The organism is Paenibacillus donghaensis, assembly GCF_002192415.1.
Lineage (GTDB): Bacteria > Bacillota > Bacilli > Paenibacillales > Paenibacillaceae > Paenibacillus_AQ > Paenibacillus_AQ donghaensis.
In genome coordinates this window covers 4,208,059-4,265,729 of record NZ_CP021780.1, presented here as the reverse complement: position 1 = coordinate 4,265,729, position 57,671 = coordinate 4,208,059, and the positions used below count along the sequence as shown (strand labels likewise).

Sequence of the window (57,671 nt, the reverse complement as noted above, 5' to 3'; positions counted from 1 at the left end):
TGGGTTGTCTCGGTCAGCCAAACGATCCATTACCTTGACAACGGTACGCTCCGAAGCGGTGTGCTGCTGATTGATTTTAATTTCCGTACCATTGACGAACTAAGCAAGCAGGTGAAGCTGGGCAAAAGAGGATACGCTTACATCCTTGATCCTCAGGGAAATATCGTCTATCACCCCCAACAGCAGCTGATCTATGCGGGACTGAAATACGAGAATGTCGAGCCGGTTCTGGAATATGCTTACCGCAGCTATCTGGATGATTCTACTGGAGAACAGCGTTTTATCACGGTGCGCACACTGGAGCGGACCGGCTGGAAGATTGTCGGGGTCGCCTATTACGATGAGATTGTGACTACCAAACGTGATCTCAATCAGTTTCTGGCCTGGTTTCTCGGCGCAGTGATCCTGTGTGTGATCGTGGTTTCGGTGCTGATGTCTGCCCGGATCGCAAGTCCGATCCGCAAGCTGGAGCGCACGGTGAAGCTGGTAGGGGAAGGGGATCTGAATACCCCGATCAATGTCAGCGGGGCTTATGAGGTAGAGCAGCTGTCGAAGCGCTTCAACCTGATGCTGCAGCGGATTCGCCAGCTGATGGATCAGATTATCTATGAGCAGGAGGGCAAACGCAAGGGCGAGCTTGAAGTGCTGCAATCGCAGATTAACCCGCATTTTCTCTATAACACGCTGAATTCGGTAATCAGGCTGGCGGAACGCGGCAAGACGGAGGAGGTCGTCACCATGATCACGTCATTGTCCCGGTTCTTCAGAATCAGTCTCAGCAAGGGCAGCCATATCATCACAGTCCGTGAGGAGCTGGATCATATCCGTCATTATCTGGTCATTCAGAGCTTCCGCTTCAGGAATAAGTTCCGCTATGAGATCACCGCACAGCCGGAGGTACTGGATTGCCGGACCATCAAGCTTATTCTGCAACCGATTGTGGAGAATGCGCTCTATCACGGCATTGAGATGATGCCTGACGAAGGGCTGATTGCTATAACTGCAGTGCTGCGGGAAGGGAACATTATTCTGCAGGTCAGCGACAATGGACTGGGCATGTCGAGGGAAACGATGAACAAGCTGCTCTCAGGGGTCAGTCGAAGCGAACATGGCTCAGGAGTTGGCGTGAGAAACGTCAATGAGCGGATTGGCCTGTATTATGGCCGGGAGTACGGCCTTGGCTTTGAGAGTGAGCTGGAGGAAGGGACCGTTGTCACGATTACTTTTCCTGCCGGAGAGTACGAATCACCGGGCAATGGACACAAGGAGGGAGCAGAGTTATGAGAAGCCTGAGAACGCTGCTGCTGCCGGTCTGTGCCGCCGGAAGTCTCCTGCTGACCTCCTGTGTCAGCCCGCAACCCGATTATGTGAGCACCGGCAGAACCCGCAACATCGACATGATTGTCAAGATGAGCAAGGGGGATTACTGGAATACCGTCAAGCTCGGAGCGGAGGCGGCCGCGAAGGATTTCAATGTCAACCTGAACTTCAAGGCGCCGGATTCCGAAAGTGACATTAACGGACAGGTGGCCCTGGTGCAGGAGTCCATTCAGGGCAAGGCGGATGCGATTGTGCTGGCTGCAAGCAGCTATATGGGATTGGCCCAGGTGGTGGATCAGGCGGCTTACGTGAAGATTCCTGTATTGTCTGTCGATGCGGAGGTCGGATCTGCCAAGGTTACCTCCTATATCGGATCGAACGGCTATGAAGCCGGCCAGAAGGCTGCGGAAAGGCTGATTGAGCTGCTGAAGGGGTACGGGGAAATCGGCATTCTGAATTTCACCAGCTCCTCTGTCCATCAGGAAACGGAGTCCAGCAGTGTATTCGATTATGGGGCAAGAGATGCCAATGAGCGGGAAAAAGGCTTTCTGAATTATGCAGCCCGCTACCCCAATGTACATGTCGTACAGATCTCTTACACTTCTTCCAGTGAGGCTGAAGCCGAACAATTGACGAGGGATATGCTGCACAAGCATCCGGCACTGCGGGGCATTGCCACCATGAACGAGACAGCTTCGCAAGGAGCCGGCAAGGTGGTTCAGACGCTGAAGCGCGGTGCGGTGAAGATGGTTGCCTTCGACAGCTCGCCAGCGATGATGGAGCTGCTCCAGGAGGGTACAGTGCAGGCTACCGTGATACAGAATCCGTTCAGCAACGGTTATTTGGCCGTTAAGCAGGCAGTTCAAGTACTGGAAGGCAAGAAGGTGGAGGAACGGGTGGACACGGGGACCAAGCTGATTGATCTGGAGAACATGTTATGGCCGGAGAATCAGAAGCTCTTGTTCCCGTTTGTCAGGTAACGTGCCCAGGGCAGCAGAGTCAGCTCTTACTATACTGTGGTGTTCATTGCACCAGCCTCCGGTTATCCGCAGGCTGGTTTTGCCGACCCTAAGGGATATGAGAATTTTGCTACAAGTAAGTAGAATTTTGTATTCGAAACCGTTTTCACCTGCAGCATAATAGGAATGTGCCCTGGAGTCATCCATAGCACACCAATTAGAAACATAAATCAGGAGGTCAACGAATGATGAGAAAAATAACTTCTGTTCTACTTGCCAGCACACTGCTGGGTGCAGCTCTGGCGGGCTGCGGCAATAACAACAATACCGCTGAACCCGCAAATGCGAATAAGGATGCCGCCGTAAATTCGGCGAATTCCGGAACCCAGACAGATACACCAAAGGTGGGCGTGGCGATCTACAAGTTCGACGATACCTTTATGACAGGGGTCCGTAATGCGATTCAGACGGCTGCCGAAGGTATTGCTACGGTGGATATCGTGGATAGCCAGAACTCACAGCCGACGCAGAATGACAAGGTCGATCTGTTCGTCACCAAGAAATACAACGGAATGCTGATCAACCCGGTAGACCGCACAGCGGCAGGTGTTATTATCGACAAGGCCAAAGCGGCCGATATACCGGTCGTTTTCCTGAACCGTGAACCCTTGGCTGAGGATATGAAGAAATGGGATAAGGTCTACTATGTAGGCGCCAAAGCTGAGGAATCCGGAACCATGTCCGGCCAGCTGATCGTTGACTATTGGAAAGCCCACCCGGAAGCTGACAAGAACAAGGACGGTGTACTCCAGTACGTGATGCTGAAGGGCGAGCCTGGACATCAGGATGCCGAACTGCGCACCACCTTCTCCATCCAGGCGATTGAGGATGCGGGCATCAAGGTTGAGAAGCTGGCTGAAGACACCGCGATGTGGGACCGTGTCAAAGGCCAAGAGAAAATGGCGGCCTTCCTGGGATCAAACGGCGACAAGATCGAAGCCGTGCTGGCCAACAATGACGATATGGCATTGGGCGCGATTGAAGCCTTGAAAGCAGCCGGCTACTTCACCGGCGACAAATTCATGCCGGTAGTCGGTGTGGATGCCACCGCTCCTGCGGTTCAGGCCCTGGAGGATGGTACCATGCTGGGAACCGTGCTGAATGATGCCAACAACCAGGGCAAGGCTGCCATTACTGTATCCGCGCTGCTGGCCAAGGGCGAAACGCCAACCAAGGACAACGTAGGATTCGATATCACCGACAACCAATATGTATGGATCTCTTATAAGAAGATTACCAAGGACAATGCCGCTGACGCTAAATAAGCACTGTAATTATTGGCTCCGGGGGCAGGACGCTGCACCCCGGAACTCTTGCTGGACCGGAAATGGGATGGAACCGCTGTGCCTCTAATGAGAACAGAACAAAGCGTAGGAGGCGTAACCGCATGTCGAAAGCTGAGTTTTTGCTGGAAATGAAGAACATCACCAAGGAGTTCCCCGGTGTCAAAGCGCTGGATGGTGTCAGTCTGCAGGTGAAGCCGGGATCGGTGCATGCCCTGATGGGTGAGAATGGCGCCGGCAAATCTACATTGATGAAATGTTTGTTTGGAATCTATTCGCCGGATGCCGGTGAGATCTATCTGGATGGCGTGAAGGCTTCCATAGGCAGTTCGAACGACGCGCTGAAGAGCGGAATCTCAATGATCCATCAGGAGCTGCATCCGGTGCCGTTCCGCAGTGTGATGGAGAATATCTGGCTTGGACGTTTCCCGACCAGGGGAGTGGGGCCAATCCAGTTTATTGACCACAAGAAGATGTACGCAGACACGGAGAACCTGTTCAAGGACCTCGATATTGAGCTTAGCCCTGAGACACTGGTAGGCAAGCTCTCTGTATCCAAAATTCAGTCGATAGAAATCGCGAAGGCCGTCTCTTTTCATTCCCGGATCATTGTGATGGATGAACCTACCTCCTCGCTTACCAGCGTCGAAGTAGAGCATTTATTCCGGATTATCCGCGATCTGCAGACCAGAGGCGTAGCCATCATTTATATATCACACAAAATGGAGGAAATTCTGGAGATTTCAGACGAAGTGACGATCATGCGCGACGGCAAAAAAATCGGCACCTGGCCGGCGGCGGAGCTGACTACAGACCTTATCATCTCCAAGATGGTGGGGCGCGATCTGACGAGCCGCTTCCCTGAACGGCATAATGTGCCCGGTGAAGTCTACATGAAGGTGGAAGGCTTAACTTCGCCTGAGCTGCGCTCTTTTAAGGATATCAGCTTCGATCTGCACCGGGGTGAGATCCTGGGGATCGGCGGTCTGGTGGGTGCGCAGCGCACGGAGGTCATTGAAGCGTTGTTTGGCCTGCGGGCGGTAGCATCGGGAACGGTATCGATTAAGGGCACACCCGTGAAGATTCATTCCCCGAAGGATGCGATGAAGCATGGAATGGCGCTGCTGACCGAGGAACGGCGTGTTACAGGGATATTCCCTGTGCTGTCGGTGCATGAGAACGGGGCGGTTGCGAATCTGGGACGTTATCAGAAGCCGTATTTGCTGCTGGACAACCGCCGGAAGAAGCAGGAGGTGGATCAGATGATCGAGAAGCTGCGCACCAAGACGCCCACCACCCGCACCTTGATCATGAATCTCTCGGGAGGCAACCAGCAGAAGGTGCTGCTAGCCAGATGGCTATTGACCGAGCCGGACATTCTGCTGCTTGACGAACCGACGCGTGGTATTGATGTGGGTGCGAAATTCGAGATTTATTCAATCATTGCCGATCTGGCTAAGCAGGGCAAGAGCATCATTATGATCTCCTCCGAAATGCCGGAGCTGCTCGGGATGTCTGACCGCGTGATGGTGATGTCGGAGGGACGGCTCACTGGGATTTTGGAAGGAGCGTTGGCTACAGAAACCGAGGTTATGCGGCTTGCTGCCCAGCATTAGCACGGAACGATGATTATGCTCAAGGAGGAACACCGCTAATGGATATTAAAAAAACACAATCCTTCATTACCCAAAATGCGATTTATATCGTACTGGTGCTTTTGATCATGGGGATTGCTTTATATGAGCCTGCGTTTATTTCCGTCAATACGTTCCGGGATATTATGATTCAATCCTCCACGCGGATTATTATCGCCCTTGGAGTTGCCTTTATCCTGATTACAGCAGGCACGGACCTGTCCGCAGGGCGTGTGGTCGGTTTCACAGCCGTGATCTCGGCGTCGATGTTGCAGATTCCCGATTATTCACGCCGCTTCTTCCCTGATCTACCCCAAGTATGGGTTATCGTGCCAATATTGATTGCGATTATAGCCGGTCTGCTCTGCGGGCTGCTGAACGGGTTAATCGTATCCAAGCTTAATGTACCGCCCTTTATTGCAACGCTGGGTACAATGGTTATCGTCTATGGCGTGAATTCCTTGTATTTCGATATGGACCCGAACCAATCCCAACCGATCGGAGGGCTGCGCAAGGACTTCACGGACATTGGATCCGGATTTATCGGCAAGGGGCAATATTCGATTCCCTATATCGTGCTGATTGCCTTGGCGGTCGCAGCCATTGTCTGGGTGCTCTTTAACAAAACCAAGCTGGGCAAAAACATGTATGCCATCGGCGGCAACATCCAGGCAGCCAAGGTATCGGGAATCGATGTTTCCAAGAACCTGATCTACATCTATGCTATCGCCGGTGCGCTTTACGGGCTGGCAGGTGTGCTGGAGGCAGCCAGAACCGGCGGCGCTACCAATAACTACGGCAATATGTACGAGCTGGATGCGATTGCGGCCTGTGTGGTCGGCGGCGTGTCTACGACCGGTGGAATCGGGACGGTACCCGGCGTACTGGTCGGCGTCATTATTTTCACCCTGATCAATTATGGACTGACCTTTATCGGTATTAGCCCTTATTATCAGCTGATCATTAAAGGTCTGATTATTATCGCCGCTGTAGCGTTTGATATGCGCAAATATTCCGCTAAGAAGTAATTAAAGCACATAACTCATCATCCTCCCATATTCTATAGGCAAATGCCTTTGTTAAAGGGGAGCGACTGGAATGCTGAGAATACGGTTAAATGAACTGGTAAAGGCTGACGACTCGTGCCAGGTGCAGGCTGAGGTATGGAAATGGGACGGCATCGGCTGGAACGAATTCATTACGCAGCAGGAAGAGGATTTCATCCGCGCCGAAGAGGAACTGTTCGTGACGATTCCGGCTGAGCCCGGACTGTACCGTGTGGATTATTCGAGCCGTCCGCTTGAGCAGCTGTTTGGGCTGCCGGAGGCCGGGGAGCAGGGACTGCTGCGCAGCTCTATCCTGCACCCTGCTCCATTCAAGCTGAAGGACGGCACGTTATGGGGATATATCAATGATGAGGGCAAAGTAGTTCTTGAACCTCGTTATGACTACGCCGAGGATTTTCAAGAGAACGGGCAGGCCATTGTCCTGCTGGGCAATAACAACGGGCTGATTGACAGCAGCGGCCGTGAGAAGGTGAAGCCCATTTACTCCTTCATCGCGCCTTTCTCCGAAGGCCGGGCGGTGGTGTCGGATGCGAGAGGGTACACCCTGATAGATGAGCAGGGCAAGCCGGTGACCTCGGCCAGATATGATTACCTGAACTCTCTGCAGGATGGACGCGCCTTGTTCTCTAAACAGAGTACCACCTCTCCATCCCGATACGGTTATCTGAACCGACAGGGCAAGGAAGTGCTGCCGCCGGTATATGAGGATGCCGGAGACTTCAAGGACGGGGTCGCTCTGGTCAAAATAAGGTCTGGCGAGTACGCGCTGATTGATCCGGACGGCCGTAAGCTGCATACCTATAAGCATCCCTATGTAGGCAATCCCGGCGAGGGAATGCTGGCTTATCAGGCGGTGGAGAACGGCAAATCCGGTTATCTGCGCACCGACGGCAGCGTTGCCATTGAGCCGCAGTTCACCGCCGCTCTGCCATTTATGGAAGGGCGGGCGGTAATCAATACGGCAGAGGATTACGGCAATGCGTATGGACTGATTGATAAGCAGGGGGAACGGATCATTCCAGCGCAATATTATGAGGTCCAGCAGCTGGGCGAGAACCGGGTGGCGCTCGGAACCCCGCTGTATCCCGACCAGCCCTACCGCGGCTCGCGGTATGTCATTGCCGATGCACAGACCGGCGGAGTGCTGAGCAGCCATCCTTTGCTGGGCGTAAACAATTATAAGGACGGTCTGGCGTCGGTATATGATGCCAAGGAGACGTATTTCATTAATACAAGCGGAAACAGGGCTGCCCAACCGCCGGTCATCGCCGGCTCGGGAACGCTGTCACGAAGCGGAAACCTGATCCGTGCGGATGTGGACCAGCGCACCGCCTATTATGACCTCAGAGGCAGACAGGTCTGGCGGCAGAACGGCGTGATCCTGCTGCGGCCTCCTTATTCCGTAGTGGAGCACAAGTTCAAGCCGAACAATGACTACCTGGTCTATTATCCGGTAGTCGAAGGAATCGCCGACAATGAGGTTGCAAGAAAGGTGAACCACAGACTGCGCAAGGTGTCGCTTGCTGAAGGGGCAGGCAGCGGTGCGCAGGAATTCAGCTACAGCGGCGATTTCGCCGTATCCTTTTTCCGCAAGCAGCTGCTGGTGCTGGAGCTTACCGGCTACCGTTTTCCTTATGGAGCCGCACACGGCATGCCGACGCGGATCTATGAGCATATCAACCTGCGCAAAGGCCGCTTCTTCGAGCTGAAGGACCTGTTCAAGCCTGGCAGCAAATATGTGGAGAAGCTGAGCGAAATCGTCGGCAAGCAAATTGAGAAGGACCCGCAGTATTCATATGTTTTCCCGGACACGTATATGGGAATCCGTGCGGATCAGCCGTTTTTTGTCGATGAAGACGCGCTTAACCTCTATTTTGAACCCTACGAGATTGCTCCTTATGTTGCCGGGTTCCCCACCTTCCGAATTCCGTATGCGGAGATTATGGGCCTGATCTCGACCGAAGGGGAGTTCTGGCAGTCTTTTCATTAATAGGAGTGCGTGAGAAGCCAGAAGGCTACTATATAAGATGAACTTAAGAATGAAACGTTGGAGTTGTCAGAATGCCTGGTGCATAGGGGGTTCTGGCAACTCCATAGGTAACATTCTTAAGTTCACGTTCTATAACAACGAATTAAAGACAGTTTCATTGGCGCTTTATGCGTTATTGGGGCTGTTTTTCCATACTCTCAACTGTAAACATTTAGCAGCGCACAAGCCAAAAATCTATGTTACAATAACTGAGGAAGAAATTACAGATTTGTAACATTTGCAGGTTATGCTCCTGCTCCGCTTAGCAAAATACATCCAGAACAAGGAGATGGCAGAATGAAAAGCAAAACTTTAAGAGCAATGATAGGTGGAAGTGTAGCGGCTGTTATGGCGCTTGGCATTTCTCTTCCATTAGAAGCAAAGGCACAGGCCCAGGAAACGACAACCGTGGTAAAAGCAGAGATGAGCTACGCTCAGTTCCTACAATACCTAAGCAAGTATAATATCAAGGGATTCCCTTTTGCCGGTAGCTCAGCAGCAGGGGACCAGCCTCAGAAGCCCACGGCACCTGTAGCGAAGCCAACGGCAACAGCTGCGCCTGTAGCGAAACCAACGGCAACAGCTGCGCCTGTAGCGAAACCAACGGCAACAGCTGCGCCTGTAGTGAAACCAACGGCAACGCCGGCACCTACTGCAGCGCCAGTTGCCACAGCGAAACCGGCACCGACTACAGTAGCCGCTGCAGGGAACACAGCCAGCGCTAGCTATGCCCAGCAGATCGTTTCGCTGGTGAACAAGGAACGTGCAGCAGCGGGTCTTTCGGCTGTCTCCGGATTGGACAGCCTTAACAAGGTGGCCGCAGCCAAAGCAACCGATATGCGGGCTAATAATTACTTCTCCCACACCTCCCCGACGTACGGTTCACCTTTTGACATGATGGCGTCATTTGGAGTAACTTACCGTGCGGCCGGAGAGAATATTGCTATGGGTCAACGTTCCGCAGAAGAGGTAATGACTGCCTGGATGAACAGCCCGGGTCACCGTGCCAATATCCTGAACAAGGATTTTAACTACATCGGTGTAGGGTTCGACAACAACTATTGGGTTCAGGAATTTATCGGTAAATAAAGCAGCAGCTACTATAACATTAGAAAACCAGCGCGTCTCCGGGGATCGGGGACCCGCTGGTTTTTTGTTTAAATACAAGAATTTATATTTTCACACTCAAACAGGCTTGAGCGTTCAAAGTCGAAAACCCGGTTCTCCCCCATTCCGCCATTTCAAGTAACATGGTCTGTACTGAACATCCAACCTCTGATGGCAGTCCAAATGGGCATGCATGGGTGGGGGCGACGTGTGTTTTTCTTAGGTCTTAACATGTCTTAGCGATGATTTAGAATGTTACTCCGGAACGATCAAGCGCAAATAGATGCAATAGTGCAACTAATTTCAACTGAAACCGCTACCAGAAGGCGATTAAGTGCGATAGTGCAACTAATTTCGAGTAAATAAAGTTTTGTACGCTCAAACGCCAGAATTAAGTGCCATTTTGCAACTATTCGCTCCAAAACGTAAAAAATCGGCAAATTAGATGCAGTTTTGCATTTAAATTCCATAGCTCGGACTTAGGAATCCACTGCGAAGTTAAATCTGCTATACTCTCCTCCTACGGAGACCTAAGCAGTAACCAAAAAGGCCTTTATTTGTGCTTTTCCGGCGACATATGCCGAGATCAAAGGCAAAAAGGCCATTAATCATGCCAGCCTGGCGGTAGCAAAAAAAAGATGCCCCGGCAGCCAAGGAATGGCTGTTGGGGCATCTTCATGAGATGGGTTATGCAGGGGTCGAACCTGCGACCTGCCGATTAAGAGTCGGCTGCTCTACCAGCTAAGCTAATAACCCGTATTAGAAGCAACAGAAAATATTATATAACGACAGAAAACAAAAATCCACACTTTTTTTGCAGAATAACGAAGAAGGTCGTATTTGCAAAATGTTCATAGAAGAATTATGTTATGTAGATAGCAGTAGAAGCGGCTTAACCGTCCTCTGAAAGAGGCGTCATCCGTTTCTGCGAGAAATATAAGGATAAAGGATAAGGTGAGACTTATACTTTCTTATATTTTACAAAAGCATGAAAAATGTGGAATATATAAGAGTACACGTTCTGCAATACAGAGAAGAACGGCAGATGGAGGGATGGAATTTGAAGGATTCCAAATGGCTATGGCGCTGGGTCAGCCTAATTTCAATTACTGCCACGGCAATACTGCTGGCAGGATTCGTATATGCGGTGCAGGATATCGTGAATCCGGTGGGGACGGTTACGCCTACAACCCTGCCGCAGGAGACGTCGGCGACCCAGGAAGCCGGGACCGGCAAGCTTAACCTCGTGGCGCTTGGAGATTCGTTGGCCAAGGGCACCGGAGACAACAGCGGGCAAGGCTTCGTGCGGCGCACGGTTGCCGGCTTGTCGGACGCAGGCGTAAGCTCCGAGCTGCTGATTAATATGGGCATCAATGGGCAGACGGCAGCGGGGCTGCAGAGCAGGCTCGATGATGAAGGGATGCAGTATGCGATCCGGCAGGCCGATGTGGTGCTGCTCTCCATCGGCGGCAATGATCTGTTCCGCGGCGCGCAGCAAATGCAGAGCGGCGCTGCGGCGGATACGCCTGCGCCCGGCACCCAGCCTGCAGTTGGAGCAGAACCGGCCGAAGGCGAAGGTGCCACAAAAGGGACAGGCAATGCGGCCCAGGCCCCGGCATCCGGCGGTGTGCCCGAGATCAGCCCGGAATCGGTGCTGGCCGCGCTTCCGGAAGCGTCAGCGAAGCTGGGCACCATCCTGGAACGGATCAGTGAGATCAATCCGCAGGCACAGATTTATTATATGGGACTGTACAATCCCTTTGGCGATATTTCCGAACTGCTGGAGCCGGGCAATCAAGCGGTCACAGCGTGGAACAACGCGGCGATGGACATCATTAATCGCCACGGGAACATGACGCTGGTGCCCACTTTCGACTTGTTCAACCGCCATCTGGACAAGTATCTGTCCACAGACCATTTTCACCCGAACGGGGAGGGCTACCAGCGTATGGCGGACCGGGTAGTACAGGCATTGCGCTAGCAGTGCTGCCTGCAAGTAGAAGCAGCCAGAAGACGAACAAGGAGCAGTGAGCATATGATCAATGGGGATAACGGTGGTTCCGACACGATTGTCCTGTCCGTTGACGGCGTACGCAAAAAAATCGGCCGCAAATGGATTATAGATGACGTAACGTTTGATGTGAGAGAAGGCGAAATCTTCGGATTTCTTGGACCCAACGGAGCCGGCAAAACGACGACCATCCGCATGCTGGTTGATCTGATCCGCCCGTCGGCCGGGAAAATCACGGTCTGCGGCTATAATGTGAACAAGGAGCCGGAGAAGGCGCTGCAGTATGTCGGCTCCATCGTGGAGAATCCCGAGGTCTACACTTATTTGACCGGCTGGGAGAACCTGCAGCATTTCGCCTACATGCAGCCCGGAGTGGGTACGGACCGTATAGCTGAGGTGGTGGACATTGTCCGGCTGGATCAGCGGATTCATGACAAAGTCAGCACCTACTCCCTGGGGATGCGCCAGCGGCTGGGCATTGCCCAAGCCCTGCTGGGACGCCCCCGGCTGCTGATTCTGGATGAGCCGACCAATGGCCTTGACCCGAAAGGCATCAAGGAGCTGCGCGAGTTCATCCGCAGGCTGGCAGACGAAGGGCTGGCCGTATTTGTGTCCAGCCATCTTCTGAGCGAAATTCAGCTGCTCTGCGACCGGGTGGCAATCATCAGCAAAGGACGTGTACTAGCCGTAGGCGGCGTGGAGGAACTGGTAGCCCGCAACTCGCCTTATGTGCTGTGGGAGCTGGAGCCTATAGGCAGCGCGCGTGCGCTGCTCGGCGATCGCTCCGATGTGCAACTGCTGGATCCTCAGGATGTGATTTTGGATGATTCAATCATAGCGGGGATGGGACCTTCCTCGCTGGTGAGCTTGATGGACGAAGAGCTTATTCCCGAGCTGGTCGCCACCCTTGTTGCGGCTGAGATTGAAGTGAGGGCTGTGCATAAAATCAACCCCACACTGGAACAGCTATTCTTGAAGCTAACGGAAGGTGAGACTATTGACTAACCTGCTTCCACTCATCCGCAATGAGTGTTTGAAGATCATAAAGAAGAAACGTTTTTTCGTAATCCTACTGATTCTGCTTGTTCTCGTGCCCATGTTCACTTACGCTCAGATGCGGATTGCTGAACGCAGCCGCGATAAATTTAATTCCGACTGGCGCCTTGAGGTGCAGCAGCAGATCACCGATAACCAGAATTCACTGGGCAGCGACCGGATTCCCGAGGAGTGGAAGTCTTACCGGCGGATTTTTGTGCAGCAGCTGCAGTATTATCTCGATCATAATGTCAATCCGAACGAACCCAGCGGCGTAACCTTTACCCGCGAATTTCTGGACAACTCTGTGTCGCTGTTTATTCCGCTGCTGATTATGGCGGTAGCCTCCGATTTAGTGTCGGGCGAACGCACGACAGGAACGATCAAGATGCTGCTGACCCGTCCGGTCAGACGCTGGAAAGTATTGTTCAGCAAAATGACAGCCCTGCTGATGTTCGTTTCGCTGATTGTGCTAGCCACCTACTTGGTCAGCTACCTGGTTTCCGGGCTGGCTTTTGGCTACAAGGGCTTCGACTTGCCGGTCTTCACAGGCTTTCAGCTGAACGGGGATAGCGTGGATATGTCGAGCGTTCATGCTGTGCCGCAGTGGAAGTATATGCTGATGCAAGGCGGGCTGATCTGGTTCGTCAGTGTGGTCGTTGCGCTGCTGGCCTTCATGGTTTCGGTTCTGGTGCGCAGCACCGCAGCGAGCATTGTGGTGATGATGGCGGCGCTGATTGCCGGCACGATTCTGACCAATATGGCCGCAGCCTGGACAACGGCCAAATATTTGTTTATGGTGAATCTCGGGCTTACGGGTTATCTGGCCGGAACTCCGGCCCCGATTGAAGGGATGACGCTCCCTTTTTCGCTGGCGGTATTGGCGGTATGGGGAGCTGTTTCCGTAATCATTTCATTCGCCGTCTTTACGAAACGGGATATTTTGAATTAGAATGTACAAAGTGAGGAAACATTTGTTTGCATTTCCTAAAGACAGAGGAAAGCTGATTCATCTTAGTATAGAGAAAAGAAGGAGGAGCATGAATGCTCGAACAGATCGATATGTTTGCTGAAGTCTCTAAGAACGGCGAAGCTGGCCGGACTGGATACGATGCTGACGACATTCAAGTGCTCGAAGGTCTGGTTGCGGTCCGCAAGCGGCCCGGCATGTATATCGGCAGTACAAGTTCTTCGGGTTTGCACCATCTCGTATGGGAAATCGTAGATAACGCCGTTGATGAGCACTTGGCCAAGCATTGTTCGAAAATTGACATAACGCTTCGCAAGGATGGCTCTGTGACCGTACAGGACAATGGCCGGGGCATTCCGACCGGCATGCACAAGACCGGTGTACCTACGCCTCAGGTCGTCTTCACCATTCTTCATGCCGGAGGCAAGTTTGGCGGCTCGGGCTACAAGAAATCAGGCGGATTGCACGGTGTGGGCGCGTCGGTGACGAATGCCTTGTCCGAATGGCTGGAGGTGGAGATTTACCGTGAGGGCAAGATCCACAAACAGCGCTTTGAGTACTGGGTGGACAAGAAAGGCAAAGAGCATGTCGGCGAGCCGGTTACGGGTCTTGAAGTGCTGGGCAATACGAACAAAACCGGTTCGAAGATCACCTTCAAGCCGGATATTCGTGTCTTCCCAAATGGGATTGCGCTGAGCTATGACACTTTGGCCGAGCGGGTTCAGGAAATCGCTTTTCTGAACTCGGGACTGCGGATTACGCTTGTAGATGAACGCAGCGGCCGTCAGGATGAGTTCTTCTATGAGGGCGGCGCCAGCCAATTCGTGCAGTTTCTGAATGAAGGCAAGGATGTGCTCCATGATGTGATTCATTACAGCTCAGAGAAAGATGATATTGAAGTAGAGGTGGCTCTCCAGTACAATGCCGGATATACCGAGACGATCGCTTCCTTCGTGAACTCGATTCCGACCCGTAGCGGTGGTACGCACGAGACCGGCTTCAAGACGGCCTATACCCGTGTGCTGAATGATTATGCCCGTCGTACACAGCTGCTGAAGGAGAAAGACAAGAACCTTGAAGGCAACGACCTGCGCGAGGGAATGATGGCTGTCATCAGCGTCAAGATGAGCGATGTCGAATTCGTCGGCCAGACCAAGGACCAGCTGGGAAGCTCCTCGGCGCGCAGCGCAGTGGATTATATCGTGTCCGAGAACATGGCCCGCTTCCTGGAGGAGAACCCTCAGGTGGCTCAGAGTCTGCTGAAGAAATCGATCCAGGCCTCGAAGGCCCGGGAAGCGGCGCGCAAAGCCCGCGATGAGATCCGCACAGGCAAGAAACGCAGCGAAAGCTCCAACCTGGGCGGCAAGTTATCCCCGGCGCAGTCCAAGGATGTAACCCGCACAGAGCTGTTTATCGTGGAAGGTGATTCTGCCGGAGGTTCGGCCAAGCAAGGGCGGGATTCGAAGATTCAGGCGATTCTGCCGCTGAAGGGCAAGCCGATGAACCCGGAGAAGGCCAAGCTGCTGGATGTGCTTAAGAATGATGAATACAAGGCTATTGTGTCTGCCATCGGGGCGGGAATCGGTCCGGAGTTTGCCGTGGAAGACAGCAATTATTCCAAGATTATTATAATGACCGATGCGGATACGGACGGAGCGCATATTCAGGTGCTGCTGCTTACTTTTTTCTACCGGTATATGAAGCCGCTGATCGATGCAGGCAAGGTCTTTATCGCCCAGCCGCCTCTCTATAAGCTGACTCGCAAGACGGGCAAGCTGCAGACGGTGCGTTATGCCTGGACGGATGATGAATTACAGAATTATCTGAAGGAATTCGGCAAAAACTTTGAGCTGCAGCGCTACAAGGGACTAGGTGAGATGAATCCTGATCAGCTGTGGGAAACCACGATGAACCCCGAGTCGCGTATGCTGATGCAGGTGCAGATTGAGGATATCGCCAAGGTTGAGCGCCGGATTTCCACCCTGATGGGGGATAAGGTCGATCCGCGCAAGCGCTGGATCGTGGAGAACGTGGATTTCACAGAGATTGTGGAGTAGGATACAGGGGATAATCATCCCGATTTATAGGAACGGAAGTTTGAGGAACAGAAGGTGAGAAGATGGGCAGTTTATCAGAGCAATTTTTGCCGGCTTTTCTGGAAGAGGTCGTCGGTGACCGCTTTGGCCGGTATTCCAAATATATTATTCAGGACCGTGCGATTCCCGATGTCCGGGACGGGCTGAAGCCCGTACAGCGCCGGATTCTCTATGCGATGTATGACTCGGGGAACACCCCTGACAAGCCGTACCGCAAATCCGCCAAAACCGTCGGAGACGTAATGGGGAATTACCATCCCCACGGAGACTCCTCCATCTATGACGGGATGGTGCGGATGGCGCAATACTGGAAGATGGGCCATGTGCTGGTTGACGGTCACGGCAACTGGGGTTCGATGGATGATGACCCCGCTGCGGCCATGCGCTACACAGAGGCGCGCCTGTCACCCATAGCGATGGAAATGATGCGCGATATTGAGAAGCGTACGGTGCTGTTCAAGGACAATTTCGATAACACCACCAAGGAGCCGGTCGTGGTGCCTTCCCGTTATCCTAACCTGCTGGTGAACGGCACCAGCGGAATTTCCGCCGGTTTCGCCACCGAGATTCCACCGCATAACCTGCGGGAAGTAATTGACGCCTGCATCGCGGTGATGCAGAAACCGGATATTGAGCTGGAAGATATTATGACCTTCATGAAAGGGCCGGATTTCCCTACCGGCGGTACCATCATGGGCGGCGACGGCATTATGGATGCCTACCGTACCGGCAAAGGGCGGATCTATCTTCGCTCGAAGACAGACATTGAGAACCTGCGCGGCGGCAAGCAGCAGATTGTCATCACGGAGATTCCGTTCCAGATTGTGAAGTCCAGACTGGTTACCTCGATGGAGAATATCCGGCTGGAGAAGAAGGTTGACGGCATCGCCGAGGTGCGTGATGAGAGTGGACGCGATGGTCTGCGGATCGTAGTGGAATTGAAGAAGGAAGCAGATGCTCAGGGCATTCTGGCTTATCTGCTGAAGAAAACCGATCTGCAAGTCACCTATAACTTCAACATGGTCGCGATCGTCAACAAAGCGCCGCAGCAGCTGGGGCTGAAGGCGATTCTTGAAGCCTATATTGCCCATCAGCGTGAAGTGGTCACCCACCGCACCCAGTTCGACCTGGAGCGGGCGGAAGACCGGGCACACGTGCTGGAAGGGCTGGTTAAAGCCCTTAATATTCTGGATGAGATCATCGCGGCGATCAAGGCCTCGAAGAACCGCCAGGATGCGCAGAACAATCTGGTCTGGATGTTTGGGTTCACCGAACGCCAGGCCGATTCTATTCTCACCCTGCAGCTGTACCGGCTGACCAATCTGGAGATCAATGCGCTCCAGAAGGAGCTGGACGAGACGCAGGCCAAGATCGCACAGCTGCGCGGCATTCTGGACAGCGACAAGAAGCTGGTGTCAGTTATCCGCAAGGAGCTGCTGGAGATCCGCGATAAATACGGGATTGACCGCCGATCCTTGATACAGGGCGAAGTAGAAGAGCTGAAGGTCAGTCTTGAAGTGCTGGTAAATGCAGAGGAGGTCCTGGTGGCCTTGTCAGCCGACGGTTACATCAAACGCACCGGTATGACCTCCTTCACCCGTTCGGGGGCTGACCGCCAGTCCTCCGGGGTCAAGGAAGGCGACCGGATCGTGCGGCTGATGGACCTGAACACCCGGGACAGTCTGCTGGTCTTCACGCGCAAGGGACAATATTTCCTGCTGCCGGTCCATCAGATCCCGGAATTCAAATGGAAGGAACCGGGGACTGCGGTTGTCAACGTCATTGGATTGTCCAAAGGCGACGGGATCGTCAGCATACTGCCGGTGAGCAATCTGGAGGACCCGGCGCAGAGCCTGGTATTCGTGACCCGCAAGGGTCAGGTGAAACGAACCGAGCTGAAAGAATATTCCACCAGCCGGTCCGGGGCGGTAGCCGCCTGCAAGGTAGCCGAAGGCGACGAGATTATCAGCGTGTCTCCGAGCCGCGGAGACAAGGATCTGGTACTGATCACTCGTGAGGGCATGAGCATCCGCTTCCAGGAGCAGGAGGTGAATCCGATGGGCCGGGTTGCTTCCGGCGTACGGGGAATTCAGCTCCGTGAGGGCGATGAAGTGATTTCCTGCTTCTGGGTCAGTGAAGACGAAGGCGAGATTCTGGCCATCACAGACATCGGATATGCCAAACGCTCCTTGCTGGTGGATTATCCGTCCCAGAGCCGTGGCGGTAAAGGGATGCCAACCTTTGAATTCAAGGAAGGCAAGCGGGTGAAACCGAACGGCAGCAGACTGGCCGGTGCGTTCTATTGCAGAGAGCCGCTACTGCTGACCGCTGTTACACGCGATAATGCCATTCACACCTTCTCCTCGGAATCTTCTCCAATCGGGGAACGCCGTTCCATCGGCAAGCAGATTATTCCTGTAGAGAAGAAGGATGAGATTATCCAGCTCTATCCGACGATTCAGTAACATACGAAGCAACAGATAACGGCTTCCTGAACGCCTCCGGCTTGGACGGGGGTGATCGGGAAGCCGTTTTTAAGTGAATTAGATGCTTTTGTTAGTATAACCCTACTGTTGTCTGAAAATAGAAATAAGGAGTTGTTACATTAGATGAAACAGACTACTCTTCGCCAATCCCAAAATTCCGATGTTGAGACAATTGCTGATTTGCGTGCAATTGTACTACGTGATGATTTAACTAGGTTAGGCAGGTTTGATGAAGAGAAAGTTCGTCAACGTTTCCGCAGTGCATTTGACTCCGTTCATACTTGGATCATCGAGACAGATGCTTCTTTTATTGGATGCGTAGCTTTTAAACCGACGGTAGATGGTTATTTATTAGAACATTTTTATATCCACCCTGCTTACCAAAATAAAGGAGTCGGGAGTCAAGTGTTAAAAAATTTGCTTGAACAAAATGATGTAAAAGGAAAACGTGTATCATTAAATGTCCTACAAGGAAGCACGGCCAGACGGCTTTATGAACGGTTTGGATTTAAAATTGAACGTGAGGATCTCATAGATGTTTACATGTATTTGAACTGTTGAATAATGCGGCGGCATTTTTATTTTTTTCTTTTGCAGGAAATGGAAGCTGACTCGCGAAAATGTAGGTATACCGGAAAGATCCGCGAAGGAAAGGAAGGAATACGTGTGCACTCCTCTGAATTCAGTAAAATCTGGCATAAGATAACAAAAGATTACAAGTTACATATGGACAGCAAGCTGGCTCCAACGCTGACGGATGCTCAGCTTACTGTGCTGGAATTGCTTCAGGATCGGGAAGCCATGAAGCCTTCCGATCTGGCACCGCATCTGGCCACCAGTCCTGCGGCGGTAACCATGCTGCTTGACCGCATGGAGAAACACGGACTTATTCTCCGCGAACGGGATGGAGCAGACCGCCGGATTGTCTGGATCAGCATCACGGAGACCGGCAAGCAGGAAACGGCACGCGGCCTGAAGATCCGCAGTGATTTTTTCGCCGAGGCGCTGGACCCGATCTCTTCTCACAACCAGCAGCTGCTGCTCTATCTTATGGGCAAAATGGCTGTCGCACCGGCACCGGAAGGCTCTACCCCTTAGCAGCCAGAAGAATATACAGGTTAAGCGGGCCGACAATCGTTTGGCTATCCCATCAAGAGGGTCAACCCAGCAGGAAACTGAACTCACAGCGCATGCTCTACATAAATTCTTATATTTCTAAAAAAAGCAAGCCATCCTTAACGGATGGCTTGCTTCTTTAATTCCTGCGGCCACAAGCTCCAGGGATGGAGCTCAGGCGGCAGAGAGATCAGTTCAACCTGTTCCTTGCTTACCGGATGTGGGAACCCGACCAGAGCCGACCAGAGCGCAATCTGCTGCCCGGGCCGGTTGACGGCTGCGCCGTATTTCTGGTCACCGTACAGTGGACAGCCGATAGAGCTTAGCTGGACCCGGATCTGGTGAGAACGTCCGGTCAGCAGATCAATCTTCAGCAGACTGAAGCCTTCCCTACTACCCAGCACAGTATAATCAAGGATGGCTTCCTTGCCTCCGGGGGTTCCTTTACGGACGACGGAAACCGTGTTGCTGGCAGAGTCCTTCAGCAAGGTATCCACCAGACGTCCCGAAGCGGCGGGTGGTTTGCCGTGAACGACGGTGAGGTAGACCTTGTTGAAGTTGTGGGTGCGCACGCTCTCCGACAGCCGCGAGGCTGCCTTGGAGGTCCGGGCAAACACCATCGCTCCGCCCACGGGACGGTCCAGCCGATGAACCAGTCCCATGAATACATTGCCCGGTTTGTTGAACCTGGCTTTCACATCGTCTTTGAGCAGGTTCAGCAGGTCCACATCTCCCGTGGCATCCTCCTGTACCGGTACATTCACGGGCTTCACCACACCCAGCAGATGGTTGTCCTCATACAGAATCTCGAACCGTGATGGCTGAGTCATGGCTTACGCCTCCCAGCGGCCCAGAATACCACAAGGCAGATTCATGCCGGAAGCGCTGATCGGCAGTCCAATCTCGCCGGAGGTCAGCTTGCCGCCATAACGTTTGCCCATCGTCATGGACAGCATATTGCGCAGGACGGTAGGAGAGATACCGGTGGTATAGGAGTTGATCAGCATAAACAAGGGTCTGTCGCTCATGATCTGCAGGCAGCTCTCCAGGAACGGATACAGGCTGGCTTCCAGCTTCCACATCTCACCGCCAGGGCCTCTGCCGTAGGAAGGAGGGTCCATGATGATGGCGTCGTATTTGCTGCCGCGGCGCTGCTCGCGCTGCACGAACTTGAACACATCGTCAGTGATGAAACGGACAGGCCGTTCGGCCAGACCGGATAGCTGCATATTCTCCTTCGCCCACTGGACCATTCCCTTGGCCGCATCCACATGGACTACAGAAGCCCCTGCGCTTGCTGCGGCAACGGTAGCACCGCCGGTATAGGCAAACAGGTTCAGCACCTGAATCGGACGTCCGGCTGCTTCGATCTTGTCCATCATCCAGCGCCAGTTGGCCGCCTGCTCGGGAAATAGTCCGGTATGCTTGAAGTTGGTGGGGCGCAGGTGGAATTTCAGCTTGCCGTAGCTGATATTCCAGTTCTCGGGAATGCTTTTATGCATCTCCCATTGCCCGCCGCCCGCCGAACTACGGTGATAATGGCCGTGCACATCCCGCCATTTCGCCGTCTCGTTCTCAAGGGGCCAGATGATCTGCGGGTCCGGGCGGCGGAGGATGATATCTCCCCATCGTTCCAGCTTCTCGCCGCCTCCGGTATCAAGAACTTCATAGTCTTTCCAGTCGCTTGCTATATACATTAGTTAATCCATCCTTCAAAAATTCATTTAGCCTTAATTGTACAACATTTAGCCTCTTTCCTACAAACCGAATCATGGCCTAATCCAAGAAAAACGTAAGGAAATCGACTTTAAGGCCGCTGAGAGGCAGACTGCTTGTTATTTGTGGAGCGGAAATGTCAATACTGGTGCTGCCGCCATCTCTTGTGTATGATCAAGGTACAAGCAGTAACGAACCAAGGAGAAGGAGATCCATGTACAATTTGGCGCAGCATTATCATCCAATTACAGCGAATCCGTCACAGACAAACGAAGTGGCACCTTCTGCCCTTCTGCAGCCTTATATCCGTTGTTTCTGGGGGACCGGAGATGTGCTCCGGAACGCATCCGCCAGTGAACCGTCTCGCCCGAACCCGACAGTCGGCCCGCTTGAACGGGAACTGATTATACCGGATACCTGCATGGATATCATCTGGCAGCTGGATGAGCACACCGGCAACACGACAAGCATGTTCTCCGGCGTCAATGACGCGCCGTTTGAAGTGCCCAAGGAACGTGAGCCCTCCGGCAAAACGGTGTTTGCGATCCGCTTCTACTTCTGGGCTGTGCATTTGTTCGCCGACGACCATCTCAGAGAGGTGCTGAATGCCCATGTGGATGTCAGGCAATATTTCTCCTCCTTTCACCGCGAGCTGGGAGAACAGCTGGCCCGTGCTCGGTCCACGGCGGAACGGATTGCCGCCGCAGAGACCTATCTGCTGCGCAGAATGCAGCCGTCGCGCCGTACCCAGGACAGTCTGCTGAATGCGGTCCAGCTGATCCTGAGCCGCAAAGGTCTGGTGATGGGAGAAGAGCTGAGGCAAGGTACGGGTCTGGGAAGCCGCCAGCTGGAACGTCTGTTCCGTGAATATACCGGTCTTACGCCCAAAAAAGCCGCTGACCTGGTGCGCTTTCAGCATGTCTGGCAGGAGCTGTATTACGGTTCGCCAACAGGCGGCGGGCTGCAGGATCTTGTCCACGCGTATGGATACAGCGACCAGTCTCACTTCAATCATAATTTCCGCAAATATGCCGGAACTTCGCCCCTTCAGGCGCTGCGTGATGCGGGACGGGGCATGTCGCTTTTTTACAATACAGCAGGCAGCAGGAGCAGCTACAATGAACTTGTGGCCGGGTGCGACCGGCCAAACAATACAGGCAACAGTAGAGAGGGGAACAATACATGATTACTTCATTTGATGGCATCAATCTGTACAGCAAGGACGTTGCGGCGCTGGCAGACTTCTATTCCACTGTGCTGGGGATTCCGGTACCGTTCGAAGGTTATGGTAACAGTGACGGCGCCAAAATCGCCTTCAGCAAGGACCAGCCCGGCATCATTATCTGGGACGAGCATAAATGGGGCAAACTTACAACCGGCGTAGTGAATCTGGTCTTCTCCTGCAGCAGTCTGGATGAGACTTACACGGAGCTGAAGCAGAAGGGTCTGGACTGTGAACCTCCGGTGATGATGGAATATGGCGGCAAGGAAATGAATTTCAAGGACCCGGACGGCAACGGAATCACTTTGCTCGAAGGCGGATATGTAGAATAACGGATGCATAGCATTTCCCTCAAACGCGAACCTTAACCGGATATACTCCGGCAGGTTTGCGTTTTTTGCATGCAGAAAGAGTAGTCAAAGTAATGTTTGACAATGATAATCATTATCAAATAGAATGAACATAACAGATTTGATTTAAATTTAATGTTCCATTACGGGAGGAAATGAGTTATGGCTAAGGTTCTGGTAGCTTATGCCAGTCTGACTGGCAATACGGAAGAAATGGCAGAGCTGATAGTGGAAGGTATCCGCGAAGCGGGCGGAGAGGCTGTTCTGAAGAGCGTCACCGAGTGCAATGCGGCTGAGATAAAGGCATATGAAGGCGTACTGCTGGGGGCATACACCTGGGGCGACGGCGAACTGCCGGATGAAATGCTTGATTTCTATGAGGAGCTGGATGAGTTGGATCTGGGAACCCTCCCGGCGGCGGCATTTGGCAGCGGAGATACCGGCTATGAGATCTATTGCGGGGCAGTGAATGAGCTGGAGAAAAAATTGCAGGAGCGTGGGGCGGTACTTGTTCAGGAGAGTCTGAAGATTGAGTATGGCCCGAATGCGGCTGAGAAAGAAGCCTGCCGCATGTTCGGCCGCATGTTTATTGCCGCCTGCGCAGCGGTTTCCTGAAGATGGGCGGTGCAGCCGGTAGTGTGATCGGCACAGCCCAGCGAACCGAAGCCTACCCCAGGTTATGTGATTACAGGGTAGAGCATATTTTGTTAGGCGGAGCGCTCCAGCCCGAATCCGCCGCAGCCGCCACAGGGCTGCCGCGCTGGAGGCAGCAGGTCCAGTATGCGGTGGGCCATACGCTTAACGATTTCTACAGCCTGCGCCCCGAAGTGCGGTGGGAGACGCCGGTTCAATTTCTCCTGGAACGGCGCTGGCCTCCTAAGGGGGAAGCTTTCCCGTCCTTGCTGCATTACTGGGATGTCAAAACGGCTGTGGCGGATGAGCTAATGCGGATTGTCTCCCAGAATCATCTGCAGGATACGCCGGTCAAGCTGTATGAGCAGTGGCATGTGGCGGTACCTGAGTTGAGGCTGGAACTCGCGTTGATCTTTCAGCTGGCCTGGGGTTCTGCGGCCCCGGGCCGCTGTCTCAGCATCCAGAAGTTCATGGTGAGTGCTAACAAGGAAGTGATCTGCGGCTTCAGGCATATGGTCAATGTGTTCTGCCAAATGGCCTATGGCCTGCCTGCGGATCGTATAGAGATTTATTCACTGCTGGACGGAGCAAGGTTCGTCTATGACGGTGACAGCTTTAGCTTGCAGGAATCGCTGGATTATGTGCGGCTGCTGGCTGTCTTCCTGGAGCCGGAAGTGAAGAAGTCCCTCGCCATACACAGCGAAGGCCGCCGCAATGAGCGGCGCGAGGAGAACAGCGTATGGCCACGTCTCATGTAACCGGCGGTGGAATTTCAGCGAACAATCGGAGGATAAACAAACAAGCTCCTTACTGCCTGCGGTGAAGCCGCTGGTCGATAAGGTGCTTGTTTGCTTAGGATCTTATAGCGATCGCTGAACCCGTTTCTATTTATAGGAGTAGTAATCCTGTTTGTTCACAATGACAAATCCGCAGCTCTCGTATAAACGGAGGGCATTGGGGTTATCCAGGGCAACCTCAAGATTAATTCCGTTATAATTGCGGCGTTCCCTTTCGATGGTCTGCATCAGCGCGCTGCGGCCGATGCCAAGGCCTCGCAGCTTCACCGAAACCGTGAGGCCATAAATCCATGTCTCGTTGTCCTCGGTCCACAGCCGCATTTTGCCGGCCGGCTGGCCATCCAGCTCAATCATTACATGCTCCTGCATGTTTTCCTGTTTCTGGAGCCGGTAGACCTCGGCGGCGTCTTCCTTGCTTATATCAAACCCGCTGCTGTCCAGCTCTACCAGGATGTCGAATTCATCCTCACGTGCAGGGCGCAGCACCACCGAACTGGCGGCTGAGCTGGCGTCGGATGAAGCCAGCTTAGCTGCGGCAGCATCCCATTTCATCTGATATTCGGAATGGCTGAACTTCAGCGGCAATCCCGTCAGGAATCCGGTGCCGGAAGCCGAGCCGGCTGGAGTGTTCAGCAGCACACTGCTGGTGCGGTTGCGCTCAATAATGGCTAATGCCTGATTCCAGAGCGCAGTAAAGATACCCCGCCGGCGGAAGCCCGGACGGACCATGCCGCAAATTTCCATGCTGCTGGCAAAGCCATACAGACCCATAAAGCCGACCAGTTGTCCATCTTCATAGGTCAGCAGCTGCTCGGTTCCTCCGGGAACCTGCGGCTGGCGCAGCATATCCCAGTTTAACTTCAGCGAGATACCCTCATATTGTTCACAGCGCAGCTGTAATTCTTCGATTTCTTTCCATGTATCCATTGTATTCAAACCCGTTTCCTCCTAAGTAGTGGATAGATCTTCCCGTGTGCCTGCAGTCGATTGTGCAGGCGCCGGCAGAACCAGAGGTGGCTCATCGGAAACGGGTACCCCCATTAGTTGGGCTGGCTTCCGTCTCCGCTGAGCACGTCATGATACTCCGGATGTTTTTTGAATTGATGTGCTGCATAGGAGCACTCAGGCACGATCTTCAGATTTTCTTTGCGCGCTTTCTCTACAACCGTTTGTACGAGCTTCTCGCCAGTACCCTGCCCACGTAATTCCTCGGAGACCCGGGTGTGCTCAATCACCAGTTCTCCCGCGATTTCATTACGTTTGTATGTAATTTCGGCAAGGTCCTTACCGTCTTTTGCAACATAGAATCTTCCTTCTTCATGTTCAATCCGTTCCATATTCTTCACTCCTGTTTTGTCGAATGGTTTTATTTTACTACTCTGGCTCTCAAAAAGCGAGAGACCGGGAATGGCTTGCATCCCAGCTGGTATATACAATAAGATTAAGGCACTAACGCTGCAATGAATAGAAGACGCATCAGGAGGAGTGCCCGTGACCTACGAGGTGGAGATCCAGTTTCAACCGATCTATGAATTAGTGAACAGCTTACATACTTTTATTTGCAAAAGATCCTACAAAAAAATGGATTTGGGTCCGGGGTGGGCTGCCGAAACGGCAAAGGGCTTGAGTGAGGAGCTGCTGTCCCGGCTCGAACAGACGGAGCTGGATCAAAATTGGAAATTGATGAACCTGCTCATTTATTGTTGTCCCTGTAAAGAAACGGTGGAGAGTGTGCTGGTGTGGATCGCAGGCTTGTCCATCGGGGAGCTGTATGAGACCTTGTCCGGTTTCATTACTGTTTTCCCGAGCCATATGGAAGAATTTCGCAGTGAAATGCTGTTTTTGCTAACCGAATGGAACCGCCAATATTTCAGCAAGTGTGATCCTGAACTATTGTCTGCGCTTAGGAAGCATGCTGACGAGAAGCAGCAGCTGGCGGTAAGTAGTCTGGACCCAGCTGCTTTCATCGATGCAACCACGAATGGATTTTATTTTGAGCCTATCGAGGGCTTGCAGCAGGTGGTGCTGATTCCCCAGTTCCATTTTCAGCCCGCCAACATTATCTATTGCTACGGCAGCTTGACTCTCTGTCATTATTCTGCCCGGATATCCTCGGCCCAAGAAGACATTCCTCCATTTATGCATAGGACCTTGCGCAGCTTGGGTGAGAAGAGCCGTCTCAAGATTCTCCAGTCCCTGAGCGGGGAACGCCGGACGTTTACGGAAATTGTGAAGCAGGCGGGAATCTCCAAAGGGATCGTCCATGATCATATATTCAGCCTCCGCTCGGCGGGTATGCTGTATGCCTACATCGAAGGGGAGAATGTGACCAGCTACAGTCTGCGCCTCCAAGGCATCCAGCAGATGAACGATCAGTTGTATGCTTATCTCCAATAGTATGGATTAAGAAGCCAAAGCTTCCTCTCTGCCAGAGGGAGCTTTGGCTTTTTTAGTGCAAATTGCATTATCAATTCTGTGTATAGAGAATTAACTTTAAGTTCTCTATTTACAGAACATTAAATAATTCCTATAATGGGATCTATCGGCAATATTCATACTTAGTGGATTGGGATTATGGGCATTATATTTGCAGAGAGAAAAGGGAGCTGAGTCAATGAAAAAAAGTACGTTTTTACTGGCCACATTACTGATTACAAGTTCTTTGCTGCTGTCCGCTTGCGCGGGCAACAATAGCGGCTCGAACGCTTCGTCTACCTCGAACACGGGAGCAGCAACGGCTCCGGCAGACGCAGGTACGGCAACGAATAACGCGGCGGAATCAACTATTGTACCGGCTGGAGCGCTCAGCGAACCCTTTACAGCCACCGATCTGTCGAAACTGCCCGCCGTCGCTCAGAAACGCACGGACACCATTATCGTCGGGCTTACAGACCCGAGCGGTGCGTTTACACCTTATTTTCAGCAGAGCGGGTATGACGGCAATGTCTCCTCACTGCTCTATGCTTCGCTAGTGACTGTAGATGAGAAAGGGGTTCCTGTACCGGAACTGGCGGAGAGCTGGGACGTATCGGACGATCAGCTTACCTACACCTTTCATTTGCGCAAAGCTTTGAAGTTCAGCGACGGCTCCCCGTTAACCGCGGAGGATGTGGCGTTCACCTGGACCATTCAACTCGACAAAGCTTACGACGGAGGCTCTCAACTGCCCACACTGAACGTGCAAGGGGGCACGGCTTATAAAGAAGGGACTGCACAGACAGTTGCGGGCATCAAGGTCATTGATCCGCAGACGATCTCAGCCACACTGGAGAAGCCCAATGCGACTGCGCTCGTGACGCTGGGCTCGAATGTGCTGTCCAAAGCCTACTATGGCAAGGATTACACATTCGGCCAGCTCGAATATATCAAGAAACTGCATGAACACCCGCTGGGTGATGGCCCTTACAAGCTGGAGAAATTCCTTCCCGGACAAGAGGTGCGTTTTGTAGCGAATGAGAACTATTTTAAAGGCAAGCCGAAGACCGAACATTTCATTTATAAAACAACAGAAGGCGATGTATGGCAGTTCGTGGAGACGGGGGAAGTCGACTATGTCTCCTTCAGTGCAACAGAGGAGAATGTCGAGAAGCTGAAAGCGCTGGGGTTCGTGAATATCATTCCGTACACTCCGAGTACGTATGGCTATATGCAGGTCAACCTGAAGCATGAGCAATTGGCGGATAAAAGAGTCCGTCAAGCCATCGTCTATGGACTGGACCGCCAGAGCATTTATGTGGATGCCACGCAAGGCGCCGGCTCCGTTGCGAATATTCCGGCTTCGCCCATTTCCTGGTCCTACACCGAAGAAGGAATCAACCCGTACCAATACGATCCTGAACAAGCCAAGAAACTGCTGGACGAAGCAGGCTGGACAGCTGGTGCTGGCGGAATCCGTGAGAAAGACGGCAAACCGCTAACGATTCATTACTTGGGTTCCAAGAGCAAGAATACGGATATTTTTATCGCTGTGGCCAAAGAGAACTTTGAAGCGCTTGGCATAGATTTTCAACCGGAAGTGTTTGCTGACTTCAACTCGCTGGTCTCGAAGATGGAGAGCGGGGACTATGATCTGGTGTCCTTCTCGACCAGCATGCTGACCGATCCATCGGAAGGACTCATGCAGTTCTTCAACGGGGAAATCACGGATTACGACAATCCTAAATTCTATGAACTTTATGACCAGGCGCTCGCTACCACGGACATTGAACAGCGCAAGAAGATCTATAAAGAACTGTACCAGTTGTTCAACGATGAGCTCCCGCTTATTCCGACCAATTATAAAAAGACAGTATACGCCTATAACGGCCGTATTCAGAACCTCTCGGTCAGTCCGTTCATCGGTCTGGCCGGCAGCCTGCCGAACTGGACGCTGAAGTAAAAAACTCGGCTTCCCCTGGCTATGGGGTCTGTGGACTGCATAGTCAGGGGAGCGCTTTTAAGGAGCAGGAACTTGTCATGAGCACTTACTTAACGAAAAGACTGCTGTACATGTTCATCATTCTATTTGCAGCTTCCTTGCTGATCTTCTGCCTCTATGCCTCCGCGCCCGGCGACTTCATCACCGGAAACATTAAATTAACGGCAGAACGCAAAGCGGAGCTGCGGGAGATCTATGGCTTGAATAAACCGATGCTGGAGCGTTATGGCCTCTGGATGAAGAATGCGCTTCACGGGGATTTCGGAATTTCGCTTGCCCAGCAGAAGCCGGTGCTTCAGCTGTTCAACGAGTATATCTGGAATTCCTTTTTGCTGGCTGCGGTGTCGACTTTCTTGACCTGGGTCATTGCGGTGATTGTGGGCGTAGTTTCAGCTTACCGGCAATACTCCTGGTTCGACACACTGGTGATGGTGGCGGTGTTTGCGGCCATGTCGCTTCCGTCCTTTTTTATCGGCCTGTTCCTGATCAAGATTCTGGCGGTCGATCTGAAGTGGCTCCCTCCGGGAGGGATGATCACCACGGGCAGCAATGCCACTGGAATGGCGTACTTCAAGGAAGTTGTGCAGCATATGACCCTGCCCGTTGTTGTCATGACGCTGCTGGGACTCGGCTCGCTGACCCGTTACTTCCGCAGCAATATGATCGATGTGCTGAAGCAGGATTACATCCGCACCGCAAGGGCCAAAGGCCTGAAGGAACGGAAGGTGCTGTTCACGCATGCCCTGCGCAACGCGCTGCTTCCTGCGATTACGCTCGTCGGCTTCGAGCTTCCGGCATTGTTCGGAGGATCACTGATTATTGAGAAAATCTTCAACTGGCCGGGGATTGGCCAGCTGTACATGCAGTCCTTCGGGCTGAGAGATTACCCGTTATTGATGGGCTTTACCATGTTTATTGCGATTCTGACCGTGATCGGGACGCTGCTGTCGGATATTCTTTACCGCGTAGCAGATCCCCGCGTCCGGTTACAATGAGGAGGGGACTGCATTGGCAATGAATAGTAGTGTCGCTCCGCTTCAGAAGTTGCAGTCACGGTCAGGGAAATCGTCATTGTTCAAACAGTCTGTGCGCAGACTGCTGGGGAACAAATTGGCGGTCTCCGGGTTTGTGGTGGTTATCTTTATGTTTGCACTTTGTTTTGTGGGTCCCTTATTCTCACCGTATACCGATAACAAAATTAATATGGCAATGATGAACAAGGCCCCGGGCCTGAAGCACTGGCTGGGAACCGATGCGCTGGGCAGAGACATTATGACCCGTGTGATGCAGGCGGGCCGGATCTCCCTGACCGTAGGCCTCGCCTCGATGGTACTCTCGGTCTTTATAGGTTCGCTGCTCGGCGCCATTGCCGGGTACTATCGCGGGATCGCGGATCAGATCATTATGCGCCTCGCGGATCTGCTGCTGACCGTGCCGAGCTTACCCCTGTTATTTATATTTGGAGCGTTGCTCTCGGAATGGAAGATCCCGACGGATTACCGGATGTATATCGTCATGCTCATGCTCAGCATTGTCAATTGGCCGGGTCTGGCCCGGATGGTGCGGGGGCAGATGCTCAGTCTGAGGGAGCGGGAGTTCATGCAGGCAACGGTGGTGCTGGGACTGCGCGATTGGCGCAAGTTATGGGTTCATCTGCTGCCCAATATCGTGCCACTCCTGATCGTCATGGCTACGCTGAATATCGGTGGAGCTATCCTCAGCGAGTCGGTGCTAAGCTTCTTTGGATTGGGCGTTATGCCACCCACGCCAACCTGGGGGAACATGATTGATGCCGCGAATAACATGATCGATTTCCAGCAGCGTCCCTGGCTGTGGATTCCGCCGGGACTGTCTATTTTTGCAACAGTAATTGCCATAAATATATTCGGTGACGGCCTCAGAGACGTGCTTGATCCCAAACAGAAGAGGTAGGTGGCCTTCAGCATGAATTCTTTACTGCGCGTAGACGGTCTGAGCACGCACTTCGAAATGGAAGAGGGAAAGGTCAAAGCGGTGGATGACGTGAGCTTCCGGATCAGGGAAGGGGAAACGGTCTGCATTGTCGGTGAATCGGGCTGCGGAAAAAGCGTGACCGCGATGTCCATCATGGGACTTGTTGAAGAGCCTGGCGGCAAGGTAGCTCAGGGAAGCATTGATTTTCAGGGAGAAGATTTATTGCAGCTGGATAAAAATACATTGCGGAGCATTCGCGGCCATGAGATCGCGATGATTTTTCAGGAGCCGATGTCTTCGCTTAATCCGGTTCTCCAAATCGGTGAGCAGATCATGGAGCCGCTGATTGTACATTTGAAGATGAAGAAGCAACAGGCACGGGCCAGGGCCATTGAATTAATTAAGCAGGTCGGCATCTCGCGGCCGGAGCAAATCGTAAGCAGTTATCCGCATGAACTCAGCGGGGGGATGCTGCAGCGCATTATGATTGCCATTGCGATTTCTTGTCAACCGAAGCTGTTGATTGCCGATGAGCCGACCACGGCGCTGGATGTGACCATCCAGGCCCAGATTCTCGATATGCTGCGTGAGATTAAAGAGCATTCGAATATGTCAATTTTGCTGATTACACACGATCTGGGTGTAGTAGCGGAGATGGCAGACTACGTGATTGTGATGTATTCCGGCAAAATCGTGGAGGAAGGCGAAGTGGTCCAGCTGTTCGAGAATCCCCGGCATCCCTATACACAGGGACTCTTGAAATCCAAGCCGGTGATTTATCAGCGGCGGGAGGAGCTGTATTCGATTCCCGGCCAAGTGCCGAACCCGCTTGAGCTTACGCCATCTTGTTATTTTCATGACCGGTGTGAGCATTGCAGGCCCATCTGCCAGAGCAGACAACCGCGTCTGCAAAAAGTGGGCAGTCAGCAGCAAGTGTCCTGCTGGTTGTATGAGGAGGAACCTGATCATGTATGAACCTTTGCTTGAAGTCAATCATCTGAAGAAATACTTTCCGGTTACCAAAGGACTGCTGAACCGCACGGTCGGGCAGGTCAAAGCGGTGGATGATATCAGCATCCGTATTCAGCCCGGGGAGACCTTTGGGCTTGTCGGTGAATCCGGAAGCGGCAAGAGCACGGTCGGAAGAACCATTCTGCGTCTGACCGATAAAACGGCCGGACAAATTAAATTCAAGGGGGTGGACATCCATACCCTGGCACCGGTGGAAATGCGCAAACTCAGGCCGCAAATGCAGCTGATCTTCCAGGACCCCTACAGCTCGCTTAATCCCCGGGTCCGGGTAGGGGATGCCATAGGTGAAGCGCTGCTGGATCATGGATTATGCACCAGGTCAGAGGTGCGGGGGCTGGTGCTGGAAGCGCTGGAGGCCTGCGGGTTATCCACTTATCATATTGACCGTTTCCCGCATGAGTTCTCCGGAGGACAGCGGCAGCGCATCGGCATTGCCCGGGCGCTGATCCTGAATCCCGGATTGATCATTGCCGACGAGCCGGTGTCAGCGCTGGATGTGTCGATTCAAGCCCAGATCATCAACCTGTTCAGCAAGCTCCAACAGAGCAAGGGGCTGACGTATCTGTTCATTTCTCACGACCTGAGTGTGGTGGAACATTTATGTTCAAGAATCGGCGTGATGTATCTGGGTTCGATGATGGAGACCGCTTCCCGGGACGAGCTGTTCAAGCACCCGCTTCATCCGTATACCAAAGCGCTGCTCTCGGCTGTACCCGTTCCGATTCCAAAGCTGAAAAGGGAGAGGATTGTGCTGAGGGGCGATATTCCTAGCCCGGCGAACCCGCCTTCGGGTTGTAAATTTCATACCCGCTGCCCTTTTGCCGAAGAAATCTGCAGGGCCGAAATCCCGCTCTTCCGGGATGCCGGAAGCGAGCATTTTGTTGCCTGCCACCTGGTTTGACAGCCGATTAAGGCATCCTAACAATGGCTGCTGGCATATGCGAATTTATTTTATAATTGGATTTATATTGCACTTGTGCCTATTTTGACTTGTCCTTTGGCCAGTGTTATACTGTTTCCAATGCACGCAAATATGGTTAATTAGAGACTGATTAGAGATACATATCTAATCGGTCTTATCTTTTAATCGCTACTTAGCTTGTGAATTATCACCATAACTTGCGTATGCTTACGAAGTGAGTTTTGCCCGAAGTAATGCAGGTAGTCTAAGCTAACCAAACTTTTAGGAGGAAATGTCATGAATACAACAGTACGTTTGACAGAAAGATCCGGCTCTACTTCTTCACAGCGAAGTAAAGGTTTTGTACCGGTTGTCGTCTACGGTGCAGGTTCAGATACTCAATCCTTTACAGCTGATGCGAAGACCATTAATGAAATTCTGGGCAAAAACCCGCGCGCCATCCTGAAAGTGGAGCTTCCTGGTTCCGGCGCAAAGAACGTTGTGATCCAGGAGGTGCAGCGTCAGCCTTTATCAAGGCAGCTGCTGCATATTGATTTTCAGCAGATTGACATGAAGGCAGAGCTGGATACGAAGGTCGCGTTCCACTTTACCGGCGAAGCTGCAGGCGTGAAGAACGGCGGCGTACAGCAGGTAGAGCTGTATGAGCTGGATATCCGCACGCTGCCGGACAAGCTGACAGTCAAGTTTGATGTGGACATCAGCGGGCTGGAGATCGGCGATCAATTGCTGGTATCCGACCTTCCGAAACATGAGGGCTGGGAAGTGCTTACTCCTGAAGATACTTTGATTGTAAGAATCGCGTCTCCGCTGACGCTTGAAGAGCCAACCGAGGATGCCGCTGAACAACCAGCAGCAACTGCTGCCGAAGAAGACAAGCAGAAAGAATAGAACCGGCTGGAATATGCCTGATATAAGCTTACTTGAACAGGAGCAGACCCTTCCTTGGTGAGGAGCGTCTGCTCCTGTTTTTGAAATACATGAAAGTATAAGTTTGTCGGCATCGGCAACGCGGATTATGGCATACTCCGCGAGCTGGACGATCTGCAGGGACGATACTTGGATAACGCCGCAGTAACGTGAAAGTATACTTTGTACACTATGACCGGCAGGCTCCTGTTTTCCATGGGGGCTGCCGGTTTTTTGCATAGGACCGCTAATCTCAGCAGCCTGGATTCAACGGGCGCGACAGAACAAAGGCAACCCCCTGCCGGAACCGGCCTGATGGATTGCCCTTGTTGAACACTATTGTGGTTATGCAGGGTCAGGAGACCCCGAAATATTCCTTGATTCCGGCCACAATGGCGGCCGCTACCCTATTCTGGAACTCATCTGAGAACAGGATGCCTTCCTCGGTGGCATTGGAGAGGAAGCCAATCTCCATGAGCGTGGCGGGCATGGTTGATCGGGTTAATACCCGGTAGTTGTTATGCTTAACCTTGCGGTCTGTAAAGCCCGTTGCACCCTGAATATGCTTATGCATAACATCAGCCAGCGCTTTGCTGTCCTTGCTGTAATAATAGGTTTCGGTTCCCCGTACATTGGGTTTGCCGGGAGCTTTGTTGGCATGAATGGAGAAGAAGGCATCCGCCCCCAGCTCGTTGGCGATGTCCGCACGTTTGTTTAAGGAAGGGTAAGTATCACCGCTGCGTGTCATTACAACGTTGAAGGCAGGCTCTTTCAGCAGGAGCTGCTCCACCTTCAAGGCCAGGCTAAGGTTAAAGGCCTTCTCCTGTTTCCCTGTGACGCCGATCGCGCCGGGATCACTGTCGCCATGTCCTGCATCAATGACAATGGTCTTCTTCCCGTTGCCAGGATTGACCGGCGGCACTGTGGTTGGCTCAGGGGAGGAGCTGTTCAGATCGACCACAAACAGGCTGGAGCCGCTATCTCCTTCAACGTAGCTGGTGTAGGCGGTGCTGGCAGCAAGCTCAAGTGTCATCAGCACGGTGGAAGCGTCGACATTCGAGACTCCATAATATACACTGCTGACATACGGGTTTCCGGCAACAGCCAGCTGCCCGGATTGCGTGTTGCTATCCCACAGCATCGTTGTGGTGAAGGACGCCGCAAAAGCGGTACGCGGCAGTTCAACCACAATCTGGGGCGGCTCGTTGACGGTATGTATCAGCGGTTGAACATTGCCTTCGAGGGCAATCATCAGGCGGTTATCGCTGAAGCTGAGCCCTTTGACAGCTGTAGTGCCTGCAGCCGGGGTTGGTGTTGCCGCAGCAGGGCTGGCCGTTGGTGCTGGCGTAGCTGTACCGGCAGGCTTGGCTGTAGCTGAAGGTCCCGGGCTTGCGCTTGGGACGGCACTCGGCTGCGGTGCCGGCGTAGCTGACGGCTGCGGGAGATCCGCCGAGGTCAAGCCCACGACCTTGCTGCTGTTGTCCCAGGTCACGCCGACACCCATCGCTTCGCTAATGAACCGCAGCGGCACCAGCGTGGTTCCGTTGCGGTTCAGCGGAGCCGTAGTCAGCGTCTGGCTTGCTCCATCCACCATGGCGGTTGGTTTGCCGATCGTCAGCTCCACACTGCCGATTTCCTTCGGAATGGTTATAGTGCTGTTCTTCTGGTTCCAGATCACGCCCATTCCCAGATTCTCAGCAATGATCCGCAGGGGAACCATTACACTGCCATTGATAATCTCAACCTTGTCCTTCTGCTGCAGAGGGATGGTTTGACCGTCCAGCAGGATCGACGTGCTTGTCTTGACGGCGGCCTTAGCCTGTCCACTATCCGGAAGTAATAAGAACAGAGCCACGAACAGGAGCATAAAACTGAGCCTTTTCAAAGTTTCACCTCATCCATTTCTTGTAGTTATTTGAATGTTTTCGTTCTACATTAGACGCTAATAACTGGAAAAGGTTGCGGAAAAATTTACTAGTTTCTGTCGAATATCAATAGCATCAGGGGGGACGATGGCGCTGCGGGAAGATCAGGTTAAGCTGTTCAAGGATAAGCTGGCAACGATTTCGATGGAATAAACCGGCCTGAGGCAGGCAGATTCTAATGGATGTCACAAAAAGCCGCACTCCGTTGTCTACAGTATTGTATTCAATTTTTTTAGGAGGCGGTTTAGATGAATTTGCGATTGAATTACAGAGTGGTCAATGATCCGGCTTACCAGGCGATGATGGCTATGGAGAAATTTGCAGGCAGCCGCAGCGGCGATAAGGTGCTCTATGAGCTGCTCAAAATAAGGGTGTCACAGATAAACGGCTGCTCCTTCTGTCTGGATATGCACGCAAAGGATCTGCTGAAACTCGGCGATTACAGCGATCATATCCTGCTGCTTAGTGTGTGGCGGGAGGTTCCGCTGTTTACAGAGAAGGAGCGTGCGGTGCTGGAGCTGGCCGAGGCGGTCACTCTGATCTCACAGGAGGGGGTGCCGCAGCCGCTCTATGAGAAGCTCAGAGAGCATGTCAGCGAAGAGGAATATGTGGATCTGATTATCGCCATCAACACCATCAACAGCTGGAACCGGATCGCCATTTCAACGGGGATGTATCCGGGCTGTTTCGAATGAGCAGGCTGGCCATTCAAGAGCAATGAAGGGGGAGCGCGAGGGCATGGGGCTGGAGAAAGATCAAGCCGAGGTGAAGGAGCCGGGCAAAGGACAGAGTGAGATGGAGGAGCTGTACCTGAGCTATAAGGGTTATGCGTTCTCCATAGCCTACCGCCTGCTGGGCGTGGTGGCGGATGCCGAAGATGCGGTGCAGGACAGCTTCATGGAGCTGCAGCGCAGGGGCCTCGGCGGGATTGAGAATCTCAAGGCATATTTAGCCAAAAGCATTACCAACCGCTGCCTGAATCAGCTGCAGTCTGCGCGTTCCCGGCGGGAGACATATATCGGCGAATGGCTTCCTGAGCCGCTTATAGAGGCCTATGATAGCCCGGAAGCCGCTGCGGAGCGCAACGATACGCTTTCTTATGCTTTTTTAGTGCTGCTGGAGCGCTTCACGCCGGTGGAAAGAGCGGTATTTGTCTTGCGGGAGGTGTTCGAATATGATTATGAATCGATTGCCGACATGGTGGACAAATCCGCGGCCGCCTGCCGCCAGATCTTCAGCCGTGCCTCGCGTAATTTCAAGGCGGCCTTTTCAGCGGAGCAAGGAGGGGCTGCGGCCGGACCTTCACGCACTGTGCTGCTGAAGCGGTTCACCGCCGCTTTTGAGGCTTATGATGTTGGCGCCATGCTGGAGCTGCTGGCAGAACAGCCTGTGCTGATAGCGGATGGCGGCGGGCAGGAGGTGCATACGATCCTGCGGCCGATGGCCGGACAGAGAGGCGTGCTGGCTCTGCTTACTTCGCACCGGGTGCTGCGTGAGCTGAGAAGCTGGCAGTCCGAGATTGTCCGGATCAATGGCGAACCCAATCTCCTGTTCAGGCAGGACGGCGAGGTTGCCGGGATGCTGTGCCTGGAGTTCACCGGAGACAAGATCCAGCAGCTGTATCTGATCGTTGAGCCCGATAAGCTGAGAACCTTCGGCTGAAACTCTACAAGTGGCTGCTACTCGAAAACCCGCTAAAAAGAAAATAAGCAGCGATTCTCCAGTTATTGGAGAACCGCTGCTTTATTTTTTGGAAATATAAGAAACCCCTAGTTCTTGAAGCTGTGGATCGGGGCCGGAATCCGTCCGCCGCGGTTGACGAAGCCCGCGCAGCTGAAAGGATTGACCGCCATGACGGGTGCATAACCCAGCAGTCCGCCGAATTCGACCATCTCGCCGACTTCTTTGCCGATTACCGGAATCAGGCGCACGGCGGTCGTCTTGTTGTTGACCATGCCAATGGCCGCCTCATCGGCGATGATGCCGGCAATGGTCTCCTTGGAGGTGCTGCCCGGAATCGCGATCATATCAAGGCCGACGGAGCAGACACAGGTCATCGCTTCCAGCTTCTCCAGCGTCAGCGCGCCGCGCTGAACGGCCTGGATCATACCGTGGTCTTCACTGACCGGAATGAAAGCCCCGCTAAGTCCGCCGACGTAGGAGGAAGCCATCACACCGCCTTTTTTGACGTTGTCATTGAGGATGGCGAGTGCGGCTGTCGTGCCGGGCGCTCCGGCTTCCTCCAGTCCCATCACCTGGAAGATCTCGGCGATCGAATCTCCGATCAGCGGCGTAGGCGCAAGCGAGAGGTCGATAATTCCGAAGGGCACGCCCATCCGTTTGGAGGCTTCCTGCGCAACCAGCTGTCCAACCCGGGTTACCTTGAAGGCGGTCCGCTTGATCGTCTCGCAGAGTGTTTCGAAGTCCTGGCCCCTTACCTCTTCCAGTGCCCGCTTGATTACGCCGGGTCCGCTGACACCGACATTAATGACGCATTCGCGTTCGCCGACCCCGTGAAAGGCCCCGGCCATAAACGGGTTATCCTCCACAGCATTGCAGAATACCACCAGCTTGGCGCAGCCAATGGAATCCCTGTCCTTGGTGCGTTCGGCGGTCTGAATAATGATATCGCCCATCAGCTTGACAGCATCCATATTAATCCCGTTTCGGGAAGAGCCTACATTCACAGAGGCGCAGACTCTTTCCGTAACGGCCAGTGCTTCCGGGATGCTGTCGATCAGAATCCGGTCTCCGGTAGTGCAGCCTTTCTGCACTAGGGCTGAGAAGCCGCCGATAAAGTTGACGCCGACCTCCTTCGCGGCCCGGTCCAGCGCTTCCGCCACGGGCACATAGCTGTCTGTCTTCACGGCACCCGCAGCAATTGAGATCGGAGTCACGGAGATCCGTTTGTTGACGATCGGCACGCCGAACTGGCGCTCCAGATCTTCCCCTGTTTTGACCAGCTTTTCGGCCGAACGGGTGATCTTGTCATAGACATTGCGGTTGAAGGTTGCCATATCCGGGTGGGCACAGTCCATCAGGCTGATCCCCATCGTAATGGTGCGCACATCCAGATTCATCTCGCGGATCATTTTATTCGTTTCCTGTACTTCCACCAATGAAATCATCTTTATCCCCCTAAAAATGTAGCTTAAATTGTCAGATCCGGTGCATAATATTGAAGATGTCCTCGTGCTGAAGCTTGATCTCTACACCAATCTCTTCCCCAACCTGCTTCAGATCCTCGACAATATCTTCGAAGGAGCCGGTCGGCGCGGAAATATCCACGATCATCATCATGTTAAAATAGTCCTGTACAATCGTCTGTGAAATATCAAGAATATTCAGATTGTGCTCGGCCAGGTAGGTACACACTTTGGCGATAATTCCTACTTTGTCTTTTCCCAGTACCGTAATAATCCCTTTCAATGAAACAGCCTCCCTGTGTTTGATAAGTATGGTCCAGCCAAGGTTCGACACGATTCGGAAGAACACTTTCAACCATTATGGCAAATGATCTAACAAGCTTCAATTACATTTTTGATGTAATGTCTACTTTTAAGTAGAATATAAGGAGTACATAGGTCTAGAACAGACTGTGTTGTGTAAGATTAACTTAAGAACTGTAATAAAGATTGTAAGGAGCATCTATGTCAACTCAAAAATATAAAGATCTGGTAGAACAGCGCACCAAGCAAACGTTGCAGGAATGGACCGAGCAGCCGCATATAACGGAAAAAGAAATTTATCGCTTTTTGCACAATCTGAAAGGTACCGCCGGAACCGTCGGGATGAAAGAGGTAGAGGAACTGGCGGAGACCACGCTGCCGTATTTCTCTGATGACAGCATCAGAACCTGGCGTGTGGAGGAATGGGGCGAATATTTGTATCCATTTATCCCCGTCTTCAGTGCTGCTCCGTCTGCATTGGCTGTAAAGGGGCCTGTCGCTTCATTGGAACAGGACACGCTATACGGCGAGCAGCAGCAGAATGAAATCCTGATCATCGATGATGATGTGGAACTGGTGGCCTACCTGAAGGAGTCGCTGGAACGGCAGTCCTATTATGTCAGCATTGCCTTGTCGGCGGAACGGGGCCTGCGTTTCTTCTATGAGAGCAAGCCGGATCTGATCCTGCTGGATTTAAAGCTTCCCGACCAGAGCGGGATGGAGGTGCTGAACCAGATTATCGGCAAGGCCAAAAAAGAACGGATTCCGATCATTATTATCAGTGCTGAACAATCCAAAGAGATTGTGATGGAAGCTTATGCGCTGGGTGTGATGGATTTTGTGACCAAGCCGATGGATATGGACTTGTTCATAGTGCTGATCGGCAACCGTTTCGAGATGAAACGGGAATGGCAGGAAGCGATTATTATCGATGAACTGACCGGTGCCTTCAATCGCAAGCATTTCAACCAGACCATCAAGCAGCTGATATCGGACTTCAGACGTACCTCACGGATATTCTCGCTGGCCCTGATTGATCTCGACCATTTCAAAAAAGTGAATGACACTTACGGCCATCTGTCTGGGGATGAGGTGCTGCAGGCGTTTGCGCTGCATGTCCAGGAGTCGATCCGCGTTGAGGATGTGTTCTGCCGCTTCGGCGGCGAGGAGTTTGCCCTATTCCTGCCCAACACGGATGCCGCTTCGGCGCAGGTGGTCATCCGGCGCATTCAGGAGACCTTCTCAGCCAAAGAATTTAAGGGCAAGAATGAAGCCTTTCATGTAACCTTCTCCTGCGGCATATCAGAGGTAACCAAATCAGAGAATGAAGCCGATAAACTGGTGGAGGAAGCGGATCAGGCATTGTACGCCAGCAAGCATGCCGGTAGGAACCAGACGCAGCTGTTCACCGAGCTGTTGACCGAAAGTTTGTCCGGCGCGGTGTTGAATGTGATCATTGTGGACGACGATATTCTGATCCGTACGATCGTTACGCATCATTTCTCAGGCTGGAAGCCGGCCAATATCTCGCATATCCGCATCAACAGCTTCGGGAATGCCCAGGAGTTCTTGGATTCCGGCTGGTATTCTCCTGAGGAGAAATATATTATTCTGCTGGATGGCGTCATGCCTGACTTGGACGGAGTAGAGGTACTGGAGCGCATTCGCGGCGCTTATCCGGAGGTGAATGTCCTGGTAATTATGCTGACAGGCAGAAACAACCAAGCGGATATCGTTCACGCGCTGCAGATGGGGGCGGATGATTATGTGATCAAACCGTTCCACATGCCGGAGCTGCTGTCACGGATTGAGCGGCTGGCCCACAGATTCCTGTTCTGAGCGGTTCCCTGAATTGCAACCTATGAATAAACAGCAAGGGGAGTAAACATGAAAAAAGTAATGGTAGTGGATGATGAGGAAGTGCTTAGAATGTTAATCTCCGATACGCTGGAGGATCTGGAAGGTGTGGAAATCCATACGGCCGACAACGGCGTGGAAGCGCTGGCCAAGCTGTCGGCAGCTTCTTATGATCTGGTCATTCTGGATTATATGATGCCGGAAATGACAGGCATTGAGGTGCTCAATCAGCTGGACGGGGAAGTGAAGCAGGCCACCCCTATTCTGATGCTGACGGCCAAGGCGCAGGAAGTGGACCGCAACCGGGCTAAAGAGGCGGGAGCACGTTACTTTATGCCCAAGCCGTTCAGTCCGATGGAGTTGCTGCAGATCGTGGAGGGAATACTAAGTGATATCTGAACCTTCCCGCGCGCGCGGGCGCATATTAAGTCGGCCTTCCAGCATCAGAACAAGATATTACCGCATTATTTTCAGCGTCTTTAGCTTGTTTATCCTGTCGGGGGTAACCTTCTTTATTTATATCCATATGGAGCAGGATGGCTTAAGCCGGGACCGGGAAGTGCTGCAGCATAAAGCGGATACGATCAATCAGCTGGCTACAACCTTGAAAGATGTATTCTTCCGGGCAAGGGGCTACTCGCTGCTGAAGAGCCAGAACGAGCTGAAGCTGCTTAACGAGAAGCTGCTGGAGCTGAACCGTGTGCTGGAGGTATTCTCTGCCCTGAAGCTGTCAGCGGAGGAAGTGAGATTCAGGGATGAGCTGAACAGCTTCTGTATCCGCTACAAAAATGAGGTGCTGCCCCAGGCGATTGCCTTGGCTAACGCGGATGATTATGAAGGCATAAGAGCTTTGTCCCAGGACGGCAGCACCCAGTCGGTTAATGAATTCCTGCTCTATACCAATGAATACAAGCAGCGGGCAGACAACGCCCTTAGCGAGCTGACCCTGAAGGCCCGTAAGCAGTCTAATCAGTTCAACCTCTATGCCTTCCTGTTCAGCACAGTGGTGCTGCTGCTGTTCACGCTGATGATCTGGCGGATTCTGAAGAATCTGATTGAACCGATTGTGCGGCTGGAGGGCGCGGCCCATTCGCTGGCTGCCGGCGAAGAGCTGCTGCTCGGCAAGCTGGAGAGCGGCGATGAGATCGGGCGGCTGCACGGGGCTTTTCTGAATATGGCCCACAGCATCCAGGATAAGGAAGAGGAGCTGATGATGCAGAACGAGGAGTTGTATGCCCAGCAGAATGAGCTGCAGGACCAGCAGCATAAGCTGGAGCGCTCGCTGACCGAGATCGAGAGCATGATGAAGGCACTGGACCAATCCTCGGCCGTCGGGATTCTCAACTGCAAAGGGGTGTTCACCTACGCGAACGATAATCTCGGCCGGTATACGCTTTACAGTAAAGAAGAGATTGTGGGTTCTACCTTCCGGTTGTTTGACCTGAATAACATAACTGAACCCCAACTGCAGCATATTCTGGGCAAGCTGGGCGCAGGAGGGGTATGGACGAGCGAGGTGGATGTAACAAGCAAGACTGGAACTGTGCTCTGGCTGAATATCACCGTGATGCCTTATCTGAACGATGAGGGCAGAATTTATCAATATATCCTGATTGCGAATGATATTACCTCGCTCAAAAGCGTGCAGCAGGAGCTGGCGGAAACACTCCAAAACACCGAGCAGACCAAAGTGATGCTGGAGCTTAACAACCAGCTCAACCACGACATCACATACACCCTGGACAAGCAGGAATTTGCCGACAAGTTTATATTTTTCATGAACCGGTTGTATTCCTTCGATTCCAGTTTCTTCCTGCTGGTTAAGGACCAAATCACAGCGTTTAAGGGAATAGCTCAGGAGAACATGGACCGTTACCTGGGGGAGCAGGGCGAAAGCATGCTGTATCGGCTGCAGAGTGAGAAGTCCTACCTGATCAAACGGGAGGCATCGCTGGCAGAGCGGGGAATCTCCTCGAGCGAGTTGTTTTGTTACGATTTCTATACCACGGTGGTGAATGCGGACGGCGAGATTCTGGCTGTGTTCTGCGGAAGCCGTATCGGGCACAGCTTCAGCGATGAGGAGACCAATGAAATTCAGGGTCTGATGAACCGGGTGGCGCTTGCGATTGAACGTCTGTCTATGTACGAGGAAATTGAATATGGCCGCAAGCTGAACCGTGATATTGTCGACAATATCAACGAAGGCATTCAATTTGTGCACACGGATGGTACGATGCTGCATGTGAACCGGGCGCTCAGCCAGATTTTTGATTACCATGACTCGGCGGAAGGCACCCTCATTCCTAAGGAGCTGTGGAAAGAGCATTTCGTCACCACCTCGAACGAATCGGACCAGCTGCGGGCCTTCTTCCAGCAGGCGATGTCGCCGGAGAATGTAGAATCCAGCAGCATGCAGTATTCCATAGGCAAGGAGCAGCTGAAGCATATTGATGTGTATGCGATTCCTGTCTTCCGCCAGTCCCGGATCGGCACCTTGTTCGTACACCGCGACATTACCAGGGAATATGAGCTGGACCTGATGAAATCGGAGCTGGTGAGCACGGTCAGCCACGAGCTGCGGACTCCGCTGTCCAGTGTGCTGGGATTCACGGAGCTGCTGCTATCCAAAACCATGAAACCCGAGAAGCAGCTAAAGTACCTGGAGACGATTCATAAAGAGGCCAAGCGGCTTACTGACCTGATCAATGATTTCCTCGATCTGCAGCGGATGGAATCGGGCAAGCAGCAATATATCACTGAGCGGATTAACCTTAGCGAAATTGTGCTGGGAGTCATCGATCAATATAAACTGAGCGATACCCATCATGTGCTGCTGGTGGATGAGGCCCATAACTCTGAGGTAGAGGCGGACAAGGATAAAATCATTCAGGTGCTGACCAATCTGCTCAGCAACGCGATCAAATTCTCACCTAACAGCCAGGAAATCAAGGTGCTGCTGCACAATGAGCCAGACCGGATCGTGGTGAGGATTCAGGATCAGGGGCTGGGCATTCCGAAGGATCAGATTGGCCAGCTATTCCAGAAGTTCCGGCGCGTAGACAACAGCGCCTCCAAAAAAATCGGCGGCACCGGGCTGGGGCTGGCGATCTGCAAGGAAATTATCGAGAAGCAGAAGGGTTCCATCGGCATTGAGTCGGCGGAAGGAGAAGGAACTACCGTCTGGTTCAGTCTGCCGATTCACCGCAGTGCGTCCAGCCGCCATGAAGAGGAATGGAGCAGATGGGGCGCGGATAAGGAAGCCAAGCCCAATGTGATGATTGTGGAGGATGACTACAGCCTGTCGCTGCTGCTCTCGGAGGAGTTGAAGGCCAAAGGCTTCCGGGTAACCCACCACTATCATCCGACACAGGCGTTCGATCAGGCGCTCAAAACGCCATTTGTGGCGATTGTCGTTGATCTGATGCTGGGCGAGGATCTGGATGGCTGGGATCTGATCCGGATGCTGAAAGCTGATCCGAGAACGGAGAAGCTGCCGATTGTGATCTCTTCAGCTCTGGACCAATCGCTGAAGAATCAGATGAATGATACCGTCGAGAAATATCTCACGAAGCCTTATCCGCCGGGAGAGCTGTCCAACACGCTGGAGAAAATTGTGAGAGTCAACAATGCAGCGGGAACAGTGTTGTTCCCGGAGAGCGGAGATGCCGGGGAACCGGAGCGTAATTAGAAATCCCTCCCATTTTATGAATTAGCCGAGAACACTCGTGACTTTAGTCGTGAGATGAATGGGCTTCGGACAAGGCGTATCTTTAGATACGCCTTGTCCGACAGGTGTTTCTTGAAAACAATCAAAACACTGTTATTTAGAGATAATCGCTCAAATGATTCAACCTATGATATTCTGTATTTGAGGTTACAACTTCAGAATTGAAAGTGATTGTGATTATGTTCATCTAACCATTCAACACCAGAATGTGAGGTGAAACCATGTTGGTAAATAAAGCCTACCAATTCCGTCTCTATCCCAGCCCAGCACAAGAAGTCCTCATCGCTAAAACCATGGGATGCTGTCGGTTTGTGTTTAATCACTTCTTAGCGAAGTGGAACGATAGCTTCCAAGCAACCGGTAAAGGATTATCGTATGATTCCTGTTCTTCGGAACTGCCGAATTTGAAGAAGGAACTCCCTTGGTTAAAAGAAGTCGATAGCATTGCGATCCAATCGTCTGTGAAGAACCTTGCGGATGCCTTCACTCGATTTTTCAAGAGACAAAACGATGCTCCCTGTTTCAAGTCCAAAAAGAACAAGGTTCAGGCGTATACAACGAAACACACGAGCGGAAACATTGCGGTGGACGGAAATCAGATGAAGTTACCCAAACTTGGACGTGTACGTTTCGCAAAGTCCAGAGAAGTCGAAGGTCGCATCCAATCCGCTACCATCCGGCGCAATCCTTCCGGTACATACTTTGTCTCGTTGGTAGTGGAAACCGAAGTGCATGCCTTGCCCAAAACCAACCAAGAAGTCGGAATTGATCTTGGGTTAAAGGATTTCGCGATTCTATCGAATGGTGAAGTGTTTGCGAATCCCAAGTTTCTACGGAAGATGGAGCAAAAACTCATTCGGGAAGAGCGGATCTTATCGAGACGGGTGAAGGGGTCGTCGAACTGGAATCAGCAGCGAATCCAAGTGGCTCGAATCCACGAACGTATAGTCAATGCCAGAACCGATTACTTGCACAAGATTTCAACGCACATTGTCAAAAACCACGACCTGATTGCGATTGAAGATTTGCAAGTCTCGAATCTGATGAAAAATCATAAGCTGGCGAAAGCGATTAGCGAAGTTTCTTGGTATCACTTCCGAACCCTGCTTGAATATAAAGCGAAGTGGTATGGACGCAGGGTGGTTACTGTAGGCAAAACCTTTGCCTCTTCACAGTTGTGTTCGTGTTGTGGAACCAAAAACAAAGAAGTAAAGGATCTGAAGCTACGACAATGGACGTGTACGAACTGTGGAACTCATCATGATCGAGATTTCAATGCCAGCCTGAATATTCTATCTGAAGGAAAAAGACTGCATACCGTGTAGCGATTACACGAACTGTCGGAACGACAGGGATAGCTTGGTGGTATATATTACCAATTCTGTTCGGTAGAACGGACTACCCAAGAATCTCGTGGCTTTAGCCTTGAGAGGTTCAAAGTAGACTCTAAGAAGCAGAGCCGGCAACAAGCTCCGCTTACGAGAATCAGAGGGAGGAATTGTGAATGAAGTACAGCTACTTGGGTAAATCAGGCCTCAAGGTCAGCCAGCTCTGTCTGGGAACGATGAACTTTGGCCCGGAGACGGAAGAGAAGGATGCGTTCAGAATAATGGATGCCGCGCTGGATGGCGGCATTAATTTCTTCGATACCGCGAACGTCTACGGCGGCCAGGAACGGCGCGGCTGGACCGAAGAGATCATCGGCCGCTGGTTCCGGCAGGGCGGTGGACGGCGCGAGAAGGTCGTACTGGCGACCAAGGTCTATGGTGACATGTACGATGAGCAGGATGGCCCCAATTCCGCAAGCGGCTTGTCCGGCTATAAGATCAGACGGCATTGTGAAGCTTCCTTGCGGCGGCTGCAGACCGATCATGTGGAGCTCTATCAGATGCATCATGTGGACCGCAAGGTATCCTGGAATGAACTTTGGGGTGCTTTTGAGATCCTGGTCCAGCAGGGCAAAGTGGATTATATCGGCTCCAGTAATTTCGCCGGCTGGCATATCGCGTCTGCGCAAGCGGAAGCCAAGGCGCGCCATTTCCTCGGCCTTGTCTCCGAGCAGCATCTCTACAACCTGCTGGAGCGGACGCCGGAGCTGGAGGTTCTGCCGGCTTCGCATGAGCTGGGGCTGGGTGTAATCCCGTGGAGTCCGCTGGCAGGCGGTCTGCTGGGCCGCAATGCGCTGGCCGGAACCGGCGTGCGCAGCGCCCGCAGTGCCAAGCTGGAGAAGCACCGCCCGCAGCTGGAGCAGTTCTCCGCGCTCTGCAGGGAGCTGGGCGAGCAGGAAGACCAGGTGGCATTGGCCTGGGTGCTGGCGAACCCTGCTGTAACCGCGCCGATCATCGGACCGCGGACGATCGAGCAGTTCGAGGACTCGCTGCGGGTCACCGAAATCGAGCTGGATGAGGACACCCTGAAGAAGCTGGATGAAATCTTCCCGGGACCGGGCCGTCCCGCGCCGGAAGCTTACGCTTGGTAAGCTTCTGATGCGTGAGCTGGCATGAAGGGAAGTCCGTGTGAACGGGTATCTGCATGGCAGGGGGCTTGTGTGAGGAGAAGTCCGCGTGACTGGGTATCTGCATGGCAGGGGGCTTGTGTGACGAGAAGTCCGCGTGACCGGGTATCTCATGGCAGGGGGCTTGTGTGAGGAGAAGTCCGCGTGACCGGCTGATCGCGTGGTGGGAAGTCTGTGCGTACGGGTGACCACGTGGCGGGACATTATTGTGAGCTGGAGGCTACGAGTCGCAATGCCCGCGTGACCGGTTGCCCAGCGTGGCAGGAAATCGCGTAACCATAAGACAGCCCGCAGGCAGACCTAGGGGCTGTCTTTTTGCTGCTGCTAACCTCCCAGGTTACTGATTGTCCGGGAATAGTTGCGAAACTGGTTACTACTTAGGACCCCAGCCATCCCCAAGTAGGTTTGCGCCTTCGGAGTAGTACAACAGAGGTGGCTATGGGGAAAAACTACCGAAAATACCTGGCTCATGCTCGATTGTCGTGGCTTATAGGGAAAAGTTACCACTACATCGTCCATTTAGGGCTATTCGGGGCGGATAGGACTTCATTAGTGGTAAAAATTCCCTATAAGCTCACCAGAACGTCCAACCTTCGTCCAACTAGCGGTAGAATTTCCCTATCGTTCCTCACTGGACCTAAGTAGTAACCGAAAACGCATCTAATTGGCGAGCATCAAAGTCTGATCGCCACATCAGTCCAATCCACCGAATTAGTTGCGAATCTGCATCTAATTAGAAGATTTTTTCTGTTTTAGAGCAAATAAGTGCGAAAACGCATCTAATTTCGGATTCTGAGCCTTAAACAATCGTTTTACTCGAAAATAGTTGCAGATTCGCACTTATTTACCCAATAACAGGAATTCCAGCTGAAATTAAATGCACTTTTGCATCTAATTTCTCTGAAATCTCTAGTGTAGCATTCTACATCCTCAGAGGGACCTAAGTAGTAACTAGTTTCGCATCTATTTGCTCTGAGAGTCCGACAACTAACTAAAATTGCCCTGCACTCGGTAACCCTACGATGCAATCACTAGCTATAGGACTATATGTGACACCTTGTTCTTTCGAGGAGGATGGGTAATGGAAATAAATTTGAAAAATTGGAGGGTTTAATGGACAAGTTGAACCAGAGTAGAGTTACAAACAAATCAACTACAAAACAAAAAGTTTTTTCAATAGTAAATGCAATGATTACCGGAGTAATTTTGGGTTTAGCAGCAAAACTTGTGGACAATCCGAATATCAACCCGATATTTGACAATATTGGTGGACGTCTTGGTATATGGGTATTTGTCGCAGCACTTTTATCGGTTTTCAGCTATTCGCCCAAATTAGCGGCTGTAAAAATATTCGCCTTTTTTGGGTCGATGCTTTCCGTTTACTATGCTTACACAGTGCTTTTTCTACATTTTTTCCCGGAGAGAGCCATAGTTTTTTGGAGTATATGCGCGGTGGTATCTCCTGTTTGTGCTTATATTATGTGGTATGCGCGTGGAAATGGATTATTTTCTAATATTGTTTCGGCCCTTCCAATCACAGTCTTGCTGTCAGAAGGGTTTGAATTACGTAACGCTTACTTACCCATTCACACTCATTACTATTTAGTTCCATTGCTTATGGGAATATATCTAATCATGATCGTTGTTCTGTTGCTTATCATTCCGAAAAACAAAATGCAATTTTTGTCCATTCTACCTATAGCCCTTATATTATCTTTTATCATGATCTATTTTAATGTTTTTGGTCTGATATTTGGTGGAATGAACGGTGTATTGTAGGGCGGTTCAAGCATGATTACAAACATCACGGCAGTACGCCATAAGGAGAACCTATGACCAGAACATTAGTAGTCAGTGACATTCATGGCTGTATTGAGGAATTTAACGCTTTGCTGAAGCTGATGGGCTACCATCCGCCACACGACCAGCTTGTTCTGCTCGGTGACTACGTGGACCGGGGGCCGGACAGCCGAGCGGTTGTGGAACGGGTAATGGAGCTTAGCCGGGAATGGGGAGCCGTGGTGCTGGGGGGCAATCATGACAAAATGGCTTATGATGCGCTGATGAACGAGGATGACAAGCTGGATACGCACTGGATGACTAATGGAGGTTTCCATACCCTGATGAGCTATTGCGCGCCGGAGCTTGCCGGACCCGTGTTTGGCTGGAAGGAATATATGGATGTAAAAGCAAAAATGAAACAGGAGTACGGGCACCATCTGGAGTTTCTGGGAAGTCTGCCGTTGTATCATGAGACGGAGGCGTATATTTTTGTACATGCGGGGATCGATCCATCCCTTGACGACTGGAGAAATACAGCGCCATACGATTTCATCTGGATTAGGGAGAAGTTCTTCCAGGTGCCGCTGCCTGACGCGGGCAAGTCTGTCGTCTTCGGCCATACCTCAACCGAAAGCCTGCATGGCACAGCTGAGATCTGGTTCAGCCCGGAGGGGGACAAGATCGGAATCGACGGGGGCTGCGCCTATGGCCATCAACTGAATGGGTTGGAGATTAGCGCAGAGGGCTTAAGAAGCTATTGTGTGCGGAAAGGCGAGGGTTAGTCCTTATCCGACCTTTTTCAGGGTGGAATCATCCCGGAAGGGTTTTTGCCGCGCCAACTTTCTGCAAAAGTTATATCATTTTATCTAATAGAAGTTATCATAATAAATGATGATCTTACTCATAACAGGGTGATTTACTCTGAATTAGCTCGTTTATAGTGCATATATTACATAATATAGATTATATACAAAATATTAGGATATCCCGAACTCGTTGATGGTTTCGATTAATTATGATAGCCTGAACTCATGTCGATCCGTTGCTGCTCTATCATCCTATCTTATCAGCTATGCAGTACGATCAGAATTACGGATATCAACAGAATGAAGTACTATTCAGAAGAGGTGGATATTGTTGCAATTACAAGTAACGAACAGTCCCTTTAGCGAGAGCCAGATTGAACTGCTTAACCAGCTTCTGCCCACTTTAACCCTGAACCAGCAGGTCTGGCTGAGCGGATATTTCGCCGCGGTCCAGAGTCAGTCGGCTGTAGCCGCAGCTCTTCCAGGCATAGGCGCCCCGGCAGGGACCGCAGCTCTGCCAGGCGCAGAGGACTCAGAGGCAGCAGCCGTCTCCGCTGCACCACAACCGGCAGCCCCCCAGAATCAGGCGGCGTTGCCTGCAGCCTCGCGCCAAGTGACCATATTGTTCGGCTCCCAGACCGGGAACTGCCAGCGCTTGGCCGGCAGCCTCTCCCGCCAGCTGGAGGAGCTGGGATTCGAGGTCACAACGGCTTCCATGAACGGCTTCAAGCCTAATGCGTTGAAGAAAGTCGAGCATCTGCTGCTGCTGGCAAGCACACACGGAGAAGGCGAACCGCCGGACAATGCGCGTTCGTTCCACGAGTTCCTCTACAGCAAAAGAGCGCCCAAGCTTGCGCACCTGAAATTCTCGGTGCTGGCGCTGGGCGACACCTCTTATGAATTCTTCTGCCAGACCGGCAAGGACTTCGACCAGCGGCTGGAGGAGCTGGGCGGACAGCGTCTAAGTCCGCGCGTAGACTGCGATCTGGATTATGATGAACCGGCTCAAGGCTGGTTCAGCCAGGTGCTCAGCGCCCTCAGCGGCGGCGGATTGGACGCTTCCCTACTAGCCGCCGAAACGGTACAGGCTGCGGAGCATTCGGAATCCCCGGAATCAATGTATTCCCGCAACCATCCATTCCAGGCCGAGGTGCTGGAGAATCTGAATCTGAACGGCCGGGGATCAGACCGTGAGACCCGGCATCTGGAGCTGTCGCTGGAAGGCTCGAATCTGACTTTTGAGCCGGGGGATTCCTTGGGGGTATACCCGCAGAATCATCCGCAGCTGGTCGAGGATATCATTCTCGCTATGGGCTGGGATCCGCAGGAAACCGTCCCGCTGAACAAGAAAGGCGAAGAAGGCTCCCTACGGGAAGCGCTGCTTCACCACTATGAGATTACGGTCCTGACCAAGCCGCTGCTGGAACAGGCGGCGCAGCTTCACATTGCACCTGAACTTCAGCGCCTGGTGACCCCGGAGTCGAGGGAGGAGCTTAAGGAATATATCAAAGGACGCGATCTGCTGGATCTGCTGCAGGATTTCGCTCCCTGGGACGTTCCCGCCAGCAGCCTGGTAACGATTCTGCGCAAGCTGCCGGCAAGGCTATATTCCATAGCCAGCAGTTGCAAGGCCAATCCGGAAGAGGTGCATTTCACTGTCAGAGCCGTGCGTTATGAGGCTCATGGCCGCGACCGCTACGGCGTATGCTCGGTGCACTGCGCAGAGCGGGTTCAGCCCGGAGACAGCCTGCCGATCTACATCCAGCACAATCCGAACTTCAAGCTGCCGGCAAGTCCCGAGGTGCCTGTTATTATGATTGGGCCGGGTACAGGTGTAGCCCCGTTCCGCTCTTTCCTGGAGGAACGGGAAGAGCTGGGAGTCCAGGGACCGAGCTGGCTGTTCTATGGCGACCGTCATTTCGTGACGGATTTCCTCTACCAGACCGACTGGCAGCGAATGCTGAAAGCCGGCGTACTCAGCAAGCTGGATGTGGCTTTCTCCCGCGATACGGAAGAGAAGGTGTACGTTCAGCACCGCATTCTGGAGAACAGCCGTGAGCTGTACCAATGGCTGCAGGACGGCGCCCATGTGTACATCTGCGGAGATGAGAAGCATATGGCGCATGATGTTCACAGCGCGCTGGTCACCGTGATCCAGGAGGAAGGCGGCGTGAGTGCCGAGGAAGCAGCGCAGTATTTGGAGAACATGCAACAGGCACAGCGCTACCAGCGTGATGTCTATTGAATATAGATAACAGTCAGGGAATGACTTCGGAAGGAGATTGCACAATGGCAGACAAAGAGAAGGCTAAGCCGATCGGCGGGCCTCCAAGCGATGTGGAGCATATTAAGCTGGACAGCAATTATCTGCGGGGGGCGTTGGTCGAAACGCTAAGCAATCCGATTACCGGCGGGCTGCCGGAAGACGATAACCGTCTGCTGAAGTTCCACGGAAGTTATATGCAGGATGACCGTGATCTGCGTAATGAACGCGAACGGCAGAAGCTGGAGCCGGCATTTCAGTTCATGCTGCGTATCGTGGCTCCAGGCGGCGTGGCTACTCCGGCGCAGTGGCTGGTCATGGACGACTTGGCTCAGCGATACGGCAACGGTACATTGCGGGTAACTACGCGGCAGGCTTTTCAAATGCATGGTGTGCTCAAATGGAACCTCAAAAAAACCATTAAAAGCATCAACGACACCTTGATGACAACCCTCGCAGCCTGCGGCGACGTGAATCGTAATGTGATGAGCAATCCTAACCCTTACCAGTCCGAGGTGCATGCCGAAGTCTATGAATGGGCACGCAAGGTCAGCGACCACCTCTCGCCGCGGACTCCGGCTTACCATGAAATCTGGCTGGACGGCGAGAAGGTAGTCGACAGTCTCCAGGAACAAGCAGAGGTAGAGCCGATCTACGGTCCGGTCTACCTGCCGCGCAAATTCAAGATCGGCCTGGCTGTGCCGCCCTCCAATGACGTGGATGTGTTCTCGCAGGATCTGGGCTTCATCGCCATTCTGGAAGAAGGCAAGCTGGCCGGATTCAATGTGACGGCAGGCGGCGGAATGGGCATGACCCACGGTGATACCAGCACTTATCCGCAGTTGGGCCGGATCATCGGCTTCTGCCGTCCGGAGCAGCTGATTGATCTGGCGGAGAAGACGGTCACGATCCAGCGCGATTACGGCAACCGATCGGTCCGCAAGAATGCGCGCTTCAAGTATACGATTGACCGGCATGGGCTGGAGTGGTTCAAGGAGGAACTGCAGGAGCGGCTTGGCTGGCAGCTGGAAGCCGCCCGCGACTATCATTTCGACCACAACGGCGACCGTTACGGCTGGGTGAAGGGCATCAACGGCAAATGGAATCTGACCCTGTACGTGCAGAGCGGGCGGATTCATGACCAAGGCGACTACAAGCTGATGACCGGTCTGCGTGAGATTGCCAAGATTCACAGCGGTGATTTCCGGCTGACTCCGAATCAGAATGTGATGATTGCCAATGTGAGCAACGCCAAGAAACGCAAGGTGGTTGAACTGGCGAAGGCATACGGGCTGACGGACGGCGCCCACCTCTCCGCCCTGCGGAGAAGCTCCATGTCCTGTGTAGCGCTGCCAACCTGCGGATTGGCAATGGCTGAGGCCGAACGTTATCTGCCTTCCCTGGTGGATAAGCTGGAGCTGATCATTGATGAGGCCGGGCTGCGGGACAAGGAAATTGTGATCCGCATGACGGGCTGCCCCAATGGCTGTGCCCGCCCGGCGCTGGGCGAGATTTCTTTTATCGGCAAATCTCCCGGCAAATACAATATGTATATGGGGGCCGGGTTTACGGGTGACCGGCTGAACAAACTCTACAAAGAAAGCATCGGCGAAGAGGAGATTGTGGAGACATTGACTCCGATTCTGCACCGGTATGCGAAGGAACGCCTGCTGGATGAGCATTTTGGCGACTTTGTTATCCGCAGCGGATATGTGGAGGCTGTCAGCTCCGGTCTTAATTTCCATCATTAGTACTAAGGGCCGGCCGAGCCGGAGTTGAATCACAGGGGTGTCCTTTGAGCCGATAACGGCAGAGGGGCACTCTTTTTACATGAAAAAAGGAAAGGTTTCTTTAAAAAATTTGGTTTTTTGGTGGTTTTACAACATAATATATAAAGTGTTATCAAATTATACAAAGAGCCATCTCCGGATAACAAGGTGCGCTCTGTACAGAAGAGGCGATACTTATGATCATCATGAAGACCATGGAACAAATTGAGAAGATGCGCGCAGCGGGCAAGATTCTTGCCGCCTGCCACCGGGAAATCGCTCAGCTGATTAAGCCCGGCATCACCACCTGGGAAATCGACCAGTTCGCGGAGAAATTTATATTGTCCCAGGGAGCAACCCCTGAACAGAAGGGATACCACGGGTATCCTTATGCCACCTGTGCGTCGGTGAACGATGTAATCTGTCACGGCTTCCCGAAGCATGAGCAGCTGAAGGACGGGGATATCGTGACCATTGATATGGTAGTGAACCTGAACGGCTGGCTGGCGGATTCCGCCTGGTCCTACAGTGTAGGCACCATCAGCGAGCAAGCCGACAAGCTGCTGCAGACGACCAAGGAATCGCTGTTCAAGGGCATTGAGCAGGCGGTTACCGGCAACCGGATCGGTGATGTGGCCCATGCCATCCAGGTGTATGCCGAATCGAACGGCTTCTCCGTCGTACGTGACTTCATTGGCCATGGCATTGGCTCGGAGATGCATGAAGCGCCGGAAGTCCCGCATTACGGTCCTGCAGGCAAAGGGCCGCGGCTCAAGGAAGGGATGGTATTTACCATTGAGCCGATGCTAAATACCGGCAGCCACCGGACGAAGGTAGATGCCGATGGGTGGACTGCGCGGACGATTGACGGCGGATTGTCGGCACAATATGAGCATACCCTGGCTATCACTCCGCATGGAACGGTGATTCTGACTGAGCTGTAGCCTTGCGCACAGCAACTGCCAATCTGCATGTTCATGACCTTGTCATGATGCAGATTGGTTTTTTTTGAAATATAAGAATTTATATGTGCACGCTATAATTTATCCTTCTATTTCTCGCAGAAACGGACGCCGCCTCTTTCAGAGGACGGCGTCCGTTTCTACTTGTCTGAATGTGTCGAAATTCACGGCCTTGTTTTTTTAAAACGAATATAATGGACGGAAGACGTATAGAACCAGAGAAGACAGAGAGGATCGTAGTGATGTCGAAGGATATCGTGTGCAAGAATCAGCATTCCTCCCCCAGCCCTTCGCAGTGTATGGAGCATTATGGCTGTATCTATGAGAATAACCATCTAATCACATTGGTTGTGAACCCGGAGACCGGTACCATCCGTGATGCGAACAGAGCGGCATGTCTGTTCTATGGTTATGAGCTGCGCGAATTCAGAAAGCTGCAGATTGCGGATCTGAACTGCCTGGAAACGGAGAGAGGACTGGGTCATTTCCTGAAGCAAGCCCTGGCGGCAGGCGGAGGAGGGATGCAAAAGAACCGTGTGTTTAAGGAACGGCACCAGACAGCCAGCGGCCAAATTATTGATGTGGAGATCCATACAGGCCTAATCACACTGCTTGGCAGTCTGAACATTTACACAGTAATCCATGATATCAGTGACCGGGTAAGGTCGGAGAATAGGCTGAAGGAGAGCGAGGAGAGATACCGCGACCTAGTGGAGCTGTGTCCGGAAGCTATTCTGGTATACAGCGGGGGTACGATTCTGTTCGCCAACAGGCAAAGTGAAGTGATGTTCGGCAAACCGCGCAATGAGCTGCTTGGCCAGAGCATCGGCGCTTATTTCAGTGAAGAGGATATCAGCAGCGCGGAATATAACAGTCTGCGTTCCCGGGGAATGACCGGCAAGGATTGCTTTCGGATCGAGCAGCGGTTCGTAAGATATGACGGCTGCATTTATGATCTGGAAATTTCCGGGGCTCCTATTATGTATGAAGAGACGAAGGCACTGCAGCTGGTGTTCAGGGACATTACGGAGAGCAAGAAGGAGATTGCCAGCGCGGTGAAGCTTCAGGAGCATCGTCATGCCGTCGCATTCCCGCTGGAGCAGAGAGCCGTGCTGGACAAGCTCTATATTCCGGCTGCGGCGCTGAGCGGAGATTTTTTTATTTTTCAAAAGCTGGATGAGCAGCGGGTGATCGGCATGATCGGCGATGTAACCGGCAAGGGCATAACCGCTGCGCTGAATATCTCAGCGCTGAAGGTGCTGTTCTCCGGCAGTCTGCTGCATTACACCGAACCAGTGCAGGTGCTGCAGGAACTGAACCGCAAGGCGATGCAGTTTCTGGGCGAGGATTATACAGCGGTCTGCTGCTTTCATCTGGATTTCAGCATGGGCCGGCTGCAGGCGGCGGGAGCCGGAATCAATGAATTCCTGTATGTGCCGCAAGGGCATAAGGTGCAGAAGATGACGGTCAAAGGCGCCCCGCTGGGGATGTTTGAGAACAGTGAGTTTGATCAGATTACACTCCCCTTCCAATCCGGTGATACATTTTGTTTCTACAGTGACGGGATGGATCTTTTGTTCAACAGTGATGAATTATGCCTGGACTACAATTATTTAGTCAACAGAATCTGCCTTAACGCGCTGCAGGATGATTGTACCTGGCTGAGTCTGAAGATTAAGTAGATTAGGAGGGAAATATGGAAGTAGTTCAGAATGAAGTGGTCTTGTACGGTTTGGACCAGCATCAAGGCATTATTGACCAGATTATTCAAGATATGAGAATCGAAGCGGATGCCTTTGACGTAAAGCTTATCCTGGTAGAAGCTGTAACGAATGCCTATTTGCACGGGAATTTATGTGACTGCAAGAAACCGATCAGCATTCGTTACATTCTGCAGGACGGCCAGCTCCATCTGCAGGTGCAGGATTGCGGAGACGGAACGGAGCAGATCCGTATCCCGGAAACCATCGATCCGCTCCAGCTTCTGGAAGAGGGGGGGAGGGGGCTGTATCTGATCCGCTGCTGCTCGGACCGTGCAGAGATGATCCGCAATACGATGTTTGTCAGCAAAAGGTTGAAGCAGCCGCAGCCGTTTTAATGACAGGTCATTGGCTTATGTGAAATAAAGGAGAGTTCATGGTGAAATTAAGTTTGAAAGTTAAAATTAGTATTTTTCTATTGTTAATCATAGGGATACCTCTGACGGTATCTGGCATCATTTCGCATAATCTGGCTTCCCGGGCGTTGCAGACGACCATTGAAGAGGAGCTGCGGGAAACTACCGGCTCCACAGCAAGAGCTGTCGACGATGCCCTGGAGAAGGTCAGCAACTACCTTAGAATTGCGGCCCAAAATAATACATTAGCCGGGTATACAGCCACACCTGCCGATGGTAAGGTAAAGAACAGCGCTTATCAATACATATCTGATGTTCAGAAAGACAACAAGGGTCTGCTCGAGTCCCTGATCCTTGCCGACACACAGGGGAAGGCACTGCTCACAAGCAGCAGTGAAGCACCGCAGCTTAGTGTGCAGGACCGTGATTATTTCCAGCAGGCCAAGTCCGGTACGGAGGCTGTCAGTGAAGTGATCGTGTCCAAGGACAGCGGCCATCATGTGGTAGCCATTGCCCAGCCGCTGCGGCTGAACGGGGAGGTGACCGGCGTGCTGATCGGTACGATCGTGTTCGACACTCTCTCGGAGCCCGCGGCACAGGTCAAGATTGGCGAACACGGCTATGCTTATATGGTCGACCCTAACGGCTTGATCGTCTACCACCCGGAGAAGGGCAAGATTCTGCAGGAGAATCTGGACGATGACAGCAATCAAGAGTTGAACGAATTGGTGCAGCAGATGAAGGCCGGGGAGACCTCCAGCGGATTCTATACCTATGAAGGGGTCTACAAATACGTTGCTTTTCAGCCTGCAGGCAACTGGATGGTAGCCTCCACGGCCAACTACAAGGATTATATGGCGGCGGCAACGGAAATCCGCAACCTGACACTGCTATTCACCGCCGGATGTATTGCGGCCGCACTGCTGATAGCCTACCTGCTGACCAGCCGCAGCATCATCAGACCGATCAAGAAGCTGGAGAAGGCCATGATGCTGGCCGGGGAAGGCGATCTTACCGTGCATACGTCCATCAACACCGGCGATGAGCTGCAGGAGCTGAGTGACTCGTTCAATACGATGATTGACAAGCAGGAGCTGATTATTGAGAAGGTCAGATCCGGCTCCGAAGTCCTCACCTCCATGTCGGAGGAGATAGCCGCATCCTCGGAAGAGATCAGTGCTTCCATCGAAGAGATCAGCTCCAGCACCCATGAGATTGCCAGCGGGGCAGAGAACAATAACTGTTCGGTTGTGAATGCTTCCCAGGTGCTGGTTCAGCTCTCCAGTCTGGTGCAGATGGCCCAGAGCAAGGCGGCGGCTACCTCAAGCAATGCCAACCTGACGAATCAGGCGGCCAAGGAAGGCCGGAGCATGGTAATC

At 52.5% G+C, this 57,671-nt stretch carries 47 protein-coding genes, 1 tRNA gene and 1 pseudogene (2 of these 49 only partly in view); 41 read left to right on the top strand and 8 right to left on the bottom strand.

Going from position 1 to position 57,671, the window contains the following annotated elements; all coding sequences use genetic code 11:
• The 7 genes from B9T62_RS19680 to B9T62_RS19645 form a co-directional block, all read left to right on the top strand.
• Positions 1 to 1,284, top strand: the 3' portion of a protein-coding gene (locus tag B9T62_RS19680; RefSeq protein WP_425436698.1) for a sensor histidine kinase. 450 nt of this gene lie to the left of the window's left edge; 1,284 of the gene's 1,734 nt are visible here — the last part of the coding sequence; its start codon lies beyond the left edge, outside the window; it ends in the stop codon at positions 1,282 to 1,284.
• Positions 1,281 to 2,300, top strand: a complete 1,020-nt coding sequence (locus tag B9T62_RS19675; protein ID WP_087916843.1) for a substrate-binding domain-containing protein — start codon at positions 1,281 to 1,283, stop codon at positions 2,298 to 2,300. Before B9T62_RS19680 ends, B9T62_RS19675 begins: the two co-directional genes overlap by 4 nt.
• A 227-nt stretch (positions 2,301 to 2,527) precedes the next feature.
• Positions 2,528 to 3,604 carry a galactose ABC transporter substrate-binding protein gene (locus B9T62_RS19670; RefSeq protein WP_425436696.1) on the top strand — a complete coding sequence of 359 codons (1,077 nt, stop codon included), beginning with the start codon at positions 2,528 to 2,530 and terminating at the stop codon, positions 3,602 to 3,604.
• 122 nt (positions 3,605 to 3,726) lie between these two features.
• Positions 3,727 to 5,238, top strand: a complete 1,512-nt coding sequence (locus B9T62_RS19665) for a sugar ABC transporter ATP-binding protein (protein ID WP_087916841.1) — start codon at positions 3,727 to 3,729, stop codon at positions 5,236 to 5,238.
• Between the two features lie 38 nt (positions 5,239 to 5,276).
• Positions 5,277 to 6,284: a galactose/methyl galactoside ABC transporter permease MglC gene (mglC, locus tag B9T62_RS19660; RefSeq protein WP_087916840.1), complete on the top strand. Its 1,008-nt coding sequence runs from the start codon at positions 5,277 to 5,279 to the stop codon at positions 6,282 to 6,284.
• A gap of 70 nt (positions 6,285 to 6,354) precedes the next feature.
• Positions 6,355 to 8,313, top strand: coding sequence for a WG repeat-containing protein (locus B9T62_RS19655; RefSeq protein WP_087916839.1), 1,959 nt, complete (start codon positions 6,355 to 6,357; stop codon positions 8,311 to 8,313).
• Between the two features lie 336 nt (positions 8,314 to 8,649).
• Positions 8,650 to 9,441: a CAP domain-containing protein gene (locus B9T62_RS19645; RefSeq protein ID WP_087916837.1), complete on the top strand. Its 792-nt coding sequence runs from the start codon at positions 8,650 to 8,652 to the stop codon at positions 9,439 to 9,441.
• Positions 9,442 to 10,142: 701 nt separating this feature from the next.
• Here B9T62_RS19645 and B9T62_RS19640 read toward each other — a convergent pair.
• Positions 10,143 to 10,215: transfer RNA gene (locus B9T62_RS19640), tRNA-Lys, on the bottom strand.
• Between the two features lie 304 nt (positions 10,216 to 10,519).
• Here B9T62_RS19640 and B9T62_RS19635 point away from each other — a divergent pair.
• From B9T62_RS19635 to B9T62_RS19605, 7 genes are all read left to right on the top strand, one after another.
• On the top strand, positions 10,520 to 11,440 hold the full coding sequence (locus B9T62_RS19635) for a GDSL-type esterase/lipase family protein (protein WP_087920333.1): 921 nt from the start codon (positions 10,520 to 10,522) through the stop codon (positions 11,438 to 11,440).
• A gap of 54 nt (positions 11,441 to 11,494) precedes the next feature.
• The gene (locus B9T62_RS19630) at positions 11,495 to 12,475 is read left to right on the top strand and encodes an ABC transporter ATP-binding protein (protein ID WP_087916836.1); all 981 of its coding nucleotides are present in this window, start codon (positions 11,495 to 11,497) and stop codon (positions 12,473 to 12,475) included.
• The gene (locus B9T62_RS19625) at positions 12,468 to 13,457 is read left to right on the top strand and encodes an ABC transporter permease (protein ID WP_087916835.1); all 990 of its coding nucleotides are present in this window, start codon (positions 12,468 to 12,470) and stop codon (positions 13,455 to 13,457) included. The genes B9T62_RS19630 and B9T62_RS19625 overlap by 8 nt, the downstream gene beginning before the upstream one ends.
• A gap of 92 nt (positions 13,458 to 13,549) precedes the next feature.
• Positions 13,550 to 15,532 (top strand): DNA topoisomerase IV subunit B, encoded by a 1,983-nt coding sequence (gene parE, locus B9T62_RS19620; RefSeq protein ID WP_087916834.1) that lies wholly within the window; start codon positions 13,550 to 13,552, stop codon positions 15,530 to 15,532.
• A gap of 62 nt (positions 15,533 to 15,594) precedes the next feature.
• Positions 15,595 to 18,036 carry a DNA gyrase subunit A gene (gene gyrA, locus B9T62_RS19615; protein WP_087916833.1) on the top strand — a complete coding sequence of 814 codons (2,442 nt, stop codon included), beginning with the start codon at positions 15,595 to 15,597 and terminating at the stop codon, positions 18,034 to 18,036.
• 144 nt (positions 18,037 to 18,180) lie between these two features.
• A complete protein-coding gene (locus tag B9T62_RS19610; RefSeq protein ID WP_087916832.1) occupies positions 18,181 to 18,618 on the top strand; it encodes a GNAT family N-acetyltransferase in 438 nt (145 codons plus the stop codon).
• Between the two features lie 105 nt (positions 18,619 to 18,723).
• Positions 18,724 to 19,155, top strand: a complete 432-nt coding sequence (locus B9T62_RS19605; protein ID WP_087916831.1) for a MarR family winged helix-turn-helix transcriptional regulator — start codon at positions 18,724 to 18,726, stop codon at positions 19,153 to 19,155.
• A gap of 137 nt (positions 19,156 to 19,292) precedes the next feature.
• Here B9T62_RS19605 and B9T62_RS19600 read toward each other — a convergent pair whose 3' ends face one another.
• Together B9T62_RS19600 and B9T62_RS19595 are read right to left on the bottom strand one after the other, a co-directional pair.
• On the bottom strand, positions 19,293 to 20,003 hold the full coding sequence (locus B9T62_RS19600; RefSeq protein ID WP_087916830.1) for an RluA family pseudouridine synthase: 711 nt from the start codon (positions 20,001 to 20,003) through the stop codon (positions 19,293 to 19,295).
• Positions 20,004 to 20,006: 3 nt separating this feature from the next.
• The gene (locus B9T62_RS19595) at positions 20,007 to 20,870 is read right to left on the bottom strand and encodes a class I SAM-dependent methyltransferase (RefSeq protein ID WP_087916829.1); all 864 of its coding nucleotides are present in this window, start codon (positions 20,868 to 20,870) and stop codon (positions 20,007 to 20,009) included.
• Between the two features lie 233 nt (positions 20,871 to 21,103).
• On the opposite strand from B9T62_RS19595, the gene B9T62_RS19590 reads away from it, so the two are divergent.
• From B9T62_RS19590 to B9T62_RS19575, 4 genes are all read left to right on the top strand, one after another.
• Positions 21,104 to 22,075 carry a helix-turn-helix domain-containing protein gene (locus B9T62_RS19590; RefSeq protein ID WP_157793933.1) on the top strand — a complete coding sequence of 324 codons (972 nt, stop codon included), beginning with the start codon at positions 21,104 to 21,106 and terminating at the stop codon, positions 22,073 to 22,075.
• The gene (locus B9T62_RS19585) at positions 22,072 to 22,443 is read left to right on the top strand and encodes a VOC family protein (protein ID WP_087916827.1); all 372 of its coding nucleotides are present in this window, start codon (positions 22,072 to 22,074) and stop codon (positions 22,441 to 22,443) included. Before B9T62_RS19590 ends, B9T62_RS19585 begins: the two co-directional genes overlap by 4 nt.
• A gap of 180 nt (positions 22,444 to 22,623) precedes the next feature.
• Positions 22,624 to 23,076, top strand: a complete 453-nt coding sequence (locus tag B9T62_RS19580; protein ID WP_087916826.1) for a flavodoxin — start codon at positions 22,624 to 22,626, stop codon at positions 23,074 to 23,076.
• Between the two features lie 2 nt (positions 23,077 to 23,078).
• Complete coding sequence (locus B9T62_RS19575) at positions 23,079 to 23,852, top strand: hypothetical protein (RefSeq protein WP_087916825.1); 774 nt, start codon at positions 23,079 to 23,081, stop codon at positions 23,850 to 23,852.
• Positions 23,853 to 23,978: 126 nt separating this feature from the next.
• Here B9T62_RS19575 and B9T62_RS19570 read toward each other — a convergent pair whose 3' ends face one another.
• Both B9T62_RS19570 and B9T62_RS19565 read right to left on the bottom strand, forming a co-directional pair.
• The gene (locus B9T62_RS19570; RefSeq protein ID WP_245864637.1) at positions 23,979 to 24,818 is read right to left on the bottom strand and encodes a GNAT family N-acetyltransferase; all 840 of its coding nucleotides are present in this window, start codon (positions 24,816 to 24,818) and stop codon (positions 23,979 to 23,981) included.
• A 113-nt stretch (positions 24,819 to 24,931) separates the two neighbouring features.
• Positions 24,932 to 25,228 (bottom strand): GNAT family N-acetyltransferase, encoded by a 297-nt coding sequence (locus B9T62_RS19565; RefSeq protein ID WP_425436672.1) that lies wholly within the window; start codon positions 25,226 to 25,228, stop codon positions 24,932 to 24,934.
• A 154-nt stretch (positions 25,229 to 25,382) separates the two neighbouring features.
• Here B9T62_RS19565 and B9T62_RS19560 point away from each other — a divergent pair, with 154 nt between their 5' ends.
• From B9T62_RS19560 to B9T62_RS41830, 8 genes and pseudogenes are all read left to right on the top strand, one after another.
• The gene (locus B9T62_RS19560; RefSeq protein ID WP_087916822.1) at positions 25,383 to 26,288 is read left to right on the top strand and encodes an ArsR/SmtB family transcription factor; all 906 of its coding nucleotides are present in this window, start codon (positions 25,383 to 25,385) and stop codon (positions 26,286 to 26,288) included.
• Between the two features lie 217 nt (positions 26,289 to 26,505).
• Positions 26,506 to 28,269 carry an ABC transporter substrate-binding protein gene (locus B9T62_RS19555; protein WP_087916821.1) on the top strand — a complete coding sequence of 588 codons (1,764 nt, stop codon included), beginning with the start codon at positions 26,506 to 26,508 and terminating at the stop codon, positions 28,267 to 28,269.
• Between the two features lie 77 nt (positions 28,270 to 28,346).
• On the top strand, positions 28,347 to 29,303 hold the full coding sequence (locus B9T62_RS19550) for an ABC transporter permease (protein WP_087916820.1): 957 nt from the start codon (positions 28,347 to 28,349) through the stop codon (positions 29,301 to 29,303).
• A 19-nt stretch (positions 29,304 to 29,322) separates the two neighbouring features.
• Positions 29,323 to 30,240 carry an ABC transporter permease gene (locus B9T62_RS19545; protein ID WP_087920332.1) on the top strand — a complete coding sequence of 306 codons (918 nt, stop codon included), beginning with the start codon at positions 29,323 to 29,325 and terminating at the stop codon, positions 30,238 to 30,240.
• A 12-nt stretch (positions 30,241 to 30,252) separates the two neighbouring features.
• On the top strand, positions 30,253 to 31,236 hold the full coding sequence (locus B9T62_RS19540; RefSeq protein ID WP_087916819.1) for an ABC transporter ATP-binding protein: 984 nt from the start codon (positions 30,253 to 30,255) through the stop codon (positions 31,234 to 31,236).
• Positions 31,229 to 32,194, top strand: coding sequence for an ABC transporter ATP-binding protein (locus B9T62_RS19535; RefSeq protein ID WP_087916818.1), 966 nt, complete (start codon positions 31,229 to 31,231; stop codon positions 32,192 to 32,194). The genes B9T62_RS19540 and B9T62_RS19535 overlap by 8 nt, the downstream gene beginning before the upstream one ends.
• Before the next feature lie 297 nt (positions 32,195 to 32,491).
• Positions 32,492 to 33,103 carry a 50S ribosomal protein L25 gene (locus B9T62_RS19530; protein ID WP_087916817.1) on the top strand — a complete coding sequence of 204 codons (612 nt, stop codon included), beginning with the start codon at positions 32,492 to 32,494 and terminating at the stop codon, positions 33,101 to 33,103.
• Positions 33,104 to 33,211: 108 nt separating this feature from the next.
• A pseudogene (locus B9T62_RS41830) lies at positions 33,212 to 33,295 on the top strand (hypothetical protein); the annotation flags it as partial.
• 181 nt (positions 33,296 to 33,476) lie between these two features.
• Here B9T62_RS41830 and B9T62_RS19520 read toward each other — a convergent pair.
• Positions 33,477 to 35,006, bottom strand: coding sequence for an N-acetylmuramoyl-L-alanine amidase (locus tag B9T62_RS19520; RefSeq protein ID WP_157793932.1), 1,530 nt, complete (start codon positions 35,004 to 35,006; stop codon positions 33,477 to 33,479).
• 288 nt (positions 35,007 to 35,294) lie between these two features.
• Between B9T62_RS19520 and B9T62_RS19515 the strand changes: the two genes are divergently transcribed.
• Both B9T62_RS19515 and B9T62_RS19510 read left to right on the top strand, forming a co-directional pair.
• Positions 35,295 to 35,741, top strand: coding sequence for a carboxymuconolactone decarboxylase family protein (locus tag B9T62_RS19515; RefSeq protein ID WP_087916815.1), 447 nt, complete (start codon positions 35,295 to 35,297; stop codon positions 35,739 to 35,741).
• A gap of 43 nt (positions 35,742 to 35,784) precedes the next feature.
• Positions 35,785 to 36,708, top strand: coding sequence for a sigma-70 family RNA polymerase sigma factor (locus B9T62_RS19510; protein ID WP_245864501.1), 924 nt, complete (start codon positions 35,785 to 35,787; stop codon positions 36,706 to 36,708).
• Between the two features lie 107 nt (positions 36,709 to 36,815).
• Here the strand turns inward: B9T62_RS19510 and B9T62_RS19505 are convergent, their stop codons facing one another.
• Positions 36,816 to 38,171, bottom strand: coding sequence for a PFL family protein (locus tag B9T62_RS19505; protein WP_245864633.1), 1,356 nt, complete (start codon positions 38,169 to 38,171; stop codon positions 36,816 to 36,818).
• Between the two features lie 34 nt (positions 38,172 to 38,205).
• Positions 38,206 to 38,475, bottom strand: a complete 270-nt coding sequence (locus B9T62_RS19500; protein ID WP_087916812.1) for an ACT domain-containing protein — start codon at positions 38,473 to 38,475, stop codon at positions 38,206 to 38,208.
• A 221-nt stretch (positions 38,476 to 38,696) separates the two neighbouring features.
• Here B9T62_RS19500 and B9T62_RS19495 point away from each other — a divergent pair, with 221 nt between their 5' ends.
• The 13 genes from B9T62_RS19495 to B9T62_RS19435 all read left to right on the top strand — a co-directional run.
• A complete protein-coding gene (locus tag B9T62_RS19495; protein ID WP_087916811.1) occupies positions 38,697 to 40,334 on the top strand; it encodes a GGDEF domain-containing response regulator in 1,638 nt (545 codons plus the stop codon).
• A gap of 48 nt (positions 40,335 to 40,382) precedes the next feature.
• The gene (locus B9T62_RS19490) at positions 40,383 to 40,751 is read left to right on the top strand and encodes a response regulator transcription factor (RefSeq protein WP_087916810.1); all 369 of its coding nucleotides are present in this window, start codon (positions 40,383 to 40,385) and stop codon (positions 40,749 to 40,751) included.
• A complete protein-coding gene (locus B9T62_RS19485; protein ID WP_087916809.1) occupies positions 40,741 to 44,040 on the top strand; it encodes an ATP-binding protein in 3,300 nt (1,099 codons plus the stop codon). Before B9T62_RS19490 ends, B9T62_RS19485 begins: the two co-directional genes overlap by 11 nt.
• 260 nt (positions 44,041 to 44,300) lie before the next feature.
• Positions 44,301 to 45,404: an IS200/IS605 family element RNA-guided endonuclease TnpB gene (tnpB, locus tag B9T62_RS19480; protein WP_087916808.1), complete on the top strand. Its 1,104-nt coding sequence runs from the start codon at positions 44,301 to 44,303 to the stop codon at positions 45,402 to 45,404.
• A gap of 179 nt (positions 45,405 to 45,583) precedes the next feature.
• Positions 45,584 to 46,558, top strand: a complete 975-nt coding sequence (locus B9T62_RS19475) for an aldo/keto reductase (RefSeq protein ID WP_087916807.1) — start codon at positions 45,584 to 45,586, stop codon at positions 46,556 to 46,558.
• A 1,110-nt stretch (positions 46,559 to 47,668) separates the two neighbouring features.
• The gene (locus B9T62_RS19470; protein ID WP_087916806.1) at positions 47,669 to 48,373 is read left to right on the top strand and encodes a hypothetical protein; all 705 of its coding nucleotides are present in this window, start codon (positions 47,669 to 47,671) and stop codon (positions 48,371 to 48,373) included.
• Between the two features lie 53 nt (positions 48,374 to 48,426).
• Positions 48,427 to 49,158 (top strand): metallophosphoesterase family protein, encoded by a 732-nt coding sequence (locus B9T62_RS19465; protein ID WP_087916805.1) that lies wholly within the window; start codon positions 48,427 to 48,429, stop codon positions 49,156 to 49,158.
• Between the two features lie 355 nt (positions 49,159 to 49,513).
• On the top strand, positions 49,514 to 51,427 hold the full coding sequence (locus B9T62_RS19460) for an assimilatory sulfite reductase (NADPH) flavoprotein subunit (protein WP_087916804.1): 1,914 nt from the start codon (positions 49,514 to 49,516) through the stop codon (positions 51,425 to 51,427).
• A 44-nt stretch (positions 51,428 to 51,471) separates the two neighbouring features.
• Complete coding sequence (gene cysI, locus B9T62_RS19455) at positions 51,472 to 53,196, top strand: assimilatory sulfite reductase (NADPH) hemoprotein subunit (RefSeq protein WP_087916803.1); 1,725 nt, start codon at positions 51,472 to 51,474, stop codon at positions 53,194 to 53,196.
• 215 nt (positions 53,197 to 53,411) lie between these two features.
• On the top strand, positions 53,412 to 54,158 hold the full coding sequence (gene map / locus B9T62_RS19450) for a type I methionyl aminopeptidase (RefSeq protein WP_087916802.1): 747 nt from the start codon (positions 53,412 to 53,414) through the stop codon (positions 54,156 to 54,158).
• A 260-nt stretch (positions 54,159 to 54,418) separates the two neighbouring features.
• Complete coding sequence (locus B9T62_RS19445; RefSeq protein ID WP_169834408.1) at positions 54,419 to 55,858, top strand: SpoIIE family protein phosphatase; 1,440 nt, start codon at positions 54,419 to 54,421, stop codon at positions 55,856 to 55,858.
• Positions 55,859 to 55,872: 14 nt separating this feature from the next.
• Entirely contained in the window at positions 55,873 to 56,274 is a 402-nt protein-coding gene (locus B9T62_RS19440; RefSeq protein WP_087916800.1) for an ATP-binding protein, read from the top strand.
• 53 nt (positions 56,275 to 56,327) lie between these two features.
• Positions 56,328 to 57,671 carry the 5' portion of a methyl-accepting chemotaxis protein gene (locus B9T62_RS19435; RefSeq protein WP_245864500.1) on the top strand. It continues 663 nt past the right edge of the window, so 1,344 of the gene's 2,007 nt are visible here — the first part of the coding sequence; the start codon lies at positions 56,328 to 56,330; its stop codon lies off the right edge, out of view.

Excerpts from the sequence above, each read along its gene's own strand:
- B9T62_RS19655 (WP_087916839.1), top strand. The coding sequence starts at position 6,355 with ATGCTGAGAATACGGTTAAATGAACTGGTAAAGGCTGACGACTCGTGC.
- cysI (WP_087916803.1), top strand. The coding sequence starts at position 51,472 with ATGGCAGACAAAGAGAAGGCTAAGCCGATCGGCGGGCCTCCAAGCGAT.
- parE (WP_087916834.1), top strand. The coding sequence starts at position 13,550 with ATGCTCGAACAGATCGATATGTTTGCTGAAGTCTCTAAGAACGGCGAA.
- B9T62_RS19555 (WP_087916821.1), top strand. The coding sequence starts at position 26,506 with ATGAAAAAAAGTACGTTTTTACTGGCCACATTACTGATTACAAGTTCT.
- B9T62_RS19570 (WP_245864637.1), bottom strand. The coding sequence starts at position 24,818 with ATGGATACATGGAAAGAAATCGAAGAATTACAGCTGCGCTGTGAACAA.
- gyrA (WP_087916833.1), top strand. The coding sequence starts at position 15,595 with ATGGGCAGTTTATCAGAGCAATTTTTGCCGGCTTTTCTGGAAGAGGTC.
- B9T62_RS19575 (WP_087916825.1), top strand. The coding sequence starts at position 23,079 with ATGGGCGGTGCAGCCGGTAGTGTGATCGGCACAGCCCAGCGAACCGAA.
- B9T62_RS19585 (WP_087916827.1), top strand. The coding sequence starts at position 22,072 with ATGATTACTTCATTTGATGGCATCAATCTGTACAGCAAGGACGTTGCG.
- B9T62_RS19675 (WP_087916843.1), top strand. The coding sequence starts at position 1,281 with ATGAGAAGCCTGAGAACGCTGCTGCTGCCGGTCTGTGCCGCCGGAAGT.
- B9T62_RS19465 (WP_087916805.1), top strand. The coding sequence starts at position 48,427 with ATGACCAGAACATTAGTAGTCAGTGACATTCATGGCTGTATTGAGGAA.
- B9T62_RS19530 (WP_087916817.1), top strand. The coding sequence starts at position 32,492 with ATGAATACAACAGTACGTTTGACAGAAAGATCCGGCTCTACTTCTTCA.
- B9T62_RS19565 (WP_425436672.1), bottom strand. The coding sequence starts at position 25,228 with ATGGAACGGATTGAACATGAAGAAGGAAGATTCTATGTTGCAAAAGAC.
- mglC (WP_087916840.1), top strand. The coding sequence starts at position 5,277 with ATGGATATTAAAAAAACACAATCCTTCATTACCCAAAATGCGATTTAT.
- B9T62_RS19610 (WP_087916832.1), top strand. The coding sequence starts at position 18,181 with ATGAAACAGACTACTCTTCGCCAATCCCAAAATTCCGATGTTGAGACA.
- B9T62_RS19475 (WP_087916807.1), top strand. The coding sequence starts at position 45,584 with ATGAAGTACAGCTACTTGGGTAAATCAGGCCTCAAGGTCAGCCAGCTC.
- B9T62_RS19495 (WP_087916811.1), top strand. The coding sequence starts at position 38,697 with ATGTCAACTCAAAAATATAAAGATCTGGTAGAACAGCGCACCAAGCAA.
- B9T62_RS19545 (WP_087920332.1), top strand. The coding sequence starts at position 29,323 with ATGAATAGTAGTGTCGCTCCGCTTCAGAAGTTGCAGTCACGGTCAGGG.
- B9T62_RS19470 (WP_087916806.1), top strand. The coding sequence starts at position 47,669 with ATGGGTAATGGAAATAAATTTGAAAAATTGGAGGGTTTAATGGACAAG.
- B9T62_RS19665 (WP_087916841.1), top strand. The coding sequence starts at position 3,727 with ATGTCGAAAGCTGAGTTTTTGCTGGAAATGAAGAACATCACCAAGGAG.
- B9T62_RS19645 (WP_087916837.1), top strand. The coding sequence starts at position 8,650 with ATGAAAAGCAAAACTTTAAGAGCAATGATAGGTGGAAGTGTAGCGGCT.
- B9T62_RS19595 (WP_087916829.1), bottom strand. The coding sequence starts at position 20,870 with ATGTATATAGCAAGCGACTGGAAAGACTATGAAGTTCTTGATACCGGA.
- B9T62_RS19600 (WP_087916830.1), bottom strand. The coding sequence starts at position 20,003 with ATGACTCAGCCATCACGGTTCGAGATTCTGTATGAGGACAACCATCTG.
- B9T62_RS19580 (WP_087916826.1), top strand. The coding sequence starts at position 22,624 with ATGGCTAAGGTTCTGGTAGCTTATGCCAGTCTGACTGGCAATACGGAA.
- B9T62_RS19510 (WP_245864501.1), top strand. The coding sequence starts at position 35,785 with ATGGGGCTGGAGAAAGATCAAGCCGAGGTGAAGGAGCCGGGCAAAGGA.
- B9T62_RS19515 (WP_087916815.1), top strand. The coding sequence starts at position 35,295 with ATGAATTTGCGATTGAATTACAGAGTGGTCAATGATCCGGCTTACCAG.
- B9T62_RS19440 (WP_087916800.1), top strand. The coding sequence starts at position 55,873 with ATGGAAGTAGTTCAGAATGAAGTGGTCTTGTACGGTTTGGACCAGCAT.
- B9T62_RS19630 (WP_087916836.1), top strand. The coding sequence starts at position 11,495 with ATGATCAATGGGGATAACGGTGGTTCCGACACGATTGTCCTGTCCGTT.
- B9T62_RS19590 (WP_157793933.1), top strand. The coding sequence starts at position 21,104 with ATGTACAATTTGGCGCAGCATTATCATCCAATTACAGCGAATCCGTCA.
- tnpB (WP_087916808.1), top strand. The coding sequence starts at position 44,301 with ATGTTGGTAAATAAAGCCTACCAATTCCGTCTCTATCCCAGCCCAGCA.
- B9T62_RS19535 (WP_087916818.1), top strand. The coding sequence starts at position 31,229 with ATGTATGAACCTTTGCTTGAAGTCAATCATCTGAAGAAATACTTTCCG.
- B9T62_RS19550 (WP_087916820.1), top strand. The coding sequence starts at position 28,347 with ATGAGCACTTACTTAACGAAAAGACTGCTGTACATGTTCATCATTCTA.
- B9T62_RS19670 (WP_425436696.1), top strand. The coding sequence starts at position 2,528 with ATGAGAAAAATAACTTCTGTTCTACTTGCCAGCACACTGCTGGGTGCA.
- B9T62_RS19490 (WP_087916810.1), top strand. The coding sequence starts at position 40,383 with ATGAAAAAAGTAATGGTAGTGGATGATGAGGAAGTGCTTAGAATGTTA.
- B9T62_RS19445 (WP_169834408.1), top strand. The coding sequence starts at position 54,419 with ATGTCGAAGGATATCGTGTGCAAGAATCAGCATTCCTCCCCCAGCCCT.
- B9T62_RS19540 (WP_087916819.1), top strand. The coding sequence starts at position 30,253 with ATGAATTCTTTACTGCGCGTAGACGGTCTGAGCACGCACTTCGAAATG.
- map (WP_087916802.1), top strand. The coding sequence starts at position 53,412 with ATGATCATCATGAAGACCATGGAACAAATTGAGAAGATGCGCGCAGCG.